Annotated in this window: 58 protein-coding genes and 1 pseudogene (2 of these 59 only partly in view); 40 read left to right on the forward strand and 19 right to left on the reverse strand. The window is 68.5% G+C overall.

Annotation, left to right across the window (positions count from 1 at the left end; translation table 11 throughout):
• Positions 1 to 113 carry the 5' portion of a fumarylacetoacetate hydrolase family protein gene (locus ACFY5A_RS12840; protein ID WP_387234545.1) on the reverse strand. It extends 757 nt beyond the left edge of the window, so the window shows 113 of its 870 coding nt (coding positions 1-113); the start codon lies at positions 111 to 113; its stop codon lies beyond the left edge, outside the window.
• 519 nt (positions 114 to 632) lie between these two features.
• Complete coding sequence (locus tag ACFY5A_RS12845) at positions 633 to 797, reverse strand: hypothetical protein (RefSeq protein ID WP_387234549.1); 165 nt, start codon at positions 795 to 797, stop codon at positions 633 to 635.
• An 87-nt stretch (positions 798 to 884) separates the two neighbouring features.
• On the opposite strand from ACFY5A_RS12845, the gene ACFY5A_RS12850 reads away from it, so the two are divergent.
• Together ACFY5A_RS12850 and ACFY5A_RS12855 are read left to right on the forward strand one after the other, a co-directional pair.
• Positions 885 to 1,625, forward strand: coding sequence for a PrsW family intramembrane metalloprotease (locus ACFY5A_RS12850; protein ID WP_387234552.1), 741 nt, complete (start codon positions 885 to 887; stop codon positions 1,623 to 1,625).
• A 12-nt stretch (positions 1,626 to 1,637) separates the two neighbouring features.
• Positions 1,638 to 2,339, forward strand: a complete 702-nt coding sequence (locus ACFY5A_RS12855; RefSeq protein ID WP_341942403.1) for an alpha/beta hydrolase — start codon at positions 1,638 to 1,640, stop codon at positions 2,337 to 2,339.
• 158 nt (positions 2,340 to 2,497) lie between these two features.
• Here the strand turns inward: ACFY5A_RS12855 and ACFY5A_RS12860 are convergent, their stop codons facing one another.
• The gene (locus tag ACFY5A_RS12860) at positions 2,498 to 3,208 is read right to left on the reverse strand and encodes a cache domain-containing protein (protein ID WP_387234556.1); all 711 of its coding nucleotides are present in this window, start codon (positions 3,206 to 3,208) and stop codon (positions 2,498 to 2,500) included.
• A 35-nt stretch (positions 3,209 to 3,243) separates the two neighbouring features.
• Complete coding sequence (locus tag ACFY5A_RS12865; RefSeq protein ID WP_105674571.1) at positions 3,244 to 4,041, reverse strand: FadR/GntR family transcriptional regulator; 798 nt, start codon at positions 4,039 to 4,041, stop codon at positions 3,244 to 3,246.
• A gap of 116 nt (positions 4,042 to 4,157) precedes the next feature.
• Here ACFY5A_RS12865 and ACFY5A_RS12870 point away from each other — a divergent pair, with 116 nt between their 5' ends.
• The 6 genes from ACFY5A_RS12870 to ACFY5A_RS12895 all read left to right on the forward strand — a co-directional run bounded on the left by ACFY5A_RS12870 (position 4,158) and on the right by ACFY5A_RS12895 (position 9,350).
• Positions 4,158 to 5,228 (forward strand): ABC transporter ATP-binding protein, encoded by a 1,071-nt coding sequence (locus tag ACFY5A_RS12870; protein WP_387234559.1) that lies wholly within the window; start codon positions 4,158 to 4,160, stop codon positions 5,226 to 5,228.
• Between the two features lie 46 nt (positions 5,229 to 5,274).
• Positions 5,275 to 6,459 (forward strand): extracellular solute-binding protein, encoded by a 1,185-nt coding sequence (locus ACFY5A_RS12875; RefSeq protein WP_387234562.1) that lies wholly within the window; start codon positions 5,275 to 5,277, stop codon positions 6,457 to 6,459.
• 68 nt (positions 6,460 to 6,527) lie between these two features.
• The gene (locus ACFY5A_RS12880) at positions 6,528 to 7,355 is read left to right on the forward strand and encodes an ABC transporter permease (protein ID WP_341942399.1); all 828 of its coding nucleotides are present in this window, start codon (positions 6,528 to 6,530) and stop codon (positions 7,353 to 7,355) included.
• A 7-nt stretch (positions 7,356 to 7,362) separates the two neighbouring features.
• Complete coding sequence (locus ACFY5A_RS12885) at positions 7,363 to 8,175, forward strand: ABC transporter permease (RefSeq protein WP_223586598.1); 813 nt, start codon at positions 7,363 to 7,365, stop codon at positions 8,173 to 8,175.
• 86 nt (positions 8,176 to 8,261) lie between these two features.
• Positions 8,262 to 8,630, forward strand: coding sequence for an FKBP-type peptidyl-prolyl cis-trans isomerase (locus tag ACFY5A_RS12890; protein ID WP_105674561.1), 369 nt, complete (start codon positions 8,262 to 8,264; stop codon positions 8,628 to 8,630).
• A 165-nt stretch (positions 8,631 to 8,795) separates the two neighbouring features.
• Entirely contained in the window at positions 8,796 to 9,350 is a 555-nt protein-coding gene (locus ACFY5A_RS12895; RefSeq protein ID WP_387234565.1) for a YceI family protein, read from the forward strand.
• Positions 9,351 to 9,544: 194 nt separating this feature from the next.
• Here ACFY5A_RS12895 and ACFY5A_RS12900 read toward each other — a convergent pair whose 3' ends face one another.
• Positions 9,545 to 10,438, reverse strand: a complete 894-nt coding sequence (locus ACFY5A_RS12900; RefSeq protein ID WP_387234568.1) for a DNA-3-methyladenine glycosylase family protein — start codon at positions 10,436 to 10,438, stop codon at positions 9,545 to 9,547.
• Positions 10,439 to 10,496: 58 nt separating this feature from the next.
• Positions 10,497 to 11,788, reverse strand: a pseudogene (locus tag ACFY5A_RS12905) (MFS transporter).
• A gap of 186 nt (positions 11,789 to 11,974) precedes the next feature.
• Between ACFY5A_RS12905 and rpsO the strand changes: the two are divergent.
• From rpsO to ACFY5A_RS12920, 3 genes are all read left to right on the forward strand, one after another.
• Positions 11,975 to 12,244, forward strand: a complete 270-nt coding sequence (gene rpsO, locus ACFY5A_RS12910; protein ID WP_005048780.1) for a 30S ribosomal protein S15 — start codon at positions 11,975 to 11,977, stop codon at positions 12,242 to 12,244.
• A gap of 146 nt (positions 12,245 to 12,390) precedes the next feature.
• Entirely contained in the window at positions 12,391 to 13,302 is a 912-nt protein-coding gene (locus tag ACFY5A_RS12915) for a hypothetical protein (RefSeq protein ID WP_387234571.1), read from the forward strand.
• Positions 13,299 to 13,622, forward strand: coding sequence for a transcriptional regulator (locus ACFY5A_RS12920; protein WP_386953052.1), 324 nt, complete (start codon positions 13,299 to 13,301; stop codon positions 13,620 to 13,622). Before ACFY5A_RS12915 ends, ACFY5A_RS12920 begins: the two co-directional genes overlap by 4 nt.
• A 154-nt stretch (positions 13,623 to 13,776) precedes the next feature.
• Here the strand turns inward: ACFY5A_RS12920 and ACFY5A_RS12925 are convergent, their stop codons facing one another.
• On the reverse strand, positions 13,777 to 14,781 hold the full coding sequence (locus tag ACFY5A_RS12925) for an isopenicillin N synthase family dioxygenase (protein WP_387234574.1): 1,005 nt from the start codon (positions 14,779 to 14,781) through the stop codon (positions 13,777 to 13,779).
• Positions 14,782 to 14,932: 151 nt separating this feature from the next.
• Here ACFY5A_RS12925 and efeU point away from each other — a divergent pair, with 151 nt between their 5' ends.
• Genes efeU through efeB form a run of 3 tightly spaced genes read left to right on the forward strand, consistent with a single transcriptional unit; the run spans position 14,933 to position 18,445 of the window.
• Positions 14,933 to 15,877 (forward strand): iron uptake transporter permease EfeU, encoded by a 945-nt coding sequence (efeU, locus tag ACFY5A_RS12930; RefSeq protein ID WP_341942393.1) that lies wholly within the window; start codon positions 14,933 to 14,935, stop codon positions 15,875 to 15,877.
• On the forward strand, positions 15,874 to 17,106 hold the full coding sequence (gene efeO, locus ACFY5A_RS12935) for an iron uptake system protein EfeO (RefSeq protein ID WP_387234577.1): 1,233 nt from the start codon (positions 15,874 to 15,876) through the stop codon (positions 17,104 to 17,106). Before efeU ends, efeO begins: the two co-directional genes overlap by 4 nt.
• Positions 17,107 to 17,131: 25 nt before the next feature.
• Positions 17,132 to 18,445, forward strand: a complete 1,314-nt coding sequence (gene efeB, locus ACFY5A_RS12940; RefSeq protein ID WP_387234580.1) for an iron uptake transporter deferrochelatase/peroxidase subunit — start codon at positions 17,132 to 17,134, stop codon at positions 18,443 to 18,445.
• Between the two features lie 9 nt (positions 18,446 to 18,454).
• Here the strand turns inward: efeB and ACFY5A_RS12945 are convergent, their stop codons facing one another.
• Both ACFY5A_RS12945 and ACFY5A_RS12950 read right to left on the reverse strand, forming a co-directional pair.
• Positions 18,455 to 18,892 carry a VOC family protein gene (locus ACFY5A_RS12945; RefSeq protein WP_341942390.1) on the reverse strand — a complete coding sequence of 146 codons (438 nt, stop codon included), beginning with the start codon at positions 18,890 to 18,892 and terminating at the stop codon, positions 18,455 to 18,457.
• 47 nt (positions 18,893 to 18,939) lie between these two features.
• Positions 18,940 to 20,070, reverse strand: coding sequence for an acyltransferase family protein (locus ACFY5A_RS12950; protein WP_387234583.1), 1,131 nt, complete (start codon positions 20,068 to 20,070; stop codon positions 18,940 to 18,942).
• Positions 20,071 to 20,180: 110 nt separating this feature from the next.
• On the opposite strand from ACFY5A_RS12950, the gene ACFY5A_RS12955 reads away from it, so the two are divergent.
• The 4 genes from ACFY5A_RS12955 (at position 20,181) to ACFY5A_RS12970 (ending at position 24,274) form a co-directional block, all read left to right on the forward strand.
• On the forward strand, positions 20,181 to 21,407 hold the full coding sequence (locus ACFY5A_RS12955; protein ID WP_387234586.1) for an LLM class flavin-dependent oxidoreductase: 1,227 nt from the start codon (positions 20,181 to 20,183) through the stop codon (positions 21,405 to 21,407).
• Between the two features lies 1 nt (position 21,408).
• Positions 21,409 to 22,056, forward strand: coding sequence for an FMN reductase (locus ACFY5A_RS12960; RefSeq protein ID WP_105676615.1), 648 nt, complete (start codon positions 21,409 to 21,411; stop codon positions 22,054 to 22,056).
• Positions 22,057 to 22,110: 54 nt separating this feature from the next.
• Positions 22,111 to 23,463: an FAD-binding oxidoreductase gene (locus ACFY5A_RS12965; RefSeq protein WP_387234589.1), complete on the forward strand. Its 1,353-nt coding sequence runs from the start codon at positions 22,111 to 22,113 to the stop codon at positions 23,461 to 23,463.
• Positions 23,464 to 23,524: 61 nt separating this feature from the next.
• Positions 23,525 to 24,274 (forward strand): SDR family oxidoreductase, encoded by a 750-nt coding sequence (locus ACFY5A_RS12970; protein ID WP_387234592.1) that lies wholly within the window; start codon positions 23,525 to 23,527, stop codon positions 24,272 to 24,274.
• Positions 24,275 to 24,406: 132 nt separating this feature from the next.
• Here ACFY5A_RS12970 and ACFY5A_RS12975 read toward each other — a convergent pair whose 3' ends face one another.
• The gene (locus tag ACFY5A_RS12975) at positions 24,407 to 25,396 is read right to left on the reverse strand and encodes a hypothetical protein (protein WP_387234595.1); all 990 of its coding nucleotides are present in this window, start codon (positions 25,394 to 25,396) and stop codon (positions 24,407 to 24,409) included.
• A 75-nt stretch (positions 25,397 to 25,471) separates the two neighbouring features.
• Here ACFY5A_RS12975 and ACFY5A_RS12980 point away from each other — a divergent pair, with 75 nt between their 5' ends.
• Entirely contained in the window at positions 25,472 to 26,224 is a 753-nt protein-coding gene (locus tag ACFY5A_RS12980) for a hypothetical protein (protein WP_387234598.1), read from the forward strand.
• Positions 26,225 to 26,375: 151 nt separating this feature from the next.
• Here the strand turns inward: ACFY5A_RS12980 and ACFY5A_RS12985 are convergent, their stop codons facing one another.
• On the reverse strand, positions 26,376 to 27,071 hold the full coding sequence (locus ACFY5A_RS12985) for a response regulator (RefSeq protein ID WP_341942384.1): 696 nt from the start codon (positions 27,069 to 27,071) through the stop codon (positions 26,376 to 26,378).
• On the reverse strand, positions 27,068 to 28,342 hold the full coding sequence (locus ACFY5A_RS12990) for an ATP-binding protein (protein ID WP_387234601.1): 1,275 nt from the start codon (positions 28,340 to 28,342) through the stop codon (positions 27,068 to 27,070). The genes ACFY5A_RS12985 and ACFY5A_RS12990 overlap by 4 nt, the downstream gene beginning before the upstream one ends.
• Before the next feature lie 146 nt (positions 28,343 to 28,488).
• On the opposite strand from ACFY5A_RS12990, the gene ACFY5A_RS12995 reads away from it, so the two are divergent.
• Positions 28,489 to 29,928, forward strand: coding sequence for a cation:dicarboxylate symporter family transporter (locus ACFY5A_RS12995; protein ID WP_341942382.1), 1,440 nt, complete (start codon positions 28,489 to 28,491; stop codon positions 29,926 to 29,928).
• Positions 29,929 to 29,982: 54 nt separating this feature from the next.
• On the opposite strand, the gene ACFY5A_RS13000 is transcribed toward ACFY5A_RS12995, so the two are convergent.
• Positions 29,983 to 30,159 carry a DUF5302 domain-containing protein gene (locus ACFY5A_RS13000; protein ID WP_181155964.1) on the reverse strand — a complete coding sequence of 59 codons (177 nt, stop codon included), beginning with the start codon at positions 30,157 to 30,159 and terminating at the stop codon, positions 29,983 to 29,985.
• A gap of 38 nt (positions 30,160 to 30,197) precedes the next feature.
• A complete protein-coding gene (locus ACFY5A_RS13005) occupies positions 30,198 to 30,770 on the reverse strand; it encodes a DedA family protein (RefSeq protein WP_258132707.1) in 573 nt (190 codons plus the stop codon).
• 154 nt (positions 30,771 to 30,924) lie between these two features.
• On the opposite strand from ACFY5A_RS13005, the gene ACFY5A_RS13010 reads away from it, so the two are divergent.
• The gene (locus tag ACFY5A_RS13010) at positions 30,925 to 32,850 is read left to right on the forward strand and encodes a GDSL-type esterase/lipase family protein (protein WP_387234604.1); all 1,926 of its coding nucleotides are present in this window, start codon (positions 30,925 to 30,927) and stop codon (positions 32,848 to 32,850) included.
• A 40-nt stretch (positions 32,851 to 32,890) separates the two neighbouring features.
• Here ACFY5A_RS13010 and ACFY5A_RS13015 read toward each other — a convergent pair whose 3' ends face one another.
• On the reverse strand, positions 32,891 to 34,201 hold the full coding sequence (locus ACFY5A_RS13015; RefSeq protein ID WP_387234607.1) for a UDP-glucose dehydrogenase family protein: 1,311 nt from the start codon (positions 34,199 to 34,201) through the stop codon (positions 32,891 to 32,893).
• 361 nt (positions 34,202 to 34,562) lie between these two features.
• On the opposite strand from ACFY5A_RS13015, the gene ACFY5A_RS13020 reads away from it, so the two are divergent.
• The 5 genes from ACFY5A_RS13020 (at position 34,563) to ACFY5A_RS13040 (ending at position 40,012) form a co-directional block, all read left to right on the forward strand.
• Positions 34,563 to 36,839 (forward strand): polyribonucleotide nucleotidyltransferase, encoded by a 2,277-nt coding sequence (locus ACFY5A_RS13020; RefSeq protein WP_341942379.1) that lies wholly within the window; start codon positions 34,563 to 34,565, stop codon positions 36,837 to 36,839.
• Positions 36,840 to 37,055: 216 nt separating this feature from the next.
• A complete protein-coding gene (locus tag ACFY5A_RS13025) occupies positions 37,056 to 38,084 on the forward strand; it encodes an aldo/keto reductase (RefSeq protein ID WP_341942378.1) in 1,029 nt (342 codons plus the stop codon).
• 79 nt (positions 38,085 to 38,163) lie between these two features.
• The gene (locus ACFY5A_RS13030; protein ID WP_105676605.1) at positions 38,164 to 38,766 is read left to right on the forward strand and encodes a histidine phosphatase family protein; all 603 of its coding nucleotides are present in this window, start codon (positions 38,164 to 38,166) and stop codon (positions 38,764 to 38,766) included.
• 71 nt (positions 38,767 to 38,837) lie between these two features.
• A complete protein-coding gene (dapB, locus tag ACFY5A_RS13035; protein ID WP_387234611.1) occupies positions 38,838 to 39,578 on the forward strand; it encodes a 4-hydroxy-tetrahydrodipicolinate reductase in 741 nt (246 codons plus the stop codon).
• Positions 39,575 to 40,012, forward strand: coding sequence for a hypothetical protein (locus ACFY5A_RS13040; RefSeq protein WP_341942377.1), 438 nt, complete (start codon positions 39,575 to 39,577; stop codon positions 40,010 to 40,012). Before dapB ends, ACFY5A_RS13040 begins: the two co-directional genes overlap by 4 nt.
• Here ACFY5A_RS13040 and ACFY5A_RS13045 read toward each other — a convergent pair whose 3' ends face one another.
• From ACFY5A_RS13045 to ACFY5A_RS13055, 3 genes are all read right to left on the reverse strand, one after another.
• Complete coding sequence (locus ACFY5A_RS13045) at positions 40,013 to 40,438, reverse strand: OsmC family protein (RefSeq protein WP_105676601.1); 426 nt, start codon at positions 40,436 to 40,438, stop codon at positions 40,013 to 40,015.
• Positions 40,439 to 40,525: 87 nt separating this feature from the next.
• Positions 40,526 to 41,104: a DUF4395 domain-containing protein gene (locus tag ACFY5A_RS13050; protein WP_387234614.1), complete on the reverse strand. Its 579-nt coding sequence runs from the start codon at positions 41,102 to 41,104 to the stop codon at positions 40,526 to 40,528.
• A gap of 20 nt (positions 41,105 to 41,124) precedes the next feature.
• Positions 41,125 to 41,535, reverse strand: a complete 411-nt coding sequence (locus ACFY5A_RS13055; protein ID WP_223586578.1) for a thioredoxin family protein — start codon at positions 41,533 to 41,535, stop codon at positions 41,125 to 41,127.
• Positions 41,536 to 41,630: 95 nt separating this feature from the next.
• Here ACFY5A_RS13055 and ACFY5A_RS13060 point away from each other — a divergent pair, with 95 nt between their 5' ends.
• The 3 genes from ACFY5A_RS13060 to ACFY5A_RS13070 are packed head-to-tail and all read left to right on the forward strand — an operon-like array spanning position 41,631 to position 43,676.
• A complete protein-coding gene (locus ACFY5A_RS13060) occupies positions 41,631 to 42,440 on the forward strand; it encodes a thymidylate synthase (protein ID WP_341942375.1) in 810 nt (269 codons plus the stop codon).
• The gene (locus ACFY5A_RS13065) at positions 42,437 to 42,913 is read left to right on the forward strand and encodes a dihydrofolate reductase (protein WP_223586576.1); all 477 of its coding nucleotides are present in this window, start codon (positions 42,437 to 42,439) and stop codon (positions 42,911 to 42,913) included. The genes ACFY5A_RS13060 and ACFY5A_RS13065 overlap by 4 nt, the downstream gene beginning before the upstream one ends.
• 1 nt (position 42,914) lies before the next feature.
• Entirely contained in the window at positions 42,915 to 43,676 is a 762-nt protein-coding gene (locus ACFY5A_RS13070; protein ID WP_341942374.1) for an SDR family oxidoreductase, read from the forward strand.
• Positions 43,677 to 43,685: 9 nt separating this feature from the next.
• On the opposite strand, the gene ACFY5A_RS13075 is transcribed toward ACFY5A_RS13070, so the two are convergent.
• Complete coding sequence (locus ACFY5A_RS13075) at positions 43,686 to 44,228, reverse strand: NUDIX domain-containing protein (RefSeq protein ID WP_387234618.1); 543 nt, start codon at positions 44,226 to 44,228, stop codon at positions 43,686 to 43,688.
• 38 nt (positions 44,229 to 44,266) lie between these two features.
• On the opposite strand from ACFY5A_RS13075, the gene ACFY5A_RS13080 reads away from it, so the two are divergent.
• From ACFY5A_RS13080 to ACFY5A_RS13130, 11 genes are all read left to right on the forward strand, one after another.
• Positions 44,267 to 44,683 carry an EF-Tu/IF-2/RF-3 family GTPase gene (locus tag ACFY5A_RS13080; RefSeq protein WP_341942372.1) on the forward strand — a complete coding sequence of 139 codons (417 nt, stop codon included), beginning with the start codon at positions 44,267 to 44,269 and terminating at the stop codon, positions 44,681 to 44,683.
• A gap of 28 nt (positions 44,684 to 44,711) precedes the next feature.
• Entirely contained in the window at positions 44,712 to 45,689 is a 978-nt protein-coding gene (dapA, locus tag ACFY5A_RS13085; protein WP_341942371.1) for a 4-hydroxy-tetrahydrodipicolinate synthase, read from the forward strand.
• A gap of 53 nt (positions 45,690 to 45,742) precedes the next feature.
• A complete protein-coding gene (locus tag ACFY5A_RS13090; RefSeq protein ID WP_387234622.1) occupies positions 45,743 to 47,419 on the forward strand; it encodes a ribonuclease J in 1,677 nt (558 codons plus the stop codon).
• A 64-nt stretch (positions 47,420 to 47,483) separates the two neighbouring features.
• The gene (locus ACFY5A_RS13095; protein WP_105676586.1) at positions 47,484 to 47,978 is read left to right on the forward strand and encodes a GNAT family N-acetyltransferase; all 495 of its coding nucleotides are present in this window, start codon (positions 47,484 to 47,486) and stop codon (positions 47,976 to 47,978) included.
• 68 nt (positions 47,979 to 48,046) lie between these two features.
• Positions 48,047 to 50,794, forward strand: a complete 2,748-nt coding sequence (locus ACFY5A_RS13100) for a DNA translocase FtsK (protein WP_387234625.1) — start codon at positions 48,047 to 48,049, stop codon at positions 50,792 to 50,794.
• Positions 50,794 to 51,369, forward strand: a complete 576-nt coding sequence (gene pgsA, locus ACFY5A_RS13105) for a CDP-diacylglycerol--glycerol-3-phosphate 3-phosphatidyltransferase (RefSeq protein WP_386952985.1) — start codon at positions 50,794 to 50,796, stop codon at positions 51,367 to 51,369. The genes ACFY5A_RS13100 and pgsA overlap by 1 nt, the downstream gene beginning before the upstream one ends.
• Positions 51,366 to 51,848 carry a CinA family protein gene (locus tag ACFY5A_RS13110; RefSeq protein WP_387234628.1) on the forward strand — a complete coding sequence of 161 codons (483 nt, stop codon included), beginning with the start codon at positions 51,366 to 51,368 and terminating at the stop codon, positions 51,846 to 51,848. The genes pgsA and ACFY5A_RS13110 overlap by 4 nt, the downstream gene beginning before the upstream one ends.
• Before the next feature lie 141 nt (positions 51,849 to 51,989).
• A complete protein-coding gene (locus ACFY5A_RS13115) occupies positions 51,990 to 52,298 on the forward strand; it encodes a helix-turn-helix domain-containing protein (RefSeq protein WP_105676581.1) in 309 nt (102 codons plus the stop codon).
• An 18-nt stretch (positions 52,299 to 52,316) separates the two neighbouring features.
• The gene (locus ACFY5A_RS13120) at positions 52,317 to 52,541 is read left to right on the forward strand and encodes a DUF3046 domain-containing protein (protein ID WP_341942367.1); all 225 of its coding nucleotides are present in this window, start codon (positions 52,317 to 52,319) and stop codon (positions 52,539 to 52,541) included.
• Positions 52,542 to 52,808: 267 nt separating this feature from the next.
• Positions 52,809 to 53,855, forward strand: a complete 1,047-nt coding sequence (gene recA, locus ACFY5A_RS13125) for a recombinase RecA (RefSeq protein WP_341942366.1) — start codon at positions 52,809 to 52,811, stop codon at positions 53,853 to 53,855.
• A gap of 59 nt (positions 53,856 to 53,914) precedes the next feature.
• A protein-coding gene (locus ACFY5A_RS13130) for a regulatory protein RecX (RefSeq protein WP_341942365.1) crosses the window boundary here: on the forward strand, positions 53,915 to 54,732 show its 5' portion. Its footprint extends 52 nt past the window's final position; 818 of the gene's 870 nt are visible here — the first part of the coding sequence; the start codon lies at positions 53,915 to 53,917; its stop codon lies off the right edge, out of view.

The raw sequence follows: 54,732 nt of genomic DNA on the forward strand, positions 1-54,732 counted from the left end.
AGGGTGGCAGGAGGGTCGGACAGGAGATCAGAGACGAGGATGGCGTCGGTGCCCTCCACGACCGCGAGATGAGCGGCGGGGGAGTCGGCACGGCGCAGATGAGCGAACCGCATACCTCTACGGTAGCCGCCATGCCGCTGCGCTGCCTGGAGGAAGTCGCCATGACGGGAGGATCCTGATTGTGGCCAATATGCTGTGCCTATGAGTTCCGGAGGACCGTTCCAGCCATCGCCGTACACTCCGCCGCCCGCCGGGCAGCCTCAGCCGGCGCCGCAGCCCGGTCCGCCGGCGGCGCCCGCTCCGCAGTACGCACCCCCGCCGCAGCCGCCCTACGGCGCACCCGCACCGCACTATGCGCCGCCGGCGCAGTCGCCTCAGCCGCCCTACGGCGCACCCGCACCGCAGTACGGTGCTCAGCAGTACGCCCGGTCGGACTACACGCCGGCGGCCTTCGCCCAGCAGCCGGTCTACGGATCGGTGCTCGCCCAGCCCACTCCCTACGCGCCTCCCGCTCCCGTCGCGCCGTCGCCGGCTCAGGGGCTCCCGTCGCTCCCGGCGCCGCGGCGCGGCGGCCGCATCGCCCTCTACTCCCTGTTCGGCGTCCTCGGCTTCCTGCTGATGGCTCTGATCGGCTACTTCGCGATGTTCCTCGGCACCTGGGCATCCGTCATCGGGCTCGTCCTGGCGCTCATCCCGCTCACGATCGTGTTCTTCGTCGTGCGCATGATCGACAGGTGGGAGCCGGAGCCCAAACTCCTGGTGTTCTTCGCGATCGCCTGGGGCGCGATCGCCGCCATCGGGCTCACGCTGCTCGTGGACTTCGGTCTCAGTGCTTTCTTCGGCCCGCCAGCGACGCGGCCGCTGCGGTCGTGCAGGCGCCCGTCGTGGAGGAGTTCTGGAAGGGCGTCGGCGTCTTCCTCATCTTCCTCATCGCCAGGCGGAGCTTCGACGGGCCGGTCGACGGCGTGGTCTACGGCGCGCTGGTCGGCGCCGGGTTCGCGTTCACCGAGAACATCCAGTACTTCGCGATCAGCCTCATCGAGGGCGGAGGTCCCCAGCTGACGATGACCTTCGTGGTGCGCGCTCTGATGTCGCCCTTCGCCCACGCGATGTTCACCTCGCTCACCGGCCTCGCGATCGGCTTGGCGGCGCGTCGTCACGCGTCAGCGGGAGCGGCCCTCGGGTTCGGGGTTCTCGGCTGGATCGGCGCGATGCTCCTGCACGCGCTGTGGAACGGCACCGCCACCTTCTCCGACTTCTTCCTGCTGTACTTCACGCTGCAGGTGCCGCTGTTCGTCGGCTTCATCTTCGGGATCGTCGCGCTCCGTCGGGAGGAGGCGCGCCTGACGCGATCGCGTCTGGGCGAGTACGCGGCGGCCGGATGGTTCACCCCCGAGGAGGTGAACATGCTGGCGACCCCCGGTGGCCGCAAGGTCGGCATGAGCTGGGCCGCGCAGCTCCGGGGCGACAGGCGTCCGCTGATGCGCGAGTTCATCAAGGACGCGACGACGCTGGCATCGGTGCGTCAGCGTGCGATCACCGGGCGGGATCCGCTCGCCGCGCAGGACGAACAGGCGCTCCTCGTGCGAACCCGCGCCACCAGGGCAGCACTGCTGGCGTACTGAGCGGAGACGGTCATGAGCGCGTTCCTCCTCATCCACGGCGCCGGCGACGTCGGCTGGTCCTGGCACCTCGTGGGGGCCGAGCTCCGCGCGCGCGGCCACGAGGTGTTCGCGCCCGATCTGCCTGGGGGCGACGAGACCCAGGGGTTCGCGGACTACGCCGACGCCGTCGTCGCGGAGGTGGGGGAGCTGCACGATCTGGTCGTGGTGGGGCACTCGATGGGAGCCTTCACCGCTCCCATCCTCGCCGAGCGGTTGTCGGCCGACGTTCTCGTGCTCCTCGCCGGCATGATCCCTTCGCCGGGGGAGTCGCCCGACGAATGGTGGTCGCGCACCCGCTGCGGCGACGCGGTCGCCGCAGCCGCGGAGCGCGACGGAGGTCTCACGGGCAACGAGGATCCCTTCGTGAGCTTCTATCACGACGTGCCGCGCGAACTCGCCGAGGAGGCGATGAGCAAGGAGCGCGCGCATCCGTCTTCTGCCGCGATGGCGGCGCCCTGGCCGCTGGCCGAATGGCCCCGCGTGAGCACGAAGTACATCGTCTGCACCGAGGATCGCTTCTTCCCGCCGGAGTTCCTCAGGGCGCTCGCACTCGAGCGGCTCGATGTCGTCGCGGATGACATCACGGGGAGCCACTGCGTTCCGCTCAGCCACCCCGTCGAGCTCGCGGTGATGCTCGAGGGCTACGCCGCAGAGGCCCGTTCCGGACGGGAGTGAGCGGGCCGAGGCACCGGTCGCAGTGATACGTCGTAGCAAGACTCAGCGCCCGGTGCTGCGGCGATGCCTGCATGTCTACCGGGCGCTGAGTTGATCTGTAAACAGGGTGCACCCGGTGCTCTCGGGTGTCAAGAGGTTTCTTCGCGCCCCCTTCGGGGTCAGACCTCCTCGACGATCACATCGAGGGCCACACCCTCGCACGCGATCCGGGGGAGAGCGGCGAGCCGACTGCCGCGCACCGAGTCGCCCGTCGCGCACCGCGGATCGGTCGAGACCACCACGCGTCCGACACCGTTGGTGAGGGTCACCTGGTGGCCGAGTGCCATGAAGCGCGGTGTGAGCTCCTTCTCGACGGCGGCCACGAGCAGATCGAGGCCGGCGACGCCGATGCGCTCCCCGTCGATGTCGGCGGGGACGGCGATCGTGATGGTGTACTCGTCGCTGCAGAGGTAGTCCACGTACGGGCCGGCGACGTGCGGCTCTCCCGTGGTCATCGGCACGCGATACCACTCCAGGGCGCTGTAGTCGATGTCCTCCTTGTTCACCGTCTGGGAGGCGAGCACCAGCTGACGGTGGTCGGCGCCCTGCCACCACGCGAGGTGGCTGCGCGCGTCGGCGAGGAGATCGATCGCGGCGATGAAACCCGCTCCGTACACGGGAACGCCGGGCAGCTCGAGGGATGCGAGGGCGTGCGGCTCGACGAGCGCATCGATCCTCGCGCTGGTGAGCGGGCTGGTGGCGCGAACGTCCGCCACCTGTGCTGCGAACAGGGGAGCCCAGGCGCGCAGCGCGCGGATGGGCTCGGAGAAGTATCCCCGGACGATCTCGGCCGCGGCCTCGACCGCTGTGGTCTCGGTTCCTGTGGTCATCGCGTCCTCCTGTGCACGTCGATGTCGGTCATCTGTCAGCCGGCTGCAGCCTGCAGCTGGATGAGTGCGTCGATGGTCTCGGAGACCATGAGCTCGGTCCTGGCGCCCGCGGCATCCGGATCCGCGGCCTCGACCGCGTCGATGACGGCGGCGAGATGCCGGGCCTGTCGCAGTCTGTCATCGCTCTCCGACGCGACCAGGCGGAGGTACGGCGAGAGCTCTGCCTGCAGCTTCATCTGCTCCCTGGTCAGGCGCGCGGACTGGCTCAGCGCCACGATCTCGATCTGGACGTCGTCGAGGAGACGGCGCTGCTGATCGCCGTCCAGCTCGCTCAGCCGCTCGATGCGCCGCCGCACCTGCTGCGTCTCCGTGGGATCGGCTCGGCGTGCCGCGAGACGCACGCAGGCGCCGGTGATCGCCGCGTAGTGCGCGCCGAGATCGCGCAGCGCCACGCGGGAGGTCGACCGGACGGCCTCGCGGGCGAAGGAGAGCGGGTCCGCGTGCTCCGCGACGAAGCTGCCGCCGTTGCGTCCGCGCCGTGTCGTGACGAGCCCGCGCCCGCGCAGGGCGAGGAGCGCCTCGCGGACCGTGACAGGAGCGACTCCGAGGCTCTTGGCGAGATCCGCCTCGGTGGGAAGCCGTTCGCCGGCCCGCAGATGGCCGCGGGTGATCGCGTCGACGAGCCTGCGCTCGACGAGCTCGGCGCGGCCCTCGTCTCCGATCGGCTGGAAGAGCGCCCCCTGCAGGCGGTGAGGATGCTGCTGCACGCGGCTCTCCGGCGCCGTCGCAGCGGAATCGGCGGCGGCCTCTGTGGGCGCTGCAATCGGTTCCATCCTCAGATTCTCCACCCTTGTCGGTGAACGCGACAAAATCGGTACTTGAAATATTACCTCTGTGTTTATATGTTTAGGAAACCTTCCGAGTTCGACGTTGATCCGAGGAGCGCGAGATGATCGCCACAGCCCCCGTCGCCGACGCAGTCGCCGATCCCCCCAAGACCGATGGCACCGTGACTCTGCACGGCGTCACGAAGTCGTTCGGCGAGTTCACCGCCGTCCGCGACCTGGAACTCGAGGTCGCATCGGGGGAGTTCCTCTCGATGCTCGGTCCCTCCGGCTCCGGCAAGACGACGGTGCTCCGCATGATCGCCGGGTTCGAGGATGCGACGAGCGGCGTCATCCGCCTGTCCGGGGTCGACGTCACCCGCACGCCGCCGCACGCGCGGCAGGTGAACACGGTCTTCCAGGACTACGCGCTGTTCCCGCACCTCACCATCGCGGAGAACGTGGGATACGGGCTCAAGGTGAGGGGAGAGGGCAAGGCCACGCGCACCGAGCGCGTGCGTCGTGCGCTCCAGCAGGTTCGTCTCGACCATGTCGCCGGCCGACTCCCTCATCAGCTCTCCGGAGGACAGCGGCAGCGCATCGCCCTCGCCCGTGCGCTCATCCTGCGTCCGCAGGTGCTCCTGCTCGATGAGCCTCTCGGAGCGCTCGACAAGCAGCTCCGCGAGCAGATGCAGATCGAGCTCAAGCAGATCCAGCGTGAAGTGGGCATCACGTTCATCTTCGTGACGCACGACCAGGAAGAGGCGCTCACCCTCAGCGACCGCGTCGCCGTCTTCAACAACGGACGGATCGAGCAGATCGGGACAGCACGCGACGTCTACGAGTTCCCTCAGACGGAGTTCGTCGCGCGTTTCCTCGGTCTCTCCAACCTCATCGGGGGCGACCTCGCGGGAGAGCTCACGGGCGACAGCCGCACGATGAGCATCCGGCCGGAGCGCGTTCGGCTGCTCGGCGTCGACGACGCGCACGACGAGGGCGAGGTCTCGCTGACGGGGGCCGTCCGCGAGGTCGTCTACACGGGGCCGGCGACGCGATTCCTCGTCTCGACGGACGCCGGAGCCGACATCATCGCCGAACGCCCGAACGCACACCACCCCGCGGCGGGAGCCGCCTTCGGCCGCGGGGACCACGTCCGTGTCGCGTGGACACCTGACCATGCGGCGCGGCTCCCCTGAAACACCCGTACACCCACCTGCAGCACTGATCACAAAGGAGCGATCCATGCGTAAGAAGATCCTGACCGTATCGGCGATGACCGCCGTCGCCGTGCTCTCCCTGTCCGCCTGTTCCGGAACGACCGACGCCCCCGCGGAGGGGGGAGGCCAGCTCGAGATCGACGTCCCCGACATCCCGATGCAGAAGGAGCTCGGCGACTATGAGGGAGAGGTCAACATCGTCGCCTGGAGCGGTTTCGTCGAGTCCGACTGGAGCGACGCGTTCACCGAGGAGACGGGGTGCGTCGTGAACCGCCGCGTCGCCGGCACGAGCGACGAGATGGTGCAGCTCATGCGCACGGGGGACTACGACCTGGTGTCGGCCTCGGGTGACGCGAGCCTCCGCCTCATCGCCGGCGGCGATGTGCAGCCGCTCAACCTCGAGCTGATCCCGAACTTCGGCGACGACATCGTCGAGGGGATGAAGGGGCAGATCTACGACACGATCAACGGCAAGTCCTACGGCATCCCGATCGGCCGCGGCGCGAACATCCTGCAGTACGACAGCGAGGTCGTCACCGAAGAACCCACCAGCTGGGACGTGGCCTGGGAGAAGGACAGTCCGTATGCGGGCAAGATCATCGCCTACGACGCGCCGATCTACATCGCCGACGCCGCGGTCTACCTCATGGCGCACGAACCGGAGCTCGGCATCAAGAACCCGTACGCCCTGGACGAGGAGCAGCTCGCCGCCGCGGTCGACCTGCTGAAGCAGCAGAACGGCATCGTCTCGGAGTACTGGGCCGATCCTGCTGCTCAGATCACCTCGTTCGCCGGCGGCACCACGGTGCTGGGCACGTCGTGGGAGGTGCTGCGCAAGCTCACCGAGGACGACAGGTTCAAGAGCGTGCTGCCGGAGGAAGGGTCGACCGGATGGTCGGACGCGTGGATGCTCGCTGCCGAGGCGAAGAGCCCGAACTGCGCGTACGCGTGGATGGACTACGCGTCCTCGCCCGAGGTCAACGGCGCGATCGCGATGAACTTCGGCATGGCGCCGGCGAACGCGGCGTTCTGCGACACGAGCGACGAGGCGAAGGCGCACTGCGAGTACTACAACGCCACGAACGAGGAGTACTTCAAGAAGGTCTGGTTCTGGACGACGCCGATCGAGCAGTGCATCGACGGGCGGACCGATGTGACCTGCACCAACTTCCAGCAGTGGACCGACGCCTGGTTGACGGTCAAGAACTGATCCACCGGGGGGCGGAGCCCGTTCGGGCTCCGCCCCACCGCACTCGACTTCTCGAGACAGGAATGACCATGAAGCGACGCGCACGGATCGCGGGGCTGCTCGCCCTGCCGATGGCCTGGCTCATCGGCGTCTACATCTTCTCCCTCGTGATGCTGCTGGTGACCGCCTTCTGGGTGACCGATCCCTTCACCTCGAAGGTGAAGCCGGGTTTCACGCTCGGCAACTTCGAACAGCTCATCGCCAATCCGGCCTATCTCTCGACGTCGTTGCGCACTCTGGGGATCGCCCTCGCCGTCACCGCGGTGTGCATCCTCATCTCCATCCCGCTCGGGATCTTCATGGCGAAGGTGGCTTCGCCATGGCTGCGCGGAGTGCTCGCGGCGTCGATCACGCTGCCGCTGTGGGCGGGCTATCTGGTGAAGGTCCTCGCCATGAGGATCACCTTCACGGAGGACGGGTTCTTCAACTGGCTGGTCGGCCCCGTCGGCGGGCGCGGGCCTGGATTCAGCGCTTTCACCGTGATCCTCACCCTCACCTATCTCTGGCTGCCCTACATGGCCGTGCCCGTGTACACCGCGATCCGACAGCTGCCTCCGAATCTCTTCGACGCGTCGGCCGACCTCGGCGCAGGGTCGTGGCGCACGATCAGGACGGTCGTCCTGCCGCTCATCAAGCCGGCCGTCATCGCCGGCTCGGTCTTCACGTTCTCGCTGAGTCTCGGCGACTATCTCGTCGCCAAGTTCGTCGGGGGGTCGACGCAGATGATCGGAAGCGTGATCGCATCCAACATCAACCTCAACCCGCCCATCGCCGCGGCGTTCTCCCTCGTGCCCATCGCCTTCGTGGTGATCTACCTGGTCGGTGTCCAGCGCACCGGCGCACTGGAAAGGATGTGAGGCAGCCATGCTGAGACTGTCCAGGACCTCCAAGACGATCCTCGGGATCCTCGTCGCCGCGATCCTCGTGTTCATGTACGTGCCGCTGCTGCTCGTGGTGCTGAACTCCTTCAACGGGGCGCGGATCGCGAGTTGGCCGGTGAGCTCCTTCTCCCTGGAGTGGTGGGGCAAGGCCTTCGCGAGCGAACCCGTGCGCGCGGCTCTCCTGAACTCGATCCTGGTCGCGGCGGGAGCCACGGCGATCGCCCTCGTCCTCGGAACGCTCGTCGCCTTCGCGCTGCAGCGGTACTCGTTCTTCGGCCAGCGTGCGGTCAACCTGCTCGTCGTTCTGCCGATCGCGCTGCCCGGCATCGTCACCGGAGTGGCCCTGAGCAACACCTACAACCAGATCCTCGAGCCCATCGGCATCCAGGTCGGCTTCTTCGGGATGATCATCGCTCACGGCACGTTCTGCATCGTGATGGTGTTCAACAACGTGCTCGCCCGCCTGCGCCGGCTGAACCCCGGCATAGAAGAGGCGTCGAGAGACCTGGGGGCGACGCCGTGGCAGACCTTCCGTCTGGTCACCTTCCCGCAGTTCCGCAGCGCCTTCATCGCCGGCGGCATCCTCGCCTTCGCGCTGAGCTTCGACGAGGTCTACGTCACGATCTTCACCGCCCCGCCCGGGGTGGACACCCTTCCGCTGTGGATCATGAACCAGATGGCGAGGCCCAACGAGGCGAACGTCGTGAACGTGGTCGCCACCGTCGTCATCCTCGCCTCGTTCATCCCGGTGTGGGTGTCGCAGCGCCTCGGGAGGGACCTCGCCGACAGGGACTGAGACCTCGTTCGGCGGTCGCCGGAGTGTTCGCTGTGAGCAGGTGCGCTCGCGTTGACCGGGGGTCGGGGCTCGGGTTGGATGGAGTCATGACTGATCGTACGAAGCCTGAGTTCGACGCACCCGCCGGCCCCGCTCCCGCTGAGCTCGTCATCCGCGACATCATCGTGGGCGACGGTGCCGAGGCGAAGCCCGGCGACACCGTGACCGTCCACTACGCCGGCGTCGAGTTCGACTCCGGCGAGGAGTTCGACTCCTCGTGGGGTCGCGGCGAGACCATCCAGTTCCCGCTGCGCGGGCTCATCCAGGGCTGGCAGGACGGCATCCCTGGTATGAAGGTCGGCGGACGCCGTGAGCTGGTCATCCCTCCGCACCTGGCCTACGGCCCGGTCGGCGGCGGGCACTTCCTCTCCGGCAAGACCCTGATCTTCATCATCGATCTGGTCGCCGTCGGCTGATCCGCACTTCTGCGCAAGGCGTCTCGCTCCCTCGGGGGCGGGGCGCCTTCGTCATTTCGAAGAAGAATCTTCATTCACGGGAATACATGTCTGTGAATGCAAGTTGCACCACTCTGACGCCGCGCACGCGGCCGGACTTTTCGTCAGATCCTCAGAGGAGACACCATGACCAGCATCGACATCCCCGGCTACCGCTCCGGCACCTGGGTGCTCGACCCCGCGCACAGCGAGGTCACCTTCAGCGTCCGTCACATGATGATCTCGAAGGTGCGCGGCACGTTCGGCATCAAGTCCGCGACGCTCGTCGCTCCGGAGAACCCGCTCGACGCCAAGGTCACCGCCAGCGTCGACGTCTCCTCGATCGACACCAAGGATGAGGGCCGCGACGCCCACCTCCGCTCCGCCGACTTCTTCGACACCGAGAACTTCCCGACCATGGAGTTCGTGTCGACCGGCACCCGCGTGGAGGACGGCGACTTCTTCGTGGACGGTGACCTCACCATCCGTGGCGTCTCGAAGCCCGTGAGCTTCGCGTTCGACTTCGGCGGCTTCGGCTCCGACCCGTGGGGTTCGTACAAGGCAGGCGCCTCTGCGACCACCGTCATCAACCGCGAGGACTTCGGCCTCACCTGGAACGCCGCCCTCGAGACCGGTGGGGTGCTCGTCGGCAAGGACATCACGATCAACCTCGACCTCCAGGGTGCCCTGCAGCAGGACTGATCGATCCCGCACCCGCATCCCCGACGGCGGGCGTCGATACTCTCGGCGCCCGCCGTCGGCGTATCCGGAGTCCGGGGTGTGTCGGATGCCTGCAGACCGGCTCTGGGCCGCCAGCCGCCGGCGGTCAGAAATCAGCCGCCAGCCGCAAGAAGTCAGCCGCAAGAAGTCAGCCGTCGGCGGTCAGCAGTCGGCCGTCAACCTTCGGCCGGGGAAGCGAGACGCGAACCGACGGCTCGCAGCGACACCGCCGCCCATGTGCGGAAGGGCCTCCAGGCCTCGGAGATGCGCGCGAGCTCGCCATCGCTCGGCGTGTGGTCGAGGCCGTACAGGCTCTGGACGGCGGCCCGCGAGTGGTCCTCCTGAGTCGAGAGGACATCGGTCAGCCCGCACGCGCGGATGACGATGAGCGCGCCGTAGAAGGGGCCGATGCCGGGCAGCCGCTGCACATCGGAGATGGCCTCAGCGGGGTCCATGGCGGTGAGGCGCGCCACGTCGAGCAGGCCCTCCTGCGCAGCGCGGGCGATCGCGTGCAGCCGCGGGATGCGGTCGGCAGGCAGCCCCGGCACCGCATCGAGGGCGAGCAGCTGATGCGGCAGGGGAAGGGCGGCTTCCGTGCGGCCGGCGAGTTCGAAAGCGGCGCCGTGCGCGAGTGAGAGCCGCTGGCGGAGGCCGATGCCCTGGCGTCGCGAGCGTCGAGCAGAGAGCGTCGCCCACACCGCCGCCTCGTACGGACTGTAGAAGTTCGACGGACGGAAGCCGGGAGCCTCGGCGTGCACTCGCGTGAGGACCGGATCCGCCGCGCAGACCGCGGACCACGCGTCTCCGTCCTGATCGGCGGACACGACGCGCGCGACCTGAGCGGAGATCGCTCCGAGATCTCCGTCGCCGTGCACGGTGAGCGTGAGCGCGCCCTCGGTCTGGCGCACCTCGACGCCGACCTGCGTGTCGAGCGCGTCCGTGCAGAAGGCCAGGCGCATCACGCCGTCGAAGGACGATTCGTCGCGGTGTCCGAAACCCATGAGTGCGACCTCGCGGAGGTCATAAGGCCCGGTGAGCGGCAGCGTGGCCGTGCGGATGGAGGTGCTCATGCCCACACACTGCACCCGACCTCCGACATCGCTGCGGTCGGCCGTCAGAACCCAGGGCTCAGGGCTCAGGGCTCTCCGCGTCGTAGGCGCGGAAGCGCGGATTCCTCCGGGCCAGCAGCGCCACGAGGGCGATCACGATGAACCCGCCCAGCAATGGCGGGAACCACAGCGCCGTGAAGGTGGCGAGGGTGCCGGCGTACAGCGCGCCCACCCGAGGCCCGCCCGCGACGACGATGATGAACACCCCTTGAGGCGTCCTCTCATGGTGTCGGGCACGGCGGCCTGCATCATCGTGTTGCGGTAGATCGAGCTCACGTTGTCGGAGGCTCCTGAGAGGGCGAGCGCGACGCAGGCGGCCACGATGAGGGGAATGCTCGGAGATCTCCCGGTGGCCGAGCCGGTGAGGGCGCCGATGAGCAGGACCAGGCCGAACAGGGCGATCGCGGCTCCGTACGCCTCGACGGCTCTCGCGATGCCGCGTCCGTGCCACCGGTACTGCACGACGCGGCCGGAGAGCAGACTCGATCCGAAGGTGCCGACGGCGACGGCCGCGGTGAGCAGGCCGGTGGTGACGGCGCCTCCGCCGAGGATCACCGTGCCCAGCGCGGGGAAGAGCACGAGCGGCTGCCCGAAGGTCATCGCGACGATGTCGAGGATGTACTGCATCCGGATGTTCCCGGCCCTGCGGAGGAAGCGCCAGCCGTCCTTGAGAGACTCGAGGCCCGGCCGCACGGTCTCGCCCTCGGGGCGCAGCGCCGGGAGCGTCCACAGCCCGAGGAACATCGACAGCATGAGCACGACGTCGATCGAGTACGTCCAGCCGTATCCGGTCAGGGCGACGAGGATGCCGGCCAGCGCTGGCCCCGCCATGACGGTGAGCCCGAACGCGACGCCGTTCAGCGCGGATGCCGCCGCGAGCTGATCTCTCGGGATCAGGCGGGGCACGATCGCGGTGCGGGTGGCCATGCCCACCGAGTTCGCGGCGGAGTTGATCATGCTGAGCGCGTAGAGCCACCAGATCGTCTCCATGCCGGTCCAGGTGAGCGCGGCGAGGAGTGCCGTCGAGGCGAACGTCACGGTGGCGGCGATCAACGCGACGAGACGGCGGTCGAAGGCGTCGGCGAGCATGCCGCCGTACAGGCCCGCGAGGATCATCGGCACGAGCCCCGCCACCGCGATCATCGACACGGCGAAGGTGCTGTGCGTGAGGGAGAACACGTGCAGCATCACGGTGACGATGGTGAGCTGCCCGCCGATGCCGGTGAGGGTGGATCCGATCCACATCCTGGCGAACGCCGGGCTCCGCCGCAGCGGGGTCAGATCGATGAGATGGCCGCGCGTCGCGCTCACTGTTCTTCTCGGTCCTGCACCCTCCGAGCGTATCCGAGGGGCGGGGGAGCGGGCGCCGCGCATGGTCGCCCGCAGGTGCGGATGGCTGGTAGACTCTTCAGGTTGCCGTTTGATCGGCCGCGGATAAAGAGAGCTCGCACATCAGGTGCCGGGCACCGCGCAACAAGCAGAGAGGGGATCGAATCTATGGCACTGGAAGCAGACGTCAAGAAGGCGATCATCGAAGAGTACGCGACGCACCCCGGTGACACCGGATCCCCCGAGGTGCAGGTCGCAATGCTGACGCAGCGCATCAAGGACCTCACCGAGCACCTCAAGGAGCACAAGCACGACCACCACTCGCGTCGTGGCCTGTTCCTGCTCGTCGGTCAGCGCCGCCGTCTCCTGGGTTACCTCCAGGACATCGACATCAACCGTTACCGCTCGCTCATCGAGCGTCTCGGACTGCGTCGATAAGGCATTGAGCCCAGCGTTCAATCGCGCAGAACATTCTTGAGAAGGCCGCCCACGGTGTGGGCGGCCTTCGTCATGTCCAGGTTGACGACCCGGCTTCTTTCCCGTAGGAAAGTAAGAAGCTTTCCCGATGGAAACCGGGGGTCATCATGGAACAGAAGCCGATCGACGGTGCCGCACCGCTCGCGCCGCCGTCCGCCGATGTCGCGCGCCAGTACCTCGATGAGGTGGAGGAGGTGCACCGTCGTCGCGACGAACGCGTCGACCGGCGTGCGTCGTCGTGGCAGGCCATTCTCAGCGGCATCGCCGTCGCCGTCCTCATCACCGCCCTGCTGCTGGTCAATCGCGCGGACGCGACGTCGACGCAGCCGTTCATCTTCCTGGTCATCATCACGGGCCAGATCAGCGCAGGGTTCGCCGAGCGCGCGGGCGTGCAGTGGCGAGCGGTCGGCGCGAGGTCGTGGTCGGTCGTAGCGGTGGTCGCCTACGGCGCAGCGATGGTCGCGTTCTTCCTGCTGATCTTCATCGACGCGCAGAACCGCCCGCTGTGGATGACCTTCATCCCCGGCCTCGCCATTCTTCTGGGGTTCGGCGGTTACGGCGCTGCCCTGCTGTGGCGCGAGCGAGGTCAGGAACGGCGACCCGCGAGACCGCGGGAGCCGTTGCCGGGCCAGACTCGAGCCGCCACCGCGGGCCTCGGCATCCTGATCGGCATCGCCGCGCTGTCGATCGGGATCGAGAACGCGCTGCTCGGTTCGATCGTCGGCATCCTCGTGATGATGGCCGTGGTCGTGTGGCTGTTCCTCTGGACGACGGATGCCGGCCCGCAAGCGCTCGGACGGTACTGGCGGTGGCCTCAGATCGCGGCCTACCTGTCGAGCATGGGCGTGGTCACCTGGCTCGCGCTCCAGCGTGCGTACTCCGACGCCGTGACCCTGCCGTCGGCCCTGGGAGCGGCCGCAACAGCCGCAGCGCTGCTGTGCATCGCTGCGTGCCTGCCCGCGCCGGTCGCCGCGCCGGACACGACGGCCGAGGCCGAGGCCCCTTCGGAGGGGAGATGACCGACCGTGACGCCCACCCGCGGACACGTCTCGACGACAACTTCGCCTCGCCCATCAGGTTCTCCCTGATGGCTTCGCTCGGAGAAGGCGTCGAACTCGACTTCGCCACGCTCGCCGACATCCTCCAGGCGAACGACTCCGCCCTCAGCAAGGCGATCTCGCACCTGCAGGCCGCCGGTTACGTGCGAGCACGCAAGGGGAGCGCGGGAAGCCGGCCTCGCACCTGGGTGCGCTCCACTCCGGCAGGAATGAGTGCCTTCTCCGGGCATCTGCGCGCGCTGCGCGAGATCGTCGAGCTCGGCGGGCACGTCGGATTCTGACGTCTCTCGGGAGTTCGCCGCGGCGACGGGCGACCTCGGCGGGGATGCCGACGGCGGGCACGTTGCACGGTGCCGACTCCGCTCGCTCGTCTGTGGAGGCCGGCCGAGCCTTGCAAGGGGGCGGCAGGATCGACGAAACCGAACCGCCGTCGGGTCAGGCGGTCGCCGCCACCAGGTCCGCGTGGTGGATCGCCGCCACGTCGGGGTGCGCGCGCAGCCGGGACTTCAGCGCGTTCTCTCCGTAGAGCGCGTGGATGGGGTTGCTCGGGTCCTCGGTGACCCCGGTCGCCTCGGCCGCGAGGTCGGCGGGCAGCTCGATGAGCGGCAGTCGCTTGTCCAGTGCGGGGTTGAAGAAGAACGGGATCGAGATGCGCTCGTCCGGCGCCTGCGGGGAGACGACGCGGTGATTCGTGGCCTTCAGATAGCCGCCGGTCGCGTACTCGAGCAGCTCGCCGATGTTCACGACGAAGGCGCCGGGCACGGGAGGTGCGTCGACCCACGATCCGTCCCGCTCGACCTGGAGGCCGCCCTTGCCCGGCTCGACCCAGAGCAGGGTCAGCACGCCGGAGTCCTTGTGCGCGCCGACGCCCTGCTGGGGCTCGGGCTCGTGGGTGCCGGGGTAGCGGACGATCTTGATGAGAGTGGAGGGCTCGCCGAAGTGCTCGTCGAAGTACGACTCCTCGGCGCCCAGGGCCTGCGCCCAGGCGCGCAGCAGCCTGCGGGCGACATCGGAGAGGGTCTCGTGCCACTCTCCGACGACGTCGCGGAGCTCCGGCTGGGCGTCGGGCCACAGGTTCGGTCCGATCAGTCGGTTGAAGGCGGGGCCGTCGTCGACCGCCGGGCGCTCGGGGCCGATGTCGATCTGCTCGCGCCAGTCGACCTTCCCCTGCGTGCGCTCTCCGCCGATGCGGGTGTAGCCGCGGAAGTGCGGGCTGTTCACGTTCTCGATCGCGAGCTTGTCGTCCTCCGGCAGGGCGAAGAAGTCGAGGGCGGCGCGGTGGAGCCGGGCTTCGAGGTCCGACGAGACGCCGGTGCCGGTGAGGTAGAAGAAGCCGACGTCGTGGGTCGCCTTCCGCAGGTCGTCGCGGAACCGTGCGGCCGCCTCCGGGCCTGCATCGAGCTGGGAGAGGTCGAGGATCGGGAGCGAGAGTTCAGCCATGTCCCGAGAGTAGATCGGCTGTGGGGCACCGGCGTCGAGTGTTTCAGAGCATTACCGAGCGTGACGGCATTCGAGCGGATGATGCGCAGGTGCTAAAGTCTCATCGGTAAGGGATGCCTTACCTTCGTCCGTATCGAGAGAGTCTCCACCCGTGCTCGCCAGCTTTCTGATCGGCCTTCGTGAGGGCCTCGAAGCCGCGCTCGTCGTCGGCATCCTCGTCGCCTACCTCCGCAGGCTCGGCAGGAAGGATGCGCTGCCGCGGCTGTGGGCCGGCATCGGACTGGCCATCGCCCTCGCACTGGGCATCGGCGCGGTGCTCACCTTCGGCGCGTACTCGCTGACTTTCGAGGCGCAGGAGCTCATCGGCGGGCTGCTGTCGCTGCTGGCAGTCGGAATGGTCACCTGGATGATCTTCTGGATGCAGAAGGCCGGGCGCACCATGAAGGCCTCCCTGGAGGGTGGCCTGGACAGGGCGCTCACCCAGGGCGGGTTGTGGGCGCTCATCGCGATCGGCTTCGTGTCTGTTGCGCGCGAGGGCATCGAGACCACCTTGCTGCTGTGGTCGATGCTGCAGGTCTTCGGTGACGCGCCCTCCGCTCTTCTCGGAGCGCTCCTCGGCCTCGGCACCGCCGTGGTGATCGGCTGGTTCCTCGCACGGGGCGCGGTGAAGCTCGACCTCCGCCGGTTCTTCACGTGGACGAGCGGGTTCCTCGTCGTTGTGGCTGCGGGCGTCCTCGCGTATGCGATCATGGACCTCCAGGAGGCGGGTGCGCTCCCTGGGCCGTCTTCCGCCCTGGCGCCCATCGACCCGGTCACCGGTTCCGTCGCCGTCGGCTGGGCCGCCTTCCCGTTCGGATGGGCCTTCGACGTCAGTGCCGTCATCGCCCCGGGCCAGCCCTTGTCGACCATTCTCCAGGCGACCGTGGGCTTCATGCCGCGCATGACCTGGCTTCAGGTCGTGGCGTGGGCGGTCTACATCCTCGTCGTCGGATTCTTCTTCCTCCGCGGTCTTCGCGGCCGCAGGACCGCTCGGGCAGCGGTCGCGCGGGTCGAGAACGCCGCGACCCCTTCACTCACACAGCAAGGAGCAGCATGACCACCTCTCGCCGGATCCTCGGTGCCCTCGCCGCCGCAGGCGCGGCTGCGCTCGTCCTGAGCGGCTGCGTCGCCAAGGCCGACGTCGCCGCTGGCGCCTCGTTCGATGTCTCCTCGACCGACAGCGCGTGCGACGTCTCTGGTGCCACCGCGAAGAGCGGCACGCTGGTCTTCGACGTCAAGAACACCAGCGGCCAGACCAGCGAGTTCTACCTGCTGGCCGAGGACGGCCTCCGGATCGTCGGAGAGGTCGAGAACATCGCCCCCGCCGCGTCGCGCACCCTCACGGTCGTCGCGCAGCCCGGCACCTACTACACGCTTTGCAAGCCCGGCATGATCGGCGACGGCGTCGGCAAGTCCGAGTTCACGGTCACCGGTGACCGCGTCGCCGTCACCGGTGAGGACGCCGAGCAGAAGCAGAAGGCCGTCGACCTCTACGCGGCCTTCGTGAAGGATCAGGTCGGGCAGCTCGTCCCCGCGGTCGACGCCCTCGTGGCCGCGTACGAGTCGGGCGACGACGAGACCGCGCGCACGCTCTTCCCGCAGACCCGCGCGTTCTACGAGCGCATCGAGCCGGTGGCCGAGGCTCTGGGCGACCTCGACCCGAGGATCGACTACCGCGAGGTCGACGCCGTCGCCGAAGGGCTCGACTGGACGGGATTCCACCGCATCGAGAAGGACCTCTGGGTGCCCGCGCAGGACGCGCTGAACGCCGACGGAGAGACTCCCGCCTGGCAGGACTGGGCGCCGTCCACTCCCGAGGAGCGCGCCGGATACGGTGATCAGCTGATCGCCGACACCCAGGAGCTGTACGACTACGTGCACTCGAAGGACTTCACCACGGCGCTCGACGACCAGGGCATCGGCGGCATCTCGAACGGCGCGATCGCGCTGCTCGACGAGGTCGCGACCGGCAAGATCTCCGGCGAGGAGGACTGGTGGTCCGGCACCGACCTCTACGACTTCGCCGCCAACGTCGAGGGGTCCAAGATGGCCTTCTCGCTCGTGCAGGACTTCGCCGAGGCGCAGGGCGCCGAGGGTAAGAAGCTCGTGGGTGAGATCGAGGACGGCTATGCGGCCCTCGAGGCGGCGCTCGCGAAGCACGGCTCTCTCACCGACGGCTTCGTGAACTACTCGCAGCTCACGGAGGACGACAAGCGCGAGTTCACCGACCTGATCAACGCGCTGGCGGAGCCGCTGTCCCAGCTCACCGGCACGGTCCTCGACTGACTCGCAGAACAGGTACGATCCCGAGGTGAGCGAAAGCACGACGGATGCCGCTGTCCCCGCGTCGGATGACGATGCGGGGGCCGCGGCATCCGATTCTCCGGGTCTGAGCAGGCGTGGGCTGCTGGGGTTGGCCCTCGGCGGAGGCGTGGCCGGACTCGCCGTCGGCGTCGGCGGGGGACTGGCCGGAGGCGTCGCGCTCGGGCGGGCGAGGGCGGATGCCGACGCGAAGAGCGTCTACGACTTCTTCGGCGCGCACCAGGCGGGCATCACCACCCCAGTGCAGGAGCACCTTCACTTCGCCTCCTTCGACATGATGCCGCGCACAGACCGCGGCGATCTGATCTCGCTGCTGCAGGACTGGTCGTACGCGGCCTCTCGCATCACGCAGGGTCTCGAGGTGAGCGCGACCGGAGCGGTGGGCGGCGACGCCGAGCAGCCGCCGGACGACACCGGCGAGGCGCAGGGGCTTCCCGCGTCCGGGCTCACGATCACGATAGGCTTCGGGCCGACCCTCTTCGAGAGCGAGGACGGCGATCGGTACGGCATCGCGGCGCTGCGCCCTGAGGGGCTGGAGCGTCTTCCCGCCTTCCTCGGCGACGACCTCGACCCCGCGCACTCGCACGGAGACCTGTGCATCCAGGCGTGCGCCGACGACCCGCAGGTGGCCGTGCACGCCATCCGGAACCTGAGCCGGATCGCGTTCGGGCGCGCCCGCCTCCGATGGTCGCAACTGGGCTTCGGCAAGACCTCGCGCACCACATCGGCCGGCGCGACTCCGCGCAACCTCTTCGGGTTCAAGGACGGCACGGCGAACATCCTCGCCGACGATGCGAAGGCGCTGGAGGAGAACGTCTGGGTGCCTGCGTCCGCCGAGCCCGCCTGGATGGCCGGCGGCTCCTATCTCGTCGCGCGCAAGATCGCGATGCTCATCGAGACGTGGGACCGTGTGCGGCTCAGCGAGCAGGACACGATCATCGGTCGGGAGAAGGGCAGCGGCGCTCCGCTGTCGGGTGGCGACGAGTTCACCGAGCCGGCGTTCTCGGGGTCGGCGATCGACCGGAACTCGCACGTGCGGCTCGCGCACCCCGACCAGAACGACGGCATCCGCATCCTGCGCCGCGGGTTCAACTACGTCGACGGGAACAACGCGCTCGGACGCCTGGACGCCGGACTGTTCTTCCTCTCGTACCAGCGCGACCCGCAGCAGTTCATCACCCTGCAGAAGCGCCTCTCGACCGACCTGATGAACGAGTACATCCGCCACGTCGGATCGGGGATCTGGGCGATCCCCGGCGGCGCCGCAGCGGGCTCGTACGTCGGCGCCGAGCTGTTCGCCTGAGGCTCGGCCTCAGCTCTTCGTCAGATCCTGCGCGAGCATGACCAGGATGCCGCTCGGACCCCGCAGATACGTGAGCCGGTAGACGCCCTGGTAGTCCGCGACGCCGCGCAGCGGGACGCATCCGTGCGTCGCCGCCGTCTCCAGGGCCGCGTCGATGTCGTCGACGGAGAAGGCGACGCGGTGCATGCCGATCTCGTGGGGGAGTGTCGGGTGGGTCTCGATGGCATCGGGGTGGATGTACTCGAACAGCTCGAGGCGGCCGTTGCCGTCCGGCGTCTGGAGCATGGCGATCTTCGCGTGGTTGCCGTCGAGGCCGACCGCGGTGTCGGCCCACTCGCCGCTCACGGTGTCCCGTCCGATGACCGTCAGGCCGAGGTCGGTGAAGAAGGCGATGGCTTCGTCGAGGTCCCTCACAGCGATCCCGACGTTCTCCAGAGTGATGGGCATGGGGGCATGCTAACCGCTGTCCCCGACATGCTCCAGAGCGATCGTCGCTACCGTGGTCGCCGGGAGCCGGTCGGGTCGCTGCGGTGCCCCTCGCGGGTGGCGAGCTGCGGATCGGCGAACAGCCAGGCAGGGCGCGGCTCGACCAGGGGCCGGAACAGGCGCCGCACGGGCTTCGTGGCGAGCACGAGAGCGACGAGGATCGACGAGACGGTCACGAGCGGGAGCCAGAGCCATGTCGGCTCGAGATCGCGGAGGATGCCGGACTCGCGGAAGGGGTACAGCACGAACGAGTGCAGCAGGAACACGTACATCGTGTACTGGCCGAACGAGGTCCACCAGTAGGTCCCCCGCGGGATGAGGGTGAAGAAGGCGGCGCTGAGGAGCACCGCGACCACCATCAGGGCGATCCGCGCCCCGCCTGCCCACCACTGCTCTCCGCCGAGATCGGCGTACGAGTCCTCGTAGAACAGCCAGTGCCGCAGGTCGATCTTCTCCCACACGTCGAGCCAGAACCACGCCGCGAACCCGGCTCCCGCCAGGAGAGCGACGGCGATGATCCGAGACCACCACGGCCGGTGTGCCAGAAGCTGGAAGCGCGAGACGATGTCGCGCTCCCGGAGCCACCAGCCGAGAGTGAAGAAGGGCAGCAGGCCGAGCGTGCGTGAGAGCGAGAAGGTGCTGTCGATGTTCGGCAGGTAGCCGACGCCGATCGAGATGACGATCGTCCACAGCAGCGGCCAGCGCAGCAGGGCGAGGTAGGGGAGCACCAGTCGGAAGATGCCGAGGGCCAGCAGAAACCACAGCGTCCACGACGGCTTGGTGAGGTTGGGGTTCGCCTGCCCCTCGACGAGCCACTTCGTGAGGGTCCAGACGAGCTCGAAGATGACGTACGGCACCAGGATGTCGGTGATGACGCGGGCCATCTGGACCCTGGTCGGCGATCCCGACTTCGAGAAGTACCCCGAGATGATCGCGAAGGCCGGCATGTGGAACGCGTAGAGCGCCAGGTAGAAGGCGAGCGCGATGTCGGAGTCGTAGATGAGACGCTGGATGGCATGGCCGAGCACGACCAGCACGATGCAGATGTAGCGCGCGTTGTCCCAGAACGGCACGCGGCGTCGAGGCCTGGGAACGGCCCCCGTGACGGGGCCTGTCGCATCCGCTCCGGCGCTGTTCATCCTCCGAGGCTACCCCCGGGAATAAAGTTGGTGCGGTCGCGTTGACTCAGATACATTCAAATGAATAGAAACGGATGCCGAGTCGTCCGCTTCGGAGAGCACGGAGAATCATGAGCGAGCAGTCAGGCGCACAGGCGATGCAGTTCGGCATCATGTCGGTCAGCGACATCACCCGCGACCCCACCACCGGCGTCACGCCCAGCGAGCAGGAGCGGATCGCGGCCACGACGACGATCGCCAAGCACGCGGAGGAGGTCGGCCTCGACGTCTTCGCGATCGGCGAGCACCACAATCCGCCGTTCTGGTCGTCCAGCCCCACCACGTTCCTCGCCGCGCTCGCGGCGCAGACCGAGCGTCTCATCGTGTCCACGTCGACGACGCTCATCACCACGAACGACCCCGTGCGCATCGCCGAGGAGTACGCGATGCTGCAGCACGTGTCCGGCGGACGCATGGACCTCATGCTCGGCCGAGGCAACACCGGTCCCGTGTACCCCTGGTTCGGGCAGGACATCCGTCAGGGCCTTCCTCTGGCGATCGAGAACTACGCTCTGCTGCACAAGCTGTGGCGCGAGGACGTCGTCGACTGGGAGGGCAAGTTCCGCACGCCGCTGCAGGGCTTCACCTCGACGCCGCGCCCGCTGGACGGCATCGCCCCCTTCGTGTGGCACGGCTCCATCCGCACCCCGGAGATCGCCGAGCAGGCCGCGTACTACGGCGACGGCTTCTTCGCGAACAACATCTTCTGGCCCAAGGAGCACTATCAGCGCCTGATCGAGCTGTACCGCCAGCGCTACGCGCACTACGGACACGGCACACCCGAGCAGGCGATCGTCGGGCTCGGCGGCCAGGTGTTCATGGCGGCGAAGTCGCAGGACGCGGTGACCCAGTTCCGCCCGTACTTCGACAACGCCCCCGTGTACGGCCACGGCCCGAGCCTCGAGGACTTCAGCGAGATGACCCCGCTCACGGTCGGCTCGCCGCAGCAGGTGATCGACCGCTACGCCGCGATGCGCGAGCACTACGGCGACTACCAGCGGCAGCTCTTCCTCATCGACCACGCGGGGCTGCCGCTGAAGACCGTGCTCGAGCAGCTCGACATCCTCGGCTCCGAAGTCGTCCCTGTGCTCCGCAGGGAGCTCGCGAAGGACCGCCCGGATTCGGTTCCCGACGCCCCGACCCACGCCGCGCGCGTCACGGCGGTGTACGGCGACGGCCCGACCCGCCAGGCGCGCCCCGGTGCGAACCGCGGCGACAACCTCACCGGCGACTCGCCCTATCAGGACACGCCGGCACCCGCCGGCTCGGCGTTCGGCCTCGGCCGGAAGGAGGCGTGAGATGACCACCACGCGTCGCATCGCCGTCGTCTCGGCCGGGCTCTCCAACCCCTCGTCCACGCGGATGCTGGCGGATCGCCTCGCCGCCGAGACCGTGAAGGCGCTCGCCGCTCATGACATCGAGGCGAGCATCGACGTGATCGAGCTGCGCGACTACGCGCACGACATCACGAACAACATGCTCACGGGCTTCGCCCCGCCGGCGCTGGAGACCGCGATCAACACGGTCGTGTCCGCCGACGCGCTGATCGCCGTGACGCCGATCTTCTCGACGAGCTACTCGGGTCTGTTCAAGTCGTTCATCGACGTGCTCGATCCCGATTCGCTGACCGGGAAGCCGGTCCTGATCGGCGCGAACGCGGGGACGGCGCGGCACTCCCTCGCGATCGACTACGCGATCCGTCCGCTGTTCGCCTACCTCCACGCGGATGCCGTCTCCACCGGCGTGTTCGCCGCCTCCAGTGACTGGGGCGGTGCGGGTGACGACGTCGCCCCGCTCGCCAAGCGCGTGGAGAAGGGCGCACGTGAGCTCGCAGATGCGGTCGCCGCTCGGGACACAGCCGAGGCGGCCGACCCGTTCGACCCCGCGACCTACCTGGGCGAAGGGCGTTCCTTCGGCCACATGCTGGGCGGTCTCGCGGGGGAGTGAGCGGCAGGGGCAGGCGCCGTCGACAATGTCCGTGGGGCATCGTACGGTGGCGTCATGCCCCTTACCTCTGCACTCGAGTCCGTCCGCGCCGGCGTGAACGGCGCGCTCGTCCTGCCGTCCGATGACGGCTTCGACGCCCAGCGCCGTCCGTGGAACCTGGCGGTCGAGCAGCGGCCGGAAGGCGTGGCCGCGCCGGCCGATGTCGCCGATCTGCGGGCTCTGCTGCGCATGGCCGAAGACACCGGCGTGCGCCTCGCGGTGCAGCCGAGCGGGCACGGCGCGTCCGGAGACCTCGCGGGCACTGTGATCGTCCGGATGGGCGCGTTCGACGCGCTCGACGTCGATCTCGACGCCGGCATCGTCCGCGTGGGAAGCGGAGTTCGATGGGGAGCCGTCGTCGATGCCCTGGAGGGCACCGGCTGGTCGGCGCCCGCAGGCACGAGCCCCGTCGTCACGGTCGCGGGCTACACGCTCGGTGGAGGCCATTCCTGGTTCAGTCGAACGGCAGGCCTGGGATCCGACGGTCTCCGTGCGGCGTGGATCCTGCGGTCGGACGGCACGCACGGGCGCGTCGACGACGACAGCGACCCCGACCTGATGTGGGCGCTGCGCGGCGCGGGCGGCATCGTCGGGATCGTCACGGCGCTCGAGATCGACCTCGTCCGCACCCCTGACCTGTGGGGCAGCGGGCTGACCTTCGACGTCGCGGATGCCGCGGCAGTCATGCGAGCGGTGCGCGACCTCGCCGCGACCGCGCCCTCCTCGCTCAACGTCTTCATGAACTCGATGCGGATGCCCGATGCTCCGCAGCTGCCGGAGGAGATCCGCGGGCGCAGCTTCCTCACCGTGCAGGCGCTGTCCACCGATGGCGCCGCAGAGGGGCTGATCGACGGCATCCGCCGTGCGGGCACGGTACGCAGAGAGGTGTCCGGTCCGACGTCGCCCGCCGCTCTCGCTGCGGGGTCGAACGAACCGACAGATCCCACGCCTGGCCGGGGCGCCTCCGCGGCGCTCACGGACCTCGACGACAGCACGATCGACGAGCTGCTGGCCTTCCGCGAGCTGCCGGAGCAGTGGCCCATCATCGGCATCGACATCCGGATGCTCGGAGGGGCTCTCGCGCGTCCTCGTCGGTCCGGACTGGCCTCGCTCGAATCGGCTGGCTGGCTGCTTCACGCGCTCTCGCCGCTGTTCCCGGGCGCGCCGAGGGAGCCGGGAGATGCCAGCATCGCGGGGTTCCGCGACCTTCTCGCTCCGGTCGCCGCGGGGCGCACGATCCCGACGTTCCTCACCCCGGGGCAGACGCTCGACCGCTGCGCCACACCGGCGGAGATCGAGCGCCTCAGAGCACTTCGTGCCGAGGTCGATCCGAACGGACTCCTGTACGAAGGGCGGCTGCCCCGCTGATGTCGCCCGCTCTCGGGGTAGCGTCGTAACCGACACACCCACCAGCTTCGGATGGAGAGCTATGGAGATCGCAGTCGCAGGCGGAACAGGTATCGCAGGAACCGAGGTCGTGAAGATCGCTCAGCAGCGTGGTCACCGAGTCCGCGTCCTCACCCGTGGCAACGGCGTCGATGTGCGCTCCGGGGCCGGACTCGAGGAGGCGCTGTCCGGCGCGGACGCCGTGATCGACGTGCTCAGCACCTCGACGCAGAGCGCCCGTGCGGCCACCGAGTTCTTCACCGAGACCTCCTCGCACCTCCTCGCGGCAGGACACCGTTCCGGGGTGGGACACCATCTCGCGCTGTCGATCGTCGGCGTCGATCGGGCGCCCCACGGCTATTACGCCGGAAAGCTCGCTCAGGAGCAGACGGTCCGCTCTGGGCAGGTGCCGTGGACGATCCAGAGAGCGACGCAGTTCCACGACTTCGCCGCGCAGACCTACCGCAATGCGGCAGTCGGGCCGCTGCATCTCGCCCTGAGGATGCGCACGCAGCCGATCGCGATCGTGGAGGTCGCGACGCGGCTCGTCGACCTCGCCGAGGCAGGACCGTCGGAGCGGGCGCGGGACATCGCGGGCCCGCAGGAGGAGCAGCTCGTCGACATGATGCGCTCGTGGGCCGCGCACACAGGCAGGAGCGGCTGGATGCCAGCACTCTCCCTCCCCGGGGCCTTCGGGCGTGCGATCCGCGACGGCAGCATCCTCCCGGGTGCGGATGCCGACCTCGGCACCGTGACCTTCGCCGACTGGCTCAACGCGCAGCCCCGAGGCTGACGGCGACGCACGGGGGCCACGCGAGTGAGCGCTTCGCCGTGACGCTCAGCCTGCCCAGAGAAGTTCCAGACAGCACGACGCGTCGTGGGCAGCAGGCGTTGCCGCCCTGCCACACGCCGGCCGTTCACGACGTCATGAGGAAGCAACCGTTTCAGGAGGATGACGGATATCACCCGCCAACGTGTCGGCGAACAGCATCATCGCATCCATCTCGGTGAGGAAATGATGGCCAGCGGGCAGCCCGTCGAGAACCATCACCGTCTCCTCCACGCGAAGACGCGGCGCCATCCTCGCTGAGAGTACTGCGACATCTGCCGCAAGACATACGGTGCTGTCGATTCCACGCCAGACTCGCACGACGTCGAGTCCCGCATCGACCCGTTCCAGCGACGATGCGAGGCTCTTTCTCATGCCCAGCGCTGAAGCGAGCGCGTACTTGCCCTGATGGCGGAATCGCTTGAGTCGTCTATCAACTGCTGCGGCGTGCGAACCGCTCTTCTCGAACGGTAACGTCGGCGGCCATCCGCGCTGCGCGTTCACGGCCACGTACTGATCGCGCCGCGATTCCTCTATCGTCCGAAGGAGTTTTCCTTGCCGAAGGAGCCCACGCCATCCCCTGTCCACGCAGTTCGTCGGCTCGACGAGTGTGAGCGAGCGGCATGGAATCAGTCCGGCGATCGCAGCACTGAACTGCGCGCCGAGGGATTCTCCCACCAGATGAAGCTCAGTTGGCAGACCTCCGAGCACATCGTCTATGGCAGACAACTGAAGGGAGGCCGCGGGGCGGTAGTCGCCACCGATCTGCGCGAGCAGCACATCGGCACGAACCGAGGATGCGCTGGCACTGACCGGGTCTGCCTCGTCCAAGGTGATGCCCGGAGACTCCACACCCACCACGGTGCGGTTCGTTCTCGCGGCAAGAATCTCCATGCGGTCCAGGGCCAGTCGATCGATTCGATAGTCGTACGGCATCGGGAACACGATCGCAGATGCTCGTTCCGGCGCCTTCGGACTCGTCACCGACACGTTGAATCCATGGCGTGATGCAGGAATCCAGCGGGTGACGGTGCTGCGCGCCTCAATGCTGGGTCGCGGGCGGGGCAGGCTGCGGACTGTTCGCATGCCAGTAGTATTCTCCATGCGAGACCGCGCCACCCGTGGTTTCGCCGCGAACAAGGCAGCCGAAGGGCGGGGATTTTGATCGAGGACGACACGGTCGGCGGGACGGATGCGTTCGACGACCGGAACAAGAACTCCATTCAGTTTTGGCAGCGTGAAGCGCACTACTACCAGGTTCGCGCCGGCGGCCAGGGAGCAGCGGCAATCAGGCTCGTCTCGCTCGCGGGACTTGTCGTCGGCGCCGCCGCGGCCCTCGCCTCGAGGGGGCAGAGCACACCTTTCCTGTGGGGAATGCTCATCGTTCCCGTCGTCATACTGCTCATCTTTGCGGTCATCGTCCGGCACTTTCACGAGATGAACATCTTGCGGGCATACTTCGCCTACGCCGAGTTTCAGCTGCGCAATCTCACGTCGAGCAACCCCTTGTACGAGGCCTGGATCCCCTGGGACGCCTACGTGAGAAAGCTGCCCCGCGACGCGCCCCTGATCGTTCCATCGGAGTCGGGCCATAGACGACGGCACCAGCTGATCGTCGGTGCTCACCACGACGCGCCCGTTCTCATCACCATCGTTTGGGCGGTGTCGGTTCTTCTGATCGGGGGCGTCGGGGTTGTGGCGCTCCCTTGGTGGATTCTCACGCAGCTGGCCGCGCCGGACGGAGTGACCCTGTTGGTCGTGGGTTTCGCACTGCTCCTGTTGGTCGCCGCGATTCTCGCGATGACCATGGAGAATCCTCGCCACGAACGTCAGATGCGCGATGTTCTGGCATCACGAGAGCTTCAGAGTCTCCTGAACGCAGGTGGGCGTGATGGAAGTGCAGACAGCGCCTAGGGCGTTTCTCCCGCGTGGTCGGTGAAGAATCGAACGATGCAGGCTTCCGTCGCAAGGCGACCGGGAGAAGCGGAAAGCGGTGGCGCCCAGTAGGTTCCGGCGACCCGACAAGATCTCCGAGCGGGCAGTGGTGCGAGCGGGATGTTGGTGTTCAGCCGATGTCGGGCCGGTTCCGGCTCCACGCGTACTCGGTCTCCGGGCGCCCGCGCGTTCCGTAGCGCGCGGCCTTGGCGACGACGCCCTCCGCGACGAGGTGTTCGAGGTAGCGCCGCGTGGCGACGCGCGACATTCCCAGGGCGTCTGCGGCCTCGGTCGCCGACAGCGGGCCGGTCGAACGCAGGATCGTGGCGACACGGTCGAGGGTGCCGCCGGACAGCCCCTTCGGGAGCGCGATTCTGCCCGTCGTCCGCCCAAGCAGGGCGTCGATCTCCGCCTGGGTCGCCTCCCCGTCGGTCGTCCGGGCCTGATCGCGATGCTCCCGGTACGCGGTGAGGCGTTCGGCGAACACCGCGAACGGGAAGGGCTTGACCAGGTACTGGAACACCCCGAGCGCGGCCATCTGCCGCACGGTCTCCGCGTCGCGTACGGCGGTGATGGCGATCACATCGATCGCGGCGGCACGAGCGCGGAGCGTGCGCAGCACATCCAGACCCGTGCCGTCCGGCATCGTGATGTCCAGAAGCACGAGATCGAACGCGCGCTCGGGCGGCTGATCGAGCACCGCGGCGAGGGCCGCACGGGCTCCGGTGCACTCGCCGCCGACGACGAAACCCTCCAGGCGCTCCACGTAGGTGCGATGCAGTTCGAGCGTCAGGGCGTCGTCGTCGACGATCAGCGTACGGATCACGACCTTCTCCTGCCTGCGGCGGGGAGCGTGACGCGGAAGGTCGTCGGATCGTCGAGGATCTCCACGGTGCCCCCGGCATCCGTCACGACCGAGCGGACGAGAGCGAGTCCGACGCCGCGCCCCTGGGCGTCGGCGGGCTTCGTGGAGAAGCCGTGCTCGAAGATCCTCTCCCTGATCTCGGTCGGCACTCCTGCGCCGCTGTCGGCGACGTCGAGCAGGATCCCACCGGCGTCGGACGTGCTCAGCGACACCTCGACCCATCGGTCTTCCGCCGCGGAGGCCGCGTCCATCGCGTTGTCGATGAGGTTGCCGAGCACGGACACGCTGTCCACGGTCGACAGGGGCGACCGCGGGGCCTCCGGTTCGATGTGCACCCTCCAGTCGATGCCGCGCTCCTTCGCCTGCGAGGCCTTGCCGAGCAGGAGTGCGCCCACCGCCGGGTCCCCGTGGCGGCGTGCCGTGACCTGGTCGACCAGCGACTGACTCTGCCGGGAGGTCTCGGTGAGGATGTCGATCGCCTCGCCGGTGCGCCCCAGCTCCAGCAGTGCGACAGCGGTGTGCATCCGGTTTCCGTGTTCGTGCGTCTGCGCCCGCAGCGCCTCGCCCAGGGTGCGGATCGACTCGTACGATGACACGGCGTCGCGGACCGTGCCCGGCGGCAGGTCACCGGCGATGCGCCGGGTGAAGCGCCGGGCCGCCCAGGCTCCGAGCGCACCGATCGCCACGAGCAGAAGGGTGATCGCCAGCGACAGCGGAAGGCGCCGCACGAGCGTCTCGGAGATCGTCTCTGTCGTCACCCCCGCGGAGACCCAGCCCCTCAGCACGCCGTCGGCGTCGATCACGGGGACGATCGTCCGGACCGAAGGGCCGAGCGTGCCGGTGAAGGTCTCGGTGAGCGGGGCCGGCTGCTCGGGGATCGTGCCGAGATAGCGTCCGCCGATCTGCGACAGGTCGGGATGGGTGATGCGGATGCCGTCGGTCGTCATGATCGTCACGAAGTCCAGCCCGGCGGAATCGATGACGGAGAGCGCATACGGCTCGAGGGCGGCGGTCGCCGCGTCGGCATCGTCGTCTCGGAGGGCGCTCGACACCGCACCGGATGCGGCGATCGCCGCCGCGGTGGCCCCGGTCACGCGCTCGGCCTCCGCCTGCACGGCGCGCTGCGTCTCCGCCACGAGGAACCCGGCGACGAGGATGCCGATCACCGCCGCGGCCGAGATGAGGACGAGGAAGACGCGGGTGGCGGCGCTGAGCGTGCGGCGCTGCGTCATCGGCATCCTCCGGTCCTCGTCGGCCTGGTCGTGACCAATACGACCACAAATGGCGCCCGTCTGTGAAGTCGGCGACGGTGATGTCACGCCCCGCGACGACGCGGGGAGACGCATGACACGACGACGTTCATGACCGAGGAGGACACATGGCCATCACGACCGGATTCACACTGCCGGGATTCCACTGGCGACGCGGAAAGCAGGCCTGGGACCGGCACACCTGGCTGTATGTGTCGGTGATCATCGCCGTCGTTCTCGGCGCGGTGGTCGGACTCGTCTGGCCGGAGTTCGCACAGGCGCTGGAGCCCATCGGCAAGGGCTTCGTCTCGCTGATCAAGATGATGATCGCCCCCATCATCTTCTGCACGATCGTGATCGGCATCGGCTCGATCGCGAAAGCCGCCACCGTCGGGAAGATCGGCGGGCTCGCACTCGGCTACTTCCTGGTGATGTCGACGTTCGCCCTGGCCATCGGCCTCGTCGTCGGAAACATCATCCACCCCGGCGAGGGCCTGAACATGGCGGGGGCGACCTATGACGCCACCACGACCGAGGCGAAGACCACTCAGGAGTTCGTGCTCGGCATCATCCCGCCCACCTTCTTCGCGGCGTTCACGGGGGAGAGCGTGCTCCAGGTGCTGTTCATCGCTCTCCTGGTCGGGTTCGCGCTGCAGGGGCTCGGCGAGCGCGGTGCCGGCATCATGGACGCCGTCAAGCAGCTGCAGAAGCTGGTGTTCCGCATCCTCGGGATGATCCTGTGGCTCGCCCCGCTCGGCGCGTTCGGCGCCATCGCCGCCGTCGTCGGCAAGACGGGGATCGCGGCGATCTGGAGTCTCGGCGTGCTGATGGTGGCGTTCTACATCACATGCATCGTGTTCATCGTCGTCGTGCTCGGTGCTCTGCTGTGGACTGTGACGAGGGTCAACATCTTCAGCCTGATGAAGTACCTGGCTCGGGAGTACCTGCTGATCGTCGGCACCTCGTCCTCGGAGTCCGCGCTGCCCCGCCTCATCGCCAAGATGGAGCACGTCGGCGTCTCCAAGCCGGTCGTCGGCATCACCGTCCCCACCGGCTACTCGTTCAACCTCGACGGAACGGCGATCTACCTGACGATGGCGTCGCTGTTCATCGCCACGGGAATGGGGCAGCCGATGTCGATCGGCGAGCAGATCGGCCTGCTGGTGTTCATGATCATCGCGAGCAAGGGTGCTGCGGGCGTCACCGGGGCCGGCCTCGCCACTCTCGCCGGAGGACTGCAGGCCTACCGTCCCGACCTCGTCGACGGCGTGGGCGTGATCGTCGGGATCGACCGGTTCATGTCGGAGGGACGCGCGCTGACGAACTTCACGGGCAACGCGGTCGCGACGCTCCTCATCGGCACCTGGACCCGCCAGATCGATCGCGATCGTGTGCGGCAGGTGCTTGGCGGCGAGCTGCCGTTCGATGAGTCGGTGCTCGACGGAGTGGACGCTCACGGAGATGCTCCCGCACCTCAGGCCGCCGATCTGACCGAGCTCAACGATGCCGCCGTGGCCGAGATGTCGGCGAAGGAGGAGAGGGCGAGAGCACGCGCCTCCCAGGGGTGAGCGGGCGGTGAGGGATGCGGGAGCCGGTGGAAGCCGGTTCCCGCATCCGTGTGGTCAACCGCTCTTGCGTCGGAACTCGCGCCGCGTCTGCGGGGCGGGCGCGCCATGGACGGCGGAGTCGCCGTCGAGGTGGGCCTCGCCCTGCCGGTGGTGCGCGTTCTTCTTCTCGAGCGCTTCCTTGAACTTGCGCTTCATGTCCTCGGTCGAGGACGCGCCTTCTTCGGTGCTCATGTCCGCCAGCCTAGGGCACGCCCCCGCCGGTCGGCTGTTCACTTCCGCAGTCTGCGGGTCGACAGGTCGATCGCCGCGCCGAGCCCGACCGCGACGGCGATCGAGACGAGCACCGCCACCACGGGGCCGCCGGGGATGAGTGTGGCCACGATCGCTCCGACCGAGGCCTGATAGGCGGCCCACCCCAGTGCGGCGAGGAAGACGAGGGCCAGGTAGCGGGGAGGGTGGATGCGCGAGGCTCCTGCCACGAGATTGATCGCGAGTCGGGCGAAGGGCACGAACCTCGCCGTGAAGAGCACTGTGGCCGTTCCCGTGTCGAGCCGGCGCCGAGCCCACGCGAGAGCCTGCTGCACCCTGGCGGTGCGCATCCACCGCCAGCGCTCCGTGCCGACCGTGCGCCCGATCAGATAGCAGGCGGCGTCTCCGGCCGCGGCGGCGATGCCCGCGCAGCCGATCACCGCCCAGAGGGGAGGGGTACCGGACGACGCGGAGATCGCACCGAGCGCGGTGACGGCGATCTCCCCGGGTATCACCACGAAGAAGGCGTCGCCCAGGACGAGGAGGCTCATCACGGCGAGGGCCCAGGGGGTGGAGAGCAGATCGAGCGGCACGGCTCCAGAGTGCGCGGCCCAGGTGAACGGCAACCAACGGCGGGATAGCCGGTGACGGGCGCTCCAGCATCCGGTGAACATCTGGTGCCCAGGTCTGTTTCGGACGCCGAGGCCCTCGAGACGACGGCATCCTGAGCGTGTGAGAGTCGCGATCGTGACAGAGTCCTTCCTTCCGCACATGAACGGTGTCACCGGATCCGTGCTGCAGATCCTGAGGCACCTCGAGCGCACGGGCCATGAGGCGCACGTGATCGCACCGGACGCCGTCGGCATCCCCGACTCCGTGCACGGAGCGGTCGTCGAGTCGATCCCCAGCCTCCCGCTCCCCGGCTATCGCAACGTCAGAGTGGGTACGTCCCCGGCGCATCGCGTCGCGGCATCCCTGCGCCGGTTCCAACCGGACGTCGTGCATCTGGCCTCGCCGTTCGCCCTGGGGTGGCGCGGGGTGCTCGCGGCCGAGCGTCTGGGCGTCGCATCGGTCGCCGCCTATCAGACCGATGTCGCCGCGTACACGGAGCGCTACCGGATCGCCGCCACCACCGGCATCGCGCAGACGCACATCGCGCGGCTGCACCGCAGGGCCACGCTCACGCTCGCGCCATCGGCGGATTCCGCCCATCAGCTCGCGACGCTCGGCGTCGACAGGGTGCGGCGCTGGGGGAGAGGGGTGGATGCCGAGCGCTTCCAGCCGCTGCGACGCGACTCCGCTCTGCGCGGGTCCTGGGGTGCGGAGACCGTGATCGGCTACGTGGGCAGGCTCGCCCCGGAGAAGCAGGTCGAGGACCTCGTCGCGCTGCGCGGGATCCCCGGCACCCGACTGGTGATCGTCGGCGACGGTCCGAGCAGACAGCGGCTGGAGACTCTGCTCCCCGAGGCGCTGTTCCTCGGCCATCTCGACGGCGATGCGCTCGCCGCGGCGCTGGCCTCGTTCGACGTCTTCGTGCACCCGGGGGAGAGCGAGACATTCGGACAGACCCTTCAGGAGGCCCACGCGAGCGGCGTCCCCGTCGTCGCCACGGGGCGCGGCGGCCCCCTCGACCTCGTGCGCATGGGCATCGACGGATGGCTCTACCGACCCGGCGACCTCGACGATCTGCGGATGCGCGTGGCCGATCTCGCCGGCGACGTCCGCAAGCGCAGAGCCTTCGGGGAAGCGGGGCACGAGGCCGTGCAGGGGCGCAGCTGGGCCGGCGTATGCGATCAGCTGCTCTCGCACTTCGACGACGCGATGCTCCTGGGGGCGGTGGACCGCGGCCTGCGCGCTCGCCGCGTGGTCAGGCCGGAGCGGTCGACGCCGGCCCCGCAGACGCGCTGGCGGCGCTACGTCGCCCTCGGCGACTCCCTGACCGAGGGGCTGTGCGATCCGGCGCCGGACGGCGCGCTGCGGGGCTGGGCGGATCGCCTCGCACTGCTGCTCGCGGCCCGCGGAGGACTGCACTACGCGAACCTCGCGATCCGTTCGAAGCGGGTGTCGGACGTGTGCGGCCCCCAGCTCGAGCGAGCGCTGCAGCTCCGCCCAGACCTCGTGTCGATCCTCGTCGGGGCGAACGACCTGGTGAAGCCGAACGTCGACGTCCCGGCCCTGGCACGACGGGTCGAGGACGCGGTGGAGCGCCTCAGAGCGTGCGGCGCGGACGTGGTGCTCGTCACCCCCTTCCTCCCCGGACGTCGCGCGGCGGCGATCTACACGCGACGGTTCGCCGCCTTCGCGACCGCGCTGAGCGGAGTCGCCGCGCGCACAGGCGCGATCCTCATCGACACCGATCTGCATCCGTCGCTGCGAGACCGGCCCAACTGGGGGGAGGACCTCGTGCACCTCAGCAGCAGAGGGCACCGGTTCCTCGCGTACCGCGCCGGTGAGGTGCTCGGCGTGCCGCATGCGGAGGCGCTCGGAACGCTGGACGCCGCTCTGCACGAGCACGAGCCGATCGGTGCAGGAGTCTGGTGGCGCCGCCACGCGCTGCCCTGGGTCTGGCGCCGGCTGCATGGCCGCGCCGCGGGAGACGGCAGGTCGGCGAAGCACGACGACTACGTGTACCTCGGACGCTCGTCCGTGCAGAGCGCGGTGGAGGTGCGCTGACCACTGCCCCGCGGCACGTGCTCGCGGGGCAGCGGTCTCGCTAGCGGCGGCCCATGCCGTGGTACGTCCACCCGGCGGCACGCCACGCGGCCGAGTCGAGGCAGTTGCGACCGTCGATGACGATGCGCTTCGAGACCAGTGCGCCGGCGTGCTCAGGAGTGAGATCGCGGCGGTACTCGTCCCATTCGGTCACGATGACGACCGCATCGGCGTCTCGAAGAGCCTCGTCCCTCTCTCGCGTGTAGGAGAGCTGCGGATGCACGGTGGCGGCGTTCTCGGTCGCGGCGGGGTCGGTGACGATCACGTCCGCACCGAGACCCCGCAGGCGCACGGCGACGTCCAGCGCAGGGGAGTCGCGGATGTCGTCGCTGAACGGCTTGAAGGCCGCTCCGAGCACGGCGATGCGGGCGCCGAACACGAGCCCGCCCAGCGCATCGACGACGAGACGGACGGCGCGCTCGCGCCGCCGCAGATTGATCGCGTCCACCTCGTGCAGGAAGCCCACGGCCTCGCGGCGGCCCAGCTCCTCCGCGCGTGCGGCGAAGGCCCTGATGTCCTTGGGCAGGCAGCCGCCGCCGAACCCGATGCCCGAGCCGAGGTAGCGTCGCCCGATCCGCGTGTCGTGGCCGAGGGCGTCGGCGAGAAGCGCCACATCCGCGCCGGCGGCCTCCGCGATCTCCGCCATCGCGTTGATGAAGGAGATCTTCGTGGCGAGGAACGCGTTGGCGGCGCCCTTGACCAGTTCGGCGGTGGCGAGATCCGTCACGAGGAACGGCGTCCCGGCATCCACGGCGGGGCGGTACACCTCCCGGAGTAGATCGGCGGCGCTCTCCCCGTCTGTGCCGTCCGGCACGCCCGCCACGATGCGGTCGGGCGAGATGGTGTCGTGCACGGCCCATCCCTCGCGCAGGAACTCCGGATTCCACACCACGGTGGCCCCGGTCTCCGCGACCTTCGCGGCGAGGCGGGTCGCGGTGCCGACGGGGACGGTGGATTTGCCGGCGAGCACGTCCCCGGGTCGGAGGTGCGGGAGGAGCGAGTCGACCGCGGAATCCACGAACCGCAGGTCGGCGGCCTGCCCACCCGCGACCTGCGGGGTGCCGACGGCGAGGAAGTGCACGGCGGAGCCTGCGGCATCCGCCATGCGCGCGCTGAAGTGCAGGCGCCCTGACGCGAGTCCCTCCTGCAGCAGCTCGGTCAGTTGTGGTTCGAAGAAGGGGGCGACGCCGTCGGAGAGAGACGAGATCTTCCGCTCGTCGACGTCGATGCCGATGACGTCGTGTCCGATCGAGGCCATCGCCGCGGCGTGCACGGCACCGAGGTACCCGCAGCCGATCACTGACATGCGCATGTGTACAGACCAGCGGATGCCGGCCACGCCGCGGCGACCGCCGGCTGAACGGTCGATGACCGGGGAGTGTCCGATCCGCGATGCCCCCGGCGCCACGTCGGAATCCGCCCCTCGCTGGTAGGGTGGGGGAGTTGACGTGTGTCAACCCCACAACTTCATATCGACTCATGGAGCGATCGGCGGAGAAGCTGGTCCCCTGTGGTGGGTTCCTCGGCGATCGTCGGGTGGCTTTCTACTGGTGGCCAGCGCAGGCGACATTCGCGGGAGTGCCCGCGCGCCCGAACCCTGCCCTTCCGCTCCTTCATGAACACGCTCGCGCGTCATACGGATTCGCGAGTCTAAACAAAGAAGGAGAGACCTCTTGGAAGGTCCTGAAATCACCGCCACCGAGGCCGTTCTCGACAACGGCCGCTTCGGCACCCGCACCATCCGCTTCGAGACCGGCCGCCTCGCGCAGCAGGCTCAGGGCGCAGTCGCCGCGTACCTCGACGGCGAGACCATGCTCCTCTCGGCCACCAGCGCAGGCAAGCACCCGCGCGAGGGCTTCGACTTCTTCCCGCTGACGGTCGACGTCGAGGAGCGCTCCTACGCCGCCGGCAAGATCCCCGGCTCGTTCTTCCGTCGCGAGGGCCGCCCCTCCACCGAGGCGATCCTGGTCTGCCGTCTGATCGACCGCCCGCTGCGTCCGTCGTTCGTCGACGGCCTGCGCAACGAGGTCCAGATCGTCATCACCGTCCTGTCGATCGCTCCCGGCGAGTTCTACGACGCTCTGGCGATCAACGCGGCCTCCGCGTCGACCCAGATCTCGGGTCTGCCGTTCTCCGGCCCCGTCGCCGGTGTGCGCCTCGCGTTCATCCCGGGTCACGGCGAGCACGCCGACCAGTGGGTCGCGTTCCCGACCGCCGAGCAGGTGTCCGAGGCCGTGTTCGACCTGATCGTCGCCGGTCGTGTCGTCACCAAGTCCGATGGCACGGAAGACGTCGCCATCATGATGGTCGAGGCCGAGGCCACCGAGGGCAGCTGGAACCTCATCAAGGCCGGCGCCACCAAGCCGAGCGAGGAGATCGTGGCCCAGGGCCTCGAGGCCTCGAAGCCGTTCATCGCGCAGCTCGTCAAGGCTCAGGCCGAGCTCGCCGCCACGGCGTCGAAGGAGCCGGGCGTGTACCCGGTCTTCCCGCCGTACGCCGACGAGGTCCTCGACTTCGTCTCCGAGCGCGCGTTCGCCGAGCTCACCGACGTCTACCAGATCGCTGACAAGGTCGAGCGCCAGAACGCCGACGATGCGATCAAGGACCGCGTCAAGGCCGAGCTCGCCGCAGCGGTTGAGGCGGGCACGCTGCCCGAGTCGGCGCTGGGCGAGTTCTCCGCCGCCTACAAGTCGGTCACGAAGAAGATCGTCCGTGGTCGCATCCTGACCGAGAGCGTCCGCATCGACGGTCGCGGCCTGGCGGACATCCGTCCGCTCGATGCCGAGGTGCAGGTCATCCCGCGCGTCCACGGCTCCGCGATCTTCCAGCGCGGTGAGACCCAGATCCTGGGCGTCACCACGCTGAACATGCTCAAGATGGAGCAGCAGATCGACTCGCTGTCCCCGACGACGAGCAAGCGCTACATGCACCACTACAACTTCCCGCCCTACTCGACCGGTGAGACCGGCCGCGTGGGGTCGCCGAAGCGTCGCGAGATCGGGCACGGCTTCCTCGCCGAGCGCGCACTCGTGCCGGTGCTGCCGAGCCGCGAGGAGTTCCCCTACGCGATCCGTCAGGTCTCTGAGGCGCTCAGCTCCAACGGCTCGACCTCGATGGGCTCCGTCTGCGCGTCCACCCTGTCGCTGCTGAACGCGGGTGTGCCGCTGCGCGCCCCCGTCGCCGGCATCGCGATGGGCCTCGTCTCCGACGAGGTCGACGGCGAGACCCGCTACGCGGCGCTGACCGACATCCTTGGTGCTGAGGACGCTCTCGGCGACATGGACTTCAAGGTCGCCGGCACGAGCGAGTTCGTCACGGCGATCCAGCTCGACACGAAGCTCGACGGCATCCCGTCGTCGGTGCTCGCGGGCGCGCTGACCCAGGCCCGCGAGGCCCGTCTGACGATCCTCAACGTCCTGAACGCCGCGATCGATGCTCCCGACGAGATGGCGCCGACCGCGCCTCGCGTCATCAGCGTCCAGATCCCGGTCGACAAGATCGGCGAGCTGATCGGCCCGAAGGGCAAGACGATCAACGCGATCCAGGACGAGACCGGCGCTCAGATCTCCATCGAGGAGGACGGCACCGTCTACATCGGCGCGACCGACGGCCCCTCGGCCGAGGCCGCCCGCGCCCAGGTCAACGCGATCGCCAACCCGACCAACCCCGAGGTCGGCGAGCAGTTCCTCGGAACCGTCGTGAAGATCGCCACCTTCGGCGCCTTCATCTCGCTGCTCCCGGGCAAGGACGGCCTGCTGCACGTCACCGAGGTGCGCAAGCTCGCCGGTGGCAAGCGCGTCGAGAACGTCGAGGACGTGCTGTCCGTCGGCCAGAAGATCCTCGTGAAGATCACGAAGATCGACGACCGCGGCAAGCTGTCGCTCGAGCCCGTCCTCGACGACGCTCCGGCAGCCGATGCGGCTCCTGCGGAGGACGCCGCCGCCGAGTAAGCATCGATGCTCGCACGGAACCCGGCTCCTCCTTCGTGGAGGGGCCGGGTTCCGTCGTATTCGATGTGACCAAAACGTTACGGGAAGTTTCCGCGGCGTTCGCCGGAATGGACGGCCCGTTCCCAGATGTCGCTTACCCTCGAAGTACGCACCGGGGGGTGCACACACAAGCAGTGACGCAGGTCGGAACGCACCGATCGACGCGGGGGTGAAAGTATGCGGTTGTTCAGCGTAGGCGCAGGAGCGCCGGTCGAGCGTGCACAGCACGAGACCGCTGAGCACCCGTCCGCGCCCATTCCGATCGTCGGCCCAGGCGTCGGCGAGAACATTCGCGTCGCGCTCGGCGAGACGGGCTTCGAGACGTTCCCCCTCATGCTCGGAGCCGCCGAGTTCGGCTGGAACGTCGATCTCGAGACCAGCCACGGCATCCTCGACCGCTACATCGAGTTCGGCGGCAACGCGATCCACACCGCCGACGGATTCTCCGGCGGTCGCAGCGAGCACATCATCGGCCAGTGGCTGCGTTCTCGCGGGCTCCGCGACCGCACCCTGCTGAGCGTCCGCATCGGCGCTCACGCCGACAACCCCGGCCTCGGTTCGGTGAACCTGGTGCGCGCCGTGGAGGGTTCGCTCACGCGACTCGGCGTCGAGCGCATCGACGTGCTGTACCTCGACGCCACACTCGACGTCACGACCAACCTCGAAGACACGCTCGCCACGGTGGAGTGGCTCGTCGAGGCCGGGAAGATCGGCTCGGTCGGCGCCTTCGGCTTCTCGCCGGAGCGCCTCGTCGAAGCGCGTATCCTCGCCTCCGCGGGCTATCCGCGCATCGAGGTCATCGATGCGCCGTACAACCTCGTCCGCCGTCAGCCCTTCGAGGGCGACCTGCGACTTGTCGCCGGCGCACAGAACCTGGCGGTCACGCCGTCGCACGCGCTGGAGCACGGCTTCCTGTCCGGTCGCCACCGCAGCAAGGCGCTCGCATCCCAGGGGGTTCGGGGCGAGCAGCTGAGGAGCCACCTCAACCGTCGGGGCATCAAGATCCTGCGGGCGCTCGACCAGGTCGCGACCGAGCTGTCGGTGCCTGTCGCCGCCGTCTCGATCGCCTGGCTGCTCGCTCAGCGCACCATCGCGGCGCCGATCGTGAACACCTTCGCGACCGATCACGTCGACGAGCTCATGCAGGGCGCAGGGGTCACGCTGTCCCGCGCGCAGGTCGCCGACCTCACTCGCGCGGGCAACTGAGCGTCGTCACGCGGCCGTCACATACCTGGCATATGGTGGAGTGAAGCCCGGCAGATGCTGGCGATGAAGCGAGCGAGTTGTGACGCACTACATATATCTGGTCAGACACGGTGAACATCAGGATGCCGAGCACGGCCTCGCCGACGGACCCCTCTCGCCCAGGGGGCAGCGTCAGGCGGAGCTGATCGCCGACCGCCTCTCCGGGCTCCCTCTCGACGCGGTGTGGCATTCGCCGCTGCTGCGGGCGAACGAGACGGCGCGTGCGGTCGCCGAGCGCCTCCCGTCCGTCGACCCCGAGCCGACGGCGCTGCTCTTCGACTGCGTTCCCACCGGCATGACGGAGGAGACGCCTGCGGCGTTCGAGCCCTTCTTCGGCTCGGTCACCGAGGCGGAGATCGAGGCGGGCGGTGCGCAGATGGCCGACGCGGTGAACGAGTTCCTCGTGCGCAAGACCGGTGACGTGCACGAGGTGCTCATCACGCACAACTTCGTGATCTCCTGGTTCGTCCGGGAGGTGCTGGGCGCGCCCGAGTGGCGCTGGATGACCCTCAACCAGGCCCACTGCGGGCTCACCGTGATCGCTCAGAAGCAGGGGCGTCCCTGGACGCTCCTCACGCACAACGACACCGGGCACCTCCCGGTGGAGCTCCGCACGGGCATCCCCGACGGCATGCCCGTCTGAGCAGGAGACGCGAACTGCGGGCGGATTCCGCTGCGGACCGGGCGCTGCTCCACCCGAAATAGACTGGACCCATGACCCAGCACGTTGCACTCGTCGGCGGAACCGGAAAGCTCGGGAAGATCATCCACACGGTGATCGACGAGCTCGACGGGATCGAGGTGAGCCGCGTGCTGACGTCGTCGAGCGACCTCTCGGAGATGGACGGCGTCGATCTCGTCATCGACGCGACGACGCCCCAGATCAGCATCGACGTCGTGCGCGCAGCGGTCGAACGCGGCATCAACGTGCTCGTCGCCACCTCCGGCTGGTCGGCGGAGCGCATCGCTCTCGTCCGTCCGCTCGTCGAGGCCGCGGGGACGGGCGCCGTGTTCATCCCGAACTTCTCGCTGGGGTCGGTGCTGGGATCGGCTCTCGCAGCGGCAGCCGCCCCGTTCTTCGGCTCTGCCGAGATCATCGAGGCTCACCACGCCTCGAAGATCGATTCCCCCAGCGGCACCGCCGTGCGCACGGCGGAGCTGATCGCCGCTGCGCGTGCGGAGCAGGGGCCGGTGAGCGCCCCGCACGCCGACCAGCGCGCCCGTGGCCAGCAGGTCGGCAGTGTGCCGATCCACTCGCTGCGACGCCCCGGGGTCATCGCGAAGCAGGAGGTCATCCTCTCCGGACCGGGAGAGTCGCTGACGTTCACGCACGACACCGTCGACTCCGCTCTCGCCTACGCCCCCGGCATCCGCCTGGCCGTGCCGCATGCGTTGACCGCGACCGGCGTGGTCGTGGGGCTGGAGAACATGATCGACATCGGCATCCGATCATGATGTCGCGTATCGGCGTCGCCGTGATGGGCGCCTGCCTGGCGCTGTATCTCGTCGTCGTGGGGCAACGCGCCATCGTCATGCTGATGACGGGCGAGCCCATCGCCATCGCGATCGGCGTCGCGCTCCTGGTGATGCCGCTGATCGGCGCGTGGGCGCTCTATCGCGAGACGCGCTTCGGGTTCGCCGCTGATCGGCTGGGTCGTGCGCTCGACGCCGAGGGCGGGATGCCGGAGGCGGAGGGCGAGGTCAGCGCGAGCGGACGTCTGCCCCGCGAGGACGTGGAGCCGATGATCGCGAAGTACACCGCGGCCGCCGAGGAGGCGCCGGACGACTGGCGTGCACGCTATCGGCTCGGTGTGGTGCAGGATGCCGCCGGGCGCCGCAAGGACGCCCGGGCCAGCATCCGCGAGGCGATCCGCCTCGAACGCGCCTGATCAGGCGAGCGTCGCCTCGAGGGTGATCTCGATGCCCGCGAGCGCCTGAGACACGGGGCAGCCGACCTTGGCGCCCTCGGCGATCTCCTGGAACTGCTCGGGGGTGAGCCCCGGCACGGAGGCGTTCACGTTGAGGTGGCTGCCGGTGATGCCGGTGCCGGGCTTGAAGGTGACCGATGCGCTCGTGTTCACGCGCTCCGGCGGGGTGCCGTTCTCGGCGAGGGCGTGCGAGAGCGCCATGCTGAAGCAGGACGCATGAGCGGCCGCGATGAGCTCCTCCGGCGTGGTGGTGGTGTCGCTGCCTTCGCTGCGGGCCTTCCAGTCGATCGGGAAGGTGCCCAGGTTCGACGACGAGAACGCGACGGTGCCCGAGCCTTCCATGAGCGATCCGGTCCAGGTGCTGGTGGCTTCGCTGGTGACGGGCATGGTGACCTCCGGTTCTCGCACTGCCCGAGCGGCAGCGTCGCGTCCCGGCCAGCCTACCTACCGGGGCGACCCTGCGGAACAGCGCGCTCAGGCGGGGGAGGCGGCCCTACCGACGAGTCCGGCGCGCTGGAGCAGCAGGTAGAGCTGGCAACCCAGGCAGAGTCCGAACGCGGCGTTCAGGAAAGCGGCGATGAAGGCGGCGGCCGTCGCGATGGGGAGTGCCCACGGCACGCCGAGCAGGTGGAGCACGAGTCCGATCGTGACCACGAAGAGGCCCACTCCCTGAGCGAATCGCGGAGGGCGCGGGTCTTCGAGCTCGGTCGGGGGAGCGAGGCGAGGGCGCACGGCTCTGCGGAAGAGAACGCCCCAGGGGGCGGTCGACGGAGACACGACGCTCCACAGGAAGAGCAGGGCGATCACGAGCGTGAGCAGGAACGCGGGGTCGAGCACGCGCTGCACGAGAGACGCCGATGAGAGCGCCCACCCGTCCGAGGGGAACGTCGCGTCCGCCAGCGGCTGATAGGCGAACCAGCCGAAGGTCGCGGTGGTCGCCCGGGCGGTGGAGATCCCGATGAGTCCGAGGAACGTGGCCACGAGCAGCAGCACGGTCGTGATCGTCGCGGCGAAGCGGGGGCCGCGGGGGTCGATGCCGGCGGGAGTGGACATGGGGGACTCCAGACTGTGCCTCAGACGGCGGCGAGGGCTTCGGTGAGGGCGTGCCGGTGCGGTACGCCGTTGAATCGTGCGCGGACGGCTCCCGAGCCGTCGACGAGGAACGTCGTCGGCGTCTGCAGCACCCGGTAGCGCGTGGACAGGTCAGGGCGATGGGTCAGGTCGACCTCGATGTGAGCGAGCCCGTCGTCCTGCGTGGCGATTGTGCTGAGCATCCGCCTGACCTGCGGGCATCGCGCGCACATCTCCGTGCTGAACTGCACGAGCGTGGCCTTGGCGCCCAGCTCTGCGGCGGCATCCGCGGGGTCGAATCGCAGATGTCCGCCCCCTCGCCGGCGACCGTCGAGCACGCGCAGGACCACTCCGACGAGCACGGCGACCACGAGGAGGACTCCCGCGATCGCAAGGGCGAGCAGTGGCGACATGCGAAGAGCGTACGTCCGTCCCGCCCCCGACGGGGTCGATGTTTCGGAGTAAGACGCCCGAGCTCGTTCCGCGTGGGGACGGTAGTCTGGCTGTCATGAGCGAAGCCGTCCTGACGCCGTACGAAGACCTGCTCCGCGACGTGCTGGAGACCGGCACGCACAAGTCGGATCGCACCGGAACCGGCACCACGAGCGTGTTCGGACGGCAGATCCGCTTCGACCTCGCGAAGGGCTTCCCGCTCATCACCACGAAGCGCGTGCACTTCAAGTCCATCGCGTACGAACTGCTCTGGTTCCTGCGCGGCGACTCGAACGTGCGATGGCTGCAGGAGAACGGCGTCACCATCTGGGACGAATGGGCGGATGCCGAGGGCGACCTCGGTCCTGTCTACGGAGTGCAGTGGCGCTCGTGGCCGACGCCGGACGGCGAGAGCATCGACCAGTTGTCCGAGGTGATCGAGCAGATCAGGGCCACCCCCGACTCGCGTCGGCTCATCGTGTCGGCCTGGAACCCCGCCGACATCCCCGACATGGCGCTGGCTCCGTGCCACGCCCTGTTCCAGTTCTACGTCGCCGACGGCAAGCTGTCGTGCCAGCTGTATCAGCGCAGCGCCGACCTCTTCCTCGGCGTCCCGTTCAACATCGCCTCCTACGCGCTCCTCACGCTGATGGTCGCGCAGCAGGTCGGCCTCGAGCCCGGCGACTTCGTCTGGACCGGTGGCGACTGCCACATCTACGACAACCACGTCGAGCAGGTGCGCGAGCAGCTCTCGCGTGAGGCGTACCCCTATCCGACGCTCCGCTTCGCGCGGACGCCCGAGTCGATCCTCGACTACCGGTACGAGGACTTCGTCGTCGAGGGCTACCAGCACCACGCCCCGATCCGCGCGGCGGTGGCCGTATGACGTGGGTGGGCCTGATCTGGGCGGAGGCGCACGGAGGCGTCATCGGCGCCGAGGGGGGGATGCCGTGGCATGTTCCCGAGGACCTCGCGCACTTCAAGGACGTGACGCTCGGCGCTCCCGTCGTGATGGGTCGCAAGACCTGGGATTCGCTGCCGGAGCGGTTCCGTCCGCTTCCCGGGCGCGAGAACATCGTCATCACGCGACAGCAGGACTGGGCGGGGGAGGGTGCGCGGCGCGCAGCCACCGTCGCCGAAGCGGTCCGCGGGCAGGAGCGGGTATGGGTCATCGGCGGCGCCGAGATCTTCCGTCAGGTGTCGGCGGATGCCGACCGTCTCGAGGTGACGGAGCTCGACGTCGACGTCGCGGGCGACGCTTACGCCCCGTCGAAGGCGGGGTGGCGTCTCGTCGACGAGGGGGAGTGGCAGACCTCCCGCACCGGCATCCGCTACCGCTTCCTCGGATACGAGCGCTGAGATGCCCACCGCACTGATCACCGGAGCCAGCGCCGGCCTGGGCGCCGAGTTCGCCCGTCAGCTGGCCCGTCGCCGCGCCGACCTGATCCTGGTCGCGCGTTCGGTCGACGCCCTCGAGGAGTTCGCGACCGAGCTGCGAGGAGCGTACGGTGTCGCCGTCGAGGTGCTCCCCGCCGACCTCGCCGTCGAGGGGGACGTCGAGCGGGTGGCCGCCCGGCTGCTCGACACCGCGGACCCCGTCGATCTGCTCGTCAACAACGCCGGCTTCGGCCTTCCGCTGCAGTTCGCCGACAACGACATCGCCGACGAGGTGCGCCATCTCCGCGTGCACGTCGAGGCCTCCATGCGCCTCATGCACGCCGCTCTGCAGACGATGCGCGGTCGCGGCGGCAGGATCATCAACGTCGCCTCGGTCGCCGGCTTCATCTCCCGTTCCACCTACTCGGCGTGCAAGAGCTGGCTGATCGGCTTCAGCCGCTGGGCGAACGCGGAGTACGCACGCGACGGAGTGACCGTGACGGCCCTGTGCCCGGGATTCGTGCACACGACCTTCCACGAGCGCATGGGACTCGAACAGGGGCACGAGGGCGTGCCGAGCATCCTGTGGCTGCAGGCTCCCGATGTCGTGCGCGCGGGTCTGCGCGACGCGGCGCGCGGCAGGGCGGTCTCGATCCCGTCCCTGCGCTACAAGGCCGTCGTCGCTCTGACGCGCATCCTCCCGCGTGGGCTCACCTCGGGTGTCGCGCGCCGAGGACGGGTCTGAGGACGGGGATCAGCGGAAGCGTCCGAGGCGGATCCCGGCGTACGCGATCGCGGCGACCGTCTCGCCATCGGTGATGCGTCCGTCCGCGATCATCGCCAGCACCTCCGTGAACGGAACCCGTGTGACGGCGGCGATGCCCTCCTCGGCCTGACTGTGCTTCGGGTCTTCGGCCGCACGCCGGAGGCCACGGGCGAGGAACACGTGCTCCGGCGCATCCGCGATGCCGTTCAGGGCGTTCATGGTGCCGATCGCGGTCCACTCCGACGCCTCGAGCCCCGTCTCCTCGAGGAGCTCCCGGCGTGCGGCGACCAGCGGATCCTCGCCGTCGCTGCCGCCCGCGGGGACCTCGATCGATGTGCCGGTGGTGTACCGGTCGAGCGTGACCAGGCAGATGCGGTCCTCGTCGTCGACGGCCACCACGAACACGGCGGGATTCCTCATCGTCACCACGCCGTAGATGCCGTTGCCCGCAGGACCCGTGACCCGGTCCTCCCTGACCGAGATCCAGCTGTTCGCGTAGACCGTCGTCGATTCGTGCGTCTCCCAGACCATGGGACGAGCCTAGGTGCCGGTCTGCCTAGGATCGACTCATGGGCTGGTTCGGGAGGAAGCGCGATCCCCAGGACGCGAACGAGATGCTGCGGCAGTACAACGACGCGGAGGCCGCCCGTCTGGCCGGGCTGGCGAACGGCACGTCAGCGGATGCCGCACGGCCGTCGTTCTCCGCAGCGGGATCCGCGGCGGAGTTCGCGGTGGAGGACGTCTTCACCATCACCGGCCGCGGACAGGTCGCCACCGGCACGGTCTCGTCAGGCGTGCTCCGTGTCGGTGACGCGGTGACCGTGCACCGCGGCGCGTCCGAGGTCGCGGTCTCGGAGATCACCGGCATCGAGATGTTCCGCAAGAAGGCGAACGAGGCGACCGTCGGGACGATGGCAGGGCTTCTGCTCCGAGGGAAGCTCGACATCGCCCGGGGCGACGTCATCCGGGCTCGTTCGTCAGCGTGAGCGGCATCCGAACCGATACGCTGGAGGCATGACGCACTCGGGCAACCCCTTCGGACAGGTTCTCGTCGCGCTCGTCACTCCGATGACGGCCGACGGCGAAGTCGACTGGCCCGCCGTCGAGAAGCACATGGATGACGTCATCACCGCGGGTGCTGACGGCATCGTCGTGACGGGAACGACCGGCGAGACCTCCACTCTGACCGACCCTGAGAAGCTCAAGCTCGTCGAGGTCGGCAAGTCCGTGTCGGCGGGACGCGCGAAGATCATCACCGGCGGCGGGTCCAACGAGACCGCGCACGCGATCGAGCTGTACAAGGCCAGCGAGAAGGCCGGTGCCGACGGCATCATGATCGTCACGCCGTACTACAACAAGCCGACCCAGGCGGGCATCCTCACGCACTTCCGGCTCGTCGCCGACGCCACCGATCTGCCGGTGATCCTCTACGACATTCCCGGCCGCACCGGCGTGCCCATCAAGTACGAGACGATCCTGCGCCTCGCGAAGCACCCCAACATCCTCGCCGTGAAAGACGCCAAGGGCGACTTCTCCGAGGTCAGCCGGGTGCTCAACCAGACCGACCTGATGTACTTCTCGGGCGATGACGCGAACGTGCTCCCGCACCTCGCGATCGGCGCGACGGGCCTCATCGGCGTCACCGCGAACATCACCGCCACCCCGTACCGCACCATCGTCGACGCGGTGAACCGCGGCGACCTCGCCACGGCGACCGCAGAGCACAAGCGCCTCGAGCCTCTCGTGCGCGCCGCGATGACGCATGTGCCCGGCACGGTGGCGGCGAAGTACATCCTGCACGGACTCGGCCGCATCTCGAGCCCGCGCGTCCGTCTGCCCCTGGTCGGTCCGGAGGAGTGGGAGGCCGCCCTCATCGAGGACGAGCTCGCTCTCGTCACTGACGTGCCGGGCGCAGACTTCTCGAACTTCCGCCCCGACCGCAACGCGGCTGCGGGCGGCGCCCTGCCCAAGGTGCACGGCACGACGCGCTGACCCGCGTCGCCATGAACGAACGGACGCGCACAGTGTCCGACTGAGGAGACAGCATGTCCATCCCCATCGCAGATCCTGCCGCACTCGACGAGGGGACCCTGCGCGTCACGCCGCTCGGCGGCCTCGGCGAGATCGGTCGCAACATGACCATCTTCGAGTTCGACGGCAAGATCCTCATCGTCGACTGCGGTGTGCTCTTCCCCGAGGAGCACCAGCCGGGCGTCGACCTGATCCTTCCCGACTTCGAGCCGATCAGACACCGCCTCGATGACATCGTCGGCGTCGTGCTGACGCACGGCCACGAGGACCACATCGGCGCCGTGCCCTATCTGCTGCGCATGAAGAGCGACATCCCGCTCATCGGCTCGGGGCTGACCCTCGCCCTCGTCGAGGCGAAGCTCAAGGAGCACCGGATCAAGGCATTCACCCTGACGGTGAAGGAGGGGCAGCAGGAGAAGGTCGGCCCGTTCGACCTCGAGTTCGTCGCGGTGAACCACTCGATCCCCGATGCACTCGCCGTCGTGATCCGCACGCCCGCGGGCATGGTGCTCGCGACCGGCGACTTCAAGATGGACCAGCTCCCGCTCGACGGACGCATCACGGATCTCCGTGCGTTCTCGCGCCTGGGCGAAGAGGGCGTCGACCTCTTCCTCGTGGACTCGACGAACGCCGACGTGCCGGGCTTCACCCCGACCGAGCGGTCGATCGGCCCCGTGCTCGATCAGGTGATCGGCAAGGCTCCTCGTCGGGTGATCGTCGCGAGCTTCTCCAGCCACGTGCACCGCGTGCAGCAGGTCATCGACGCCGCGCACGCGCACGGGCGCCGTGTCGCGTTCCTCGGACGCTCGATGGTGCGCAACATGACCATCGCCGAGCAGCTGGGCTACCTCAAGGTGCCCGACAACGTGCTGATCGACTTCAAGAAGGCGCGCGACCTTCCCGACGAGCAGATCGTGTACATGTCGACCGGTTCTCAGGGCGAGCCGATGGCCGTGCTCAGCCGCATGGCAAACATGGACCACGCGATCGAGGTCAGCGAGGGCGACACCGTCATCCTCGCCTCCAGCCTCATCCCCGGCAACGAGAACGCGGTGTACCGCGTGATCGACGGGCTCACCAAGCTCGGCGCGAACGTGGTCCACAAGGCGAACGCCCGCGTGCACGTGTCAGGGCACGCCGCGGCCGGAGAGCTGCTGTACTGCTACAACATCCTCAAGCCGAAGAACGTGCTCCCCGTGCACGGCGAGTACCGCCACCTGATCGCGAACGCCAAGCTCGCGCAGGACACCGGGATCGCCGAGGAGCGCACGATCATCGCCTCGAACGGGACGGTGATCGACCTCAAGGACGGTGACGCCAAGGCCGTCGGACAGCTCGACCTCGGATTCGTGTACGTCGACGGCTCGACCGTCGGAGAGATCACGGACGCCGACCTGAAGGACCGTCGGATCCTCGGCGAGGAGGGCTTCGTCTCGGTCATCGTGGTGGTGGATGCCGGAACCGGTCGCATCATCTCGGGCCCCGAGATCCACGCGCGCGGCATCGCCGAGGACGACTCCGTGTTCGACGACGTCGTGCCGAAGATCGTCGCGGCGCTCAAGGAGGCCTCGGGCAACGGCGTGCGCGACACGCACGCGTTGTCGCAGGTCGTGCGACGCACGATCGGGCGCTGGGTCAACCAGAAGCTCCGTCGCCGTCCGATGATCGTCCCTCTCGTCATCGAGGCGTGAGGGCGGGCTCCGACTCACAGGAGCGCGTCATCCGGTTGTAACGGGACCGGCTTAGGCTCTGGTCATGCCAGAGGACTTCACGATCCGCGCCGCCGTCCAGAGCGACGGCAGCTTTCTCGGTGACATGGTCGTCGAAGCGGCGAACTGGCGGGGGCGTTCACCTCGTGCTCGGCATGAGATCCTCACCTCCGTCGAGCATCGCCGGTACATCGCCGGGTGGATGAGGCCCGCGGATGCCGGTTTCGTCGCGGTCGACTCCGATGATCGACCGATCGGGGCGGCCTGGTACCGGATGCTGCCGCCGAGCGATCCGGGTCTGGGCTTCGTCGAGACGGCTGTCCCCGAGCTGATCATCGGCGTGCAGCCGATCTGGCGGGCTCACGGCGCGGGGCGAGCCCTGCTGCGACGGCTTCTGAGTCGCGCACGCGAGCAGGGGCACCGGAGGCTCAGCCTGAGCGTCGAGCGCGACAACTTCGCGCGCACTCTCTACCGGTCGGAGGGCTTCGTGGTCACGCACGCTCTGCCCGATCGCGACACCATGGTGCATCGTCTGTCCTGAGCGCCCGGATCACCGGAATGCCGCGTCATTACGCGGCTTTGTCGGTTGCTGGCCGTAACGTGAGTCCCATGGCCAGGAGCACCACGAAGTCCGAGCGCGCATCGGAGAGCGCGCCGTCGCGCCCGAAGCGGCAGGCCACTCCGAAGCGGCAGGCCGCGCCGCGCGCCCAGGCCGCGCCGAAGAAGTACATCGACGAGGCCGAGAAGCCTCCCGTCGTCGTTCGTGCCTGGAGCGGCATCGCACACGGCGTCGGCGGTATGTTCCGCGCCTTCGGCCCAGAGACGCTGGAGAAGGACGACCGGCGTGACGGATTCCCGTTCCTCCTGGTCCTGCTAGCCATCGCCGGAGCCGTGAACGAGTGGTTCTTCATCGGCAACGAGGTCGCGGGCAACATCAGCGCCTACTCGGTCGGACTCCTCGTCGGGCGCGTCGCGTTCGTGATGCCCGTCCTGCTGCTCCTGCTCGCCGGCTGGCTCTTCCGGCACCCCTCGTCGGTGCATGACAACGGGCGCATCGGCATCGGCTTCGGCCTCTTCGCCATCACGATGGCCGGTTTCTGCCACATCGCCGGCGGCATGCCGCAGCCCAAGGAGGGCATGGTCTCCCTGAGCGCTGCGGGTGGTCTGTTCGGCTGGATGGTCGGTCAGCCGCTGAGCTACCTGACCACGATCCCCGCCTACATCGTCCTCGCGCTGCTCGCAGGTCTCAGCATCCTCATCCTCACGAAGACGCCGCCGAACCGCATCGGGCAGCGCCTCGGCGACCTGTACGCCTGGATGTTCGACGCGGAGCGCGCCGAGAAGCCGGCGAAGGATGCCGCGGCGATCGACGAGGCCGACAAGGTCGACGATCCCGATGTCCTGCCGTGGTGGCGCCGCAACAAGACCGGTCGCGAGGAGGATCCCGGTGAGGGCTCGCTCGACTCCGACGACATCACGGCGCTGCTCACCACGACCGATGCGACACCCGCCTACGATCAGGCGATCACCGTCGCCGACCCCTACGACGCCGCCACCGAGGTGCTGTCCGATGTGCGCTCCGTGACCGACGCGCTGGCGGAGCAGCAGGCGACCGCGCTCCTCGACGACTCCGACACGGGCGAGATGCCCGAGCTCCCCGGCCTCGACGGCTTCGGCACCGAAGGCCCGGGGGAGGGCGGCCCGCAGGCGCCGCTCGCTCCCTACATCCTTCCGTCTCCCGGCGTGCTCGCCGAGGGCCCGCCCTCTGTGGCGCGCTCCGAGGCCAACGACCGGATCGTCGAGCAGATCACGAGCGTCCTGTCGCAGTTCAACGTCGACGCCAAGGTCACCGGTTTCTCGCGCGGTCCGACGGTCACGCAGTACGAGGTCGAAGTCGGCCACGGCGTCAAGGTCGAGAAGATCCTCCAGCTGAGCAACAACTTCGCCTACGCCGTGGCGTCGAACGACGTGCGCATCCTCTCGCCGATCCCCGGCAAGAGCGCGATCGGCATCGAGATCCCCAACACCGACCGCGAGACTGTGGCGCTCGGTGACGTCCTGCGATCGCAGGCGGCGCTGAAGAACACCCATCCGCTCACGATCGGCGTCGGAAAGGACGTCGGCGGCAACTTCGTCACGGCGAACCTCGCCAAGATGCCCCACCTCCTCGTGGCCGGTTCCACCGGCTCGGGTAAGTCGAGCTTCGTGAACTCGATGATCACCAGCCTTCTCATGCGCGCGCGCCCCTCCGACGTGCGCATGGTGCTGATCGACCCGAAGCGCGTGGAGCTCACCAGCTACGCCGGCGTGCCGCATCTCATCACGCCCATCATCACGAACCCCAAGAAGGCAGCCGAGGCGCTGCAGTGGGTCGTGAAGGAGATGGACATGCGGTACGACGACCTCGCGTCGTTCGGCTTCCGCCACATCGACGACTTCAACCGGGCCGTGCGCGCGGGGGAGGTGGAGGTGCCCGTCGGCAGCGAGCGGGTGCTCAAGCCGTACCCGTACCTCCTCGTCGTCGTCGACGAGCTCGCCGATCTCATGATGGTCGCCCCGCGAGACGTCGAGGACTCGATCGTGCGGATCACGCAGCTCGCCCGCGCCTCCGGCATCCACCTGGTGCTCGCCACGCAGCGGCCGAGCGTCGACGTCGTGACCGGTCTGATCAAGGCCAACGTGCCGTCGCGGCTCGCCTTCGCCGTCACCAGCGTGACGGACAGCCGCGTCATCCTCGACAGCCCCGGCGCCGACAAGCTGATCGGCCAGGGCGACGCCCTGTTCTCGCCGATGGGTTCGTCGAAGCCGTTCCGTCTGCAGGGCGCCTGGGTCGATGAGAAGGAGATCGACGCCGTCGTCAAGCACGTCACCCGCCAGGCGCGCCCGGAGTACCGCTCCGACGTGCAGGAGGCGATGGATCCGGCGAAGAAGAAGGACGTCGACGAGGACATCGGCGACGATCTCGAACTGCTGCTCGCCGCTGCGGAGCTCATCGTGTCCTCTCAGTTCGGATCCACCTCGATGCTCCAGCGCAAGCTCCGCGTCGGCTTCGCCAAGGCGGGACGCCTGATGGATCTTCTCGAGTCGCGCGAGATCGTCGGCCCGTCCGAAGGGTCGAAGGCCCGCGACGTGCTGGCCACTGCAGAGCAGCTTCCGCAGGTGCTCGCGAAGCTCAGGGGAGTCGACGCGCCCGCAGCTTCCTCGGCCTCGGCCTCGGCCGCGCCGGCGGCTCCGGTCGCGCAGGCGCCTGCGGTGCCGGCGCACTCCTACGACCCGATCGAGGCGCAGTTCGAAGGACTGCCGGTCGTCGAGGCAGAGGGCGATGAAGACGCCTGGGGCCTGACGGGGCGCGACTGATGTCCATTCCCCGGCAGCTGCCCAATGCGATCACGATCGCCCGCATCCCGCTCGCCGTCGTCTTCTTCGTGCTTCTTCTGCTCGGCGGCACCTACGGGGATGGCGACATCGTTCTGCGCTGGGTCGCTGCAGCGCTGTTCATCGTCGCGATCTCGACGGACTGGGTAGACGGCTACCTCGCTCGCCGATACGACATCGTCAGCGACTTCGGCAAGCTGTGGGACCCGATCGCCGACAAACTCCTCACGGGGGCGGGGTTCATCGGACTCGCGATCCTCGGCGAGGTGAACTGGTGGCTGGTCGCGATCATTCTCGTGCGCGAGTGGGGCATCACCGTCCATCGCCTGATGATCGTGAACGAACACGTGGTCGCCGCGGCCTGGATGGGGAAGATCAAGACAGCTGTGCAGGGCGTTGCCCTGTCGTGGGCGCTGCTCCCGCTGCACGTACTGATCGGACGAGAGCCGTGGACGCTCGTGACCGCTGTCCTCATGGTCATCGTCCTCGTGCTCACGGTCGCCAGCGGCATCGACTACATCGTCGCCCAGGTCCGCGGAGCCCGGCGAGCGTCGTGAGCTCAGCCTCCGACGCCCTGGCCGCGCTCGGCGCGCGCGGGTGGACCCTCGGCGTCGCGGAGTCCCTCACCGGCGGCGCCCTCTGCTCGGCGCTGGTAGGCGTCCCCGGCGCGTCCGCCGTACTGCTCGGCGGGGTCGTCGCCTACGCGACGCCGGTCAAGCACACCCTCCTGGGCGTTGACGCACACCTGCTCGACACGCACGGGGCTGTGCACCCGGAGGTCGCGGCGCAGATGGCGCGGGGTGTCAGGAGCGCCGTGGCCGTCGGAGGACGTTCCGCCGATGTCGGAGTGTCGACGACGGGCATCGCCGGGCCGGACTCGCCGGACGGACAGCCGGTGGGAACGGTGCACATCGGCGTGGCGACGCCCATCGCGGAGGTGAGCCGCGCGTTCGTGTTCACGGGCGACAGGGCTGCGATCAGAGCCCAGGCTGTCGACGCTGCTCTTGCGATCCTGCGAGAGTTCGTCGGGGAATAGAAATCCCCAGGGCAAAGTTGACATGAGTGTGCTCACATTCAAACCACAGGGTGAAAGAGTAGATTCTGTGCATGCCAGTGGTATTAGACTGGCGATCTCGTCGGAGGAGACTCCGGCGGACCGAACGGGGAGGAGGTTCCGATGATTCTTGTCAGGCAGGAAATCGGCGATGTGCTGAGGGACTTCCGTCTGCAGAAGGGGCGCACCCTCCGGCAGGTCGCAAGCAAGGCGTCTGTGGCGCTGGGCTATCTCAGTGAGGTCGAGCGCGGGCAGAAGGAGGCCTCGAGCGAGATCCTCGCGTCGGTCGCCGATGCGCTCGACGTTCCCATCTCGATCATCATGCGCGAGGTCGGAGATCGCATCTCCGTGCTCGAGGGTCTACAGGTGTTCCCTGACGTCGTTCCCGACGATCTGGTCGCGTCGATCGAGCCGCAGCTCTCGCTGCGCTGATCGGTCTCCCGCATCTCCATGCGCCGTAGCGAGTTCCTCCGTGCGGTCGATGCGGAGTTCCAGGGCAGAGCCCTTTCCCTGGTGAACGACCTCGTCCTGTCCCAGCTCGCGGGTCGTACCGCGCTCGAAGCGCTGGATGCCGGTGTTCCTCCGCGCGACATCTGGCTCGCGCTGTGCGATGAGACCGACGTCCCGTTGGCGCGTCGACATGGCGCCGGACGTCTGGAACCGCGCAAGCGTTGAACCGATGACAAGTGTTCGAGTGCTCCGCATTCCGACACGCCGAGAGCGCGACCTGCTCGAATATCTGTTCGAGGCCGCGTAGTCTTCTGCACAAGTGGTTCAGGAACCGTGTTCTGCACAGTTCGTGGGTGTTCCGACTCGATGTCGGAGGCCCCCCGTACGGTGAAGACATGGCCACGGAGCCATACGTCTTGTCGGAGAGTTCGCCCAGCCAGGGAGAGCCGCGACAGCCTACAGACGGCAACACGCGAGCAGAAGGAACACATCATGCCATCACCCGCAGACCGCGAGAAGTCCCTCGAGACAGCACTCGCTCAGATCGACCGCCAGTTCGGAAAGGGTTCGGTCATGCGGCTGGGGAGCGACGAGCGCGCTCCCGTCGCCGTCATCCCCACCGGTTCCATTGCTCTCGACGTCGCGCTCGGCGTCGGTGGTCTGCCGCGTGGCCGCATCGTCGAGATCTATGGCCCTGAGTCCTCGGGTAAGACGACCCTGACCCTCCACGCGATCGCCAACGCGCAGCGTGCGGGGGGCATCGCAGCGTTCATCGACGCCGAGCATGCGCTCGACCCCGACTACGCGGCGAAGCTCGGTGTCGACATCGACGCTCTTCTCGTGTCGCAGCCCGATACGGGTGAGCAGGCGCTCGAGATCGCCGACATGCTCGTGCGTTCCGGTGCCATCGACCTCATCGTCATCGACTCCGTGGCGGCGCTCGTGCCTCGCGCGGAGATCGAGGGCGAGATGGGTGACTCGCACGTGGGTCTCCAGGCCCGACTCATGTCTCAGGCGCTGCGAAAGCTCACGGGTGGCCTGAACCAGACCAACACGACGATGATCTTCATCAACCAGCTGCGTGAGAAGATCGGAGTCTTCTTCGGGTCTCCGGAGACCACCGCCGGTGGAAAGGCGCTCAAGTTCTATGCGTCGGTCCGCCTCGACATCCGTCGTATCGAGACGCTGAAGGACGGCACGGACGCCGTGGGAAACCGTACGCGCGTCAAGGTCGTCAAGAACAAGATGGCTCCGCCGTTCAAGCAGGCGGAGTTCGACATCCTCTACGGCATCGGTATCTCCCGCGAGGGCAGCCTGATCGACTTCGGCGTCGAACACGGCATCGTGAAGAAGTCCGGTTCCTGGTACACCTACGACGGAGACCAGCTCGGCCAGGGCAAGGAGAACGCGCGGTCGTTCCTCCTCAAGAACCCCGACATCGCACTGGCCATCGAAACCCAGATCAAGCAGAAGCTCGGCATCGGTGTGCAGGCCGAGGCGGCCCCGGCCGACGAGCTCGCCGAGCGTCGCCCGGCGTGATCGTGCTGCGGTATCGGCCCGAAGGGGCGTGCCGCCCTGCTCAAAGATCGGAGTGACCCATGGACGAGTCTGAGCGGATTGCGCCGGTGATCCCGCTGTTCGGCGACCCTGCGGCAGCGAGCAGCGACAGATTCGGTGCTCCGGTCGAAGGTGAGGCCGCTGCCGTGGATGCTCCTGAGCCAGGTGCGGTGGGGGAGAACGTCGAAGACGTCTTCTCTCACCGCACCGGTGACGGTGCATGGCGGTCGACCTGGGATGCGTCGAGCGATCGTACGGCGACGAGTCGCGTCGCCGACGCAGGCCGTCCCAGCGACCGTCATCCGGCACGGGGCGGTCTGGAGAGGTCCGCTCCGAGACTGCGTGCCCTGCAGTCTCCGGATGCGGTGGAGGAAGGCGGCGACGGGCTCGATCCGGCCGAGATCCGAGAGTCGGCGGAGGAGCTTCTCGTTCGCAAGCTGCGTGCGAGATCGCTTTCCATCTCGGAAGCGCAGATGGTGCTGAAGGGGTTCGAGGTGCAGGGGCACCGACTCGACGCGGCGCAGATCGACGACGTGATCGACGACTTCTGCCGTCGCGGCTACCTCGACGATGCGGTCCTCGCCGCCCAGCTCGTCTCCTCCGGAGTGGAGCGGAAGAAGCAGGGGAGGGTCGCCGTCTCACGGGCTCTCGCCCAGCGTGGCCTCCCTCGCGATGTGATCGATGCGGCGCTCGACGAGCTCCCCGACGACGACATCGAGCGAGCGCTCGAATTCGCTCGCACCAAGATGCGGTCGCTGGCGCGACTCGATCCGGAGACCGCGAAGCGCCGACTCACCGGCCAGCTCGCTCGTCGAGGCTATCCGGGAGGAGTGGTGTCGAACGTGGTTCGGACGGTCAC

Source organism: Microbacterium sp. NPDC012755, from assembly GCF_042901325.1.
In the GTDB taxonomy this organism is placed as follows: domain Bacteria; phylum Actinomycetota; class Actinomycetes; order Actinomycetales; family Microbacteriaceae; genus Microbacterium; species Microbacterium natoriense.

Bases quoted from the DNA above. Each gene is read 5' to 3' on its own strand.
- ACFY5A_RS12845 (WP_387234549.1), bottom strand. From the start codon at position 797: ATGGCGGCGATCGCGCCCCAGGCGATCGCGAAGAACACCAGGAGTTTG.
- ACFY5A_RS12855 (WP_341942403.1), top strand. From the start codon at position 1,638: ATGAGCGCGTTCCTCCTCATCCACGGCGCCGGCGACGTCGGCTGGTCC.
- ACFY5A_RS12860 (WP_387234556.1), bottom strand. From the start codon at position 3,208: ATGACCACAGGAACCGAGACCACAGCGGTCGAGGCCGCGGCCGAGATC.
- ACFY5A_RS12865 (WP_105674571.1), bottom strand. From the start codon at position 4,041: ATGGAACCGATTGCAGCGCCCACAGAGGCCGCCGCCGATTCCGCTGCG.
- ACFY5A_RS12870 (WP_387234559.1), top strand. From the start codon at position 4,158: ATGATCGCCACAGCCCCCGTCGCCGACGCAGTCGCCGATCCCCCCAAG.
- ACFY5A_RS12875 (WP_387234562.1), top strand. From the start codon at position 5,275: ATGCGTAAGAAGATCCTGACCGTATCGGCGATGACCGCCGTCGCCGTG.
- ACFY5A_RS12880 (WP_341942399.1), top strand. From the start codon at position 6,528: ATGAAGCGACGCGCACGGATCGCGGGGCTGCTCGCCCTGCCGATGGCC.
- ACFY5A_RS12885 (WP_223586598.1), top strand. From the start codon at position 7,363: ATGCTGAGACTGTCCAGGACCTCCAAGACGATCCTCGGGATCCTCGTC.
- ACFY5A_RS12890 (WP_105674561.1), top strand. From the start codon at position 8,262: ATGACTGATCGTACGAAGCCTGAGTTCGACGCACCCGCCGGCCCCGCT.
- ACFY5A_RS12895 (WP_387234565.1), top strand. From the start codon at position 8,796: ATGACCAGCATCGACATCCCCGGCTACCGCTCCGGCACCTGGGTGCTC.
- ACFY5A_RS12900 (WP_387234568.1), bottom strand. From the start codon at position 10,438: ATGAGCACCTCCATCCGCACGGCCACGCTGCCGCTCACCGGGCCTTAT.
- rpsO (WP_005048780.1), top strand. From the start codon at position 11,975: ATGGCACTGGAAGCAGACGTCAAGAAGGCGATCATCGAAGAGTACGCG.
- ACFY5A_RS12915 (WP_387234571.1), top strand. From the start codon at position 12,391: ATGGAACAGAAGCCGATCGACGGTGCCGCACCGCTCGCGCCGCCGTCC.
- ACFY5A_RS12920 (WP_386953052.1), top strand. From the start codon at position 13,299: ATGACCGACCGTGACGCCCACCCGCGGACACGTCTCGACGACAACTTC.
- ACFY5A_RS12925 (WP_387234574.1), bottom strand. From the start codon at position 14,781: ATGGCTGAACTCTCGCTCCCGATCCTCGACCTCTCCCAGCTCGATGCA.
- efeO (WP_387234577.1), top strand. From the start codon at position 15,874: ATGACCACCTCTCGCCGGATCCTCGGTGCCCTCGCCGCCGCAGGCGCG.
- ACFY5A_RS12945 (WP_341942390.1), bottom strand. From the start codon at position 18,892: ATGCCCATCACTCTGGAGAACGTCGGGATCGCTGTGAGGGACCTCGAC.
- ACFY5A_RS12950 (WP_387234583.1), bottom strand. From the start codon at position 20,070: ATGAACAGCGCCGGAGCGGATGCGACAGGCCCCGTCACGGGGGCCGTT.
- ACFY5A_RS12955 (WP_387234586.1), top strand. From the start codon at position 20,181: ATGAGCGAGCAGTCAGGCGCACAGGCGATGCAGTTCGGCATCATGTCG.
- ACFY5A_RS12960 (WP_105676615.1), top strand. From the start codon at position 21,409: ATGACCACCACGCGTCGCATCGCCGTCGTCTCGGCCGGGCTCTCCAAC.
- ACFY5A_RS12965 (WP_387234589.1), top strand. From the start codon at position 22,111: ATGCCCCTTACCTCTGCACTCGAGTCCGTCCGCGCCGGCGTGAACGGC.
- ACFY5A_RS12970 (WP_387234592.1), top strand. From the start codon at position 23,525: ATGGAGATCGCAGTCGCAGGCGGAACAGGTATCGCAGGAACCGAGGTC.
- ACFY5A_RS12975 (WP_387234595.1), bottom strand. From the start codon at position 25,396: ATGCGAACAGTCCGCAGCCTGCCCCGCCCGCGACCCAGCATTGAGGCG.
- ACFY5A_RS12990 (WP_387234601.1), bottom strand. From the start codon at position 28,342: ATGACGCAGCGCCGCACGCTCAGCGCCGCCACCCGCGTCTTCCTCGTC.
- ACFY5A_RS12995 (WP_341942382.1), top strand. From the start codon at position 28,489: ATGGCCATCACGACCGGATTCACACTGCCGGGATTCCACTGGCGACGC.
- ACFY5A_RS13000 (WP_181155964.1), bottom strand. From the start codon at position 30,159: ATGAGCACCGAAGAAGGCGCGTCCTCGACCGAGGACATGAAGCGCAAG.
- ACFY5A_RS13015 (WP_387234607.1), bottom strand. From the start codon at position 34,201: ATGCGCATGTCAGTGATCGGCTGCGGGTACCTCGGTGCCGTGCACGCC.
- ACFY5A_RS13025 (WP_341942378.1), top strand. From the start codon at position 37,056: ATGCGGTTGTTCAGCGTAGGCGCAGGAGCGCCGGTCGAGCGTGCACAG.
- dapB (WP_387234611.1), top strand. From the start codon at position 38,838: ATGACCCAGCACGTTGCACTCGTCGGCGGAACCGGAAAGCTCGGGAAG.
- ACFY5A_RS13040 (WP_341942377.1), top strand. From the start codon at position 39,575: ATGATGTCGCGTATCGGCGTCGCCGTGATGGGCGCCTGCCTGGCGCTG.
- ACFY5A_RS13045 (WP_105676601.1), bottom strand. From the start codon at position 40,438: ATGCCCGTCACCAGCGAAGCCACCAGCACCTGGACCGGATCGCTCATG.
- ACFY5A_RS13050 (WP_387234614.1), bottom strand. From the start codon at position 41,104: ATGTCCACTCCCGCCGGCATCGACCCCCGCGGCCCCCGCTTCGCCGCG.
- ACFY5A_RS13055 (WP_223586578.1), bottom strand. From the start codon at position 41,535: ATGTCGCCACTGCTCGCCCTTGCGATCGCGGGAGTCCTCCTCGTGGTC.
- ACFY5A_RS13060 (WP_341942375.1), top strand. From the start codon at position 41,631: ATGAGCGAAGCCGTCCTGACGCCGTACGAAGACCTGCTCCGCGACGTG.
- ACFY5A_RS13065 (WP_223586576.1), top strand. From the start codon at position 42,437: ATGACGTGGGTGGGCCTGATCTGGGCGGAGGCGCACGGAGGCGTCATC.
- ACFY5A_RS13070 (WP_341942374.1), top strand. From the start codon at position 42,915: ATGCCCACCGCACTGATCACCGGAGCCAGCGCCGGCCTGGGCGCCGAG.
- ACFY5A_RS13075 (WP_387234618.1), bottom strand. From the start codon at position 44,228: ATGGTCTGGGAGACGCACGAATCGACGACGGTCTACGCGAACAGCTGG.
- ACFY5A_RS13080 (WP_341942372.1), top strand. From the start codon at position 44,267: ATGGGCTGGTTCGGGAGGAAGCGCGATCCCCAGGACGCGAACGAGATG.
- dapA (WP_341942371.1), top strand. From the start codon at position 44,712: ATGACGCACTCGGGCAACCCCTTCGGACAGGTTCTCGTCGCGCTCGTC.
- ACFY5A_RS13090 (WP_387234622.1), top strand. From the start codon at position 45,743: ATGTCCATCCCCATCGCAGATCCTGCCGCACTCGACGAGGGGACCCTG.
- ACFY5A_RS13095 (WP_105676586.1), top strand. From the start codon at position 47,484: ATGCCAGAGGACTTCACGATCCGCGCCGCCGTCCAGAGCGACGGCAGC.
- ACFY5A_RS13100 (WP_387234625.1), top strand. From the start codon at position 48,047: ATGGCCAGGAGCACCACGAAGTCCGAGCGCGCATCGGAGAGCGCGCCG.
- pgsA (WP_386952985.1), top strand. From the start codon at position 50,794: ATGTCCATTCCCCGGCAGCTGCCCAATGCGATCACGATCGCCCGCATC.
- ACFY5A_RS13115 (WP_105676581.1), top strand. From the start codon at position 51,990: ATGATTCTTGTCAGGCAGGAAATCGGCGATGTGCTGAGGGACTTCCGT.
- ACFY5A_RS13120 (WP_341942367.1), top strand. From the start codon at position 52,317: ATGCGCCGTAGCGAGTTCCTCCGTGCGGTCGATGCGGAGTTCCAGGGC.
- recA (WP_341942366.1), top strand. From the start codon at position 52,809: ATGCCATCACCCGCAGACCGCGAGAAGTCCCTCGAGACAGCACTCGCT.